Here is a 57,671-nt window from a genome sequence, read left to right on the forward strand (position 1 = left end):
TGCCACCCTCGATTCTGTCGATCACCGGCGTCATTCCGTTCACCCAGACCATTTTTCTCTGGCAGTCCGGCGTCATGTTGCTGGCACTGATCGTGATTTCGCTGATCATCGCCTACGCCACCGCGCCGGGGCCGAAAACAGCCCGCGACGCCGAAGCCTGCGGCATCGACCCGAGCTTCAACCTGCCACCGCTGCAACCGCGCACCCGCCCCGGCGAATGGCTGGAGCACAGCCCGTTGCTGACGATTTTGCTGGTGCTGCTGGCCGCAGGATGGCTGTTCCACGAGTTTTCGACTAAACCGGCGATCAGCGCGATCTCGGGCCTGAACACTTACAACTTCCTGTTCATCATGCTCGGCGCGCTGCTGCACTGGCGCCCGCGCAGCTTCCTCGATGCCGTATCCCGAGCGGTGCCGACCACCACCGGCGTGCTAATCCAGTTTCCGCTCTACGGCTCGATCGCTGCGCTGATGACCACGGTCAAAGGTACTGACGCGCAGACCCTGGCCCACCACATCTCGACCTTCTTCGTCAGCATTGCGTCCCACGACACTTATGCGCTGCTGATGGGCGTTTACTCGGCGATTCTCGGTTTCTTCATTCCATCCGGCGGCGGCAAATGGATCATCGAAGCGCCTTATGTCATGCAGGTGGCCACCGACCTGAATTACCACCTGGGTTGGGCCGTGCAAATCTACAACGCGGCTGAAGCCCTGCCGAACCTGATCAACCCGTTCTACATGCTGCCGCTGCTGGGCGTGCTTGGGTTGAAGGCGCGGGACTTGATTGGCTTCTCGTTCGTGCAATTGCTGGTGCACACGCCGCTGGTGCTGTTTTTGCTGTGGGCGCTGGGGACGACGCTGACGTATACGCCGCCGGTGATGCCGTAAACGAAGTTGATTGCACCTGTGCAAAGCAGGTGCAATCAGATTTGATCGGAGGGTAAAACCTTCAACAACTCAGGCAAGGCCGTCTGAACGGTATCCCACACCACTTCGAGATTGATATCGAAATAGCCGTGAGCAATGCGGTTGCGCATACCTCGCATGCTGCGCCATGGCACTTGTGAATTTTCGCTCGCAAAATCCGCATAGCCATCCATTACTTTGGTGGCTGCTTCACCAATAATGATGAGGCTCATGATCACAGCTTGCTGGGTACGTTTGTCTTCGGAAAACTCTTCTTTACTCAAGCCTTCGACAAAAATCAGCGCATCGCTTGCGGCTTGCCGCATATGGTCAAGGTAATCTGCGAGACGGTTAACAGTCATACGGGACGAGCCTGTTCGAGTACCTGCTGACGAAACTTCAACGGAAGATCTCCCGGCGTCAGCAGATCAACACTGACCCCCAGCAAATCTTCGAGCTCGACTTGAAGCCCTCCGAGATCGAAAAGCGTGGCCCCTGGGAGAGCGTCCACCAGTAAATCAAGGTCACTCCCTTCTTTATCTGTCCCGAGTAACGCGGAACCAAATACACGAGGGTTGGACGTACGAAATCGACCGACGACCTCGCGGACGGCTGCTCGTTTTAGATCCAGTGCAGTAGAAGGTTTCATGGGTGACCTTTGCCAAGTCCAATACTGCGCCAGTCTAGCAGTGCTCGAGAACGGTAGACACTGCACCTCTTGTAACCCTCTGTCACATCCCACGCTTCCGGACCAAACCACGTCCCGCCGCAAATAATAGCTCAGTGCCACTACTTTCCTTTACCACCCCGCTGCTCCGGTAATATCCTTGCGCGAATATTATCTGTATCAGCTTTTTGCAGGCCGGAAAGGGAGTTCATCGCCATGATCGTAGGGATTGACCTGGGAACCACCAACAGCCTCGTTGCCGTCTGGCGCGGGGAGTCCAGCGAGTTGGTGCCCAATGCACTCGGCCAGTTCCTCACTCCCAGCGTGGTGGGTCTCGATGATCAGGGCCGGGTTCTGGTCGGCCAGGCTGCCCGCGAGCGCTTGCACACTCACCCGCGCCAGACCGCTTCGCTGTTCAAGCGGCACATGGGCAGCGCTACGGAAGTGCGTCTGGGAGACCGGTCATTCCGTCCCGAGGAGCTTTCGGCGCTGGTGCTCAAGAGCCTGAAGGAAGACGTCGAGCGGGCCTTCGGCGAAACCGTGCATGAAGCGGTGATCAGCGTGCCGGCCTACTTCAGCGATGCCCAGCGCAAGGCCACGCGCATTGCCGGTGAGCTGGCGGGTCTGAAGGTTGAAAAACTGATCAACGAGCCAACCGCTGCGGCGCTGGCATATGGGCTGCATCAACGGGACAAGGAAACTTCGTTCCTGGTGTTCGACCTCGGCGGCGGCACCTTCGACGTGTCGATCCTGGAGCTCTTCGACGGGGTCATGGAAGTGCGCGCCAGCGCGGGCGACAACTTCCTGGGTGGTGAAGATTTCGACAGCGTGCTGCTTGAGCATTTCCTTGAGCACCATCGCAACACCGACAACTTTCCTGACCGCAACAGCATCATCCAGCCTTTGCGTCGCGAGGCCGAGCGCGTGCGCAAAGCCCTGGGCCAGGACAGCAGCGCCGAATTCAGCCTGCGGGTCGACGGCCAGCAATGGACGCAAACCATCACCCAAGCGCAATTGGCCACGCTCTACACGCCGCTGCTCGAACGCCTGCGCACACCGATCGAGCGGGCCCTGAGAGACGCGCGGATTCGGGTCAGTGATCTCGACGAAATCCTGCTGGTAGGCGGTACGACGCGCATGCCGCTGGTGCGCAAACTGGCGGCCGGCCTGTTTGGGCGTTTCCCTTCGATCAGTCTCGATCCGGACGAAGTCGTGGCCCACGGTGCGGCGATCCAGGCTGCCTTGAAAGCACGCTCCGCCGCGCTGGAAGAAGTGGTGCTGACCGACGTCTGTTCTTACACATTGGGCATCGAGACTTCGACCCAAATCGGCCAGCAGTACGAAAGCGGGCATTACTTGCCGATCATCGAGCGCAACAGCATCGTGCCGGTGAGCCGGGTCAAGACGGTGTACACATTGCAAGATAACCAAGAGCACGTGCTGCTGAAGATCTTTCAGGGCGAAAGCCGCCTGGTCAAAGACAACGTGGCATTGGGCCAACTGGACATCAAAGTGCCGAAACGCAAGGCCGGCGAAGTCGCCCTCGACGTGCGTTTCACCTACGACAACAACGGTTTGCTCGAAGCCCAGGTGGTCATTCCCCTGACGGGCGACAAGCATTCGCTGGTCATCGAAAACAACCCCGGCGTGCTCACACCCGAAGAGATTCAGGAACGCCTGGAGGGCCTGGCGCTGTTGAAGATTCATCCGCGCGATCAGCAGGTCAATACGGTGTTGACCGCACGTCTTGAGCGTCTCTATCAGGAAAGTCTGGGGCAGATGCGTGAACAGATTGCTCATTGGGCCAAACAGTTTCAGCACGTGCTTGATTCGCAGGATGAACGGCGGATCCGTGAAGCGCGCAGTGAACTGACCCAGCAACTGGGCACGCTGGACAACGGTCTCTGGCACTGAGGAGCAGCAACATGGATTGCTGGTCTGTGCTGGAACTGCCCGAAGACGCTGATGCGCGCACCCTCAAGCGAAGCTATGCAAGGCTGCTGAAAACCTTCCGGCCCGATGAAGATCCCGAAGGCTTTCAGCGCTTGCGTGAAGCCTATGAGCAGGCGCTGGGTGTTGCGCAATGGCGAGCCGAATACGCCGCCGAAGAACATGAAGTCGCAACGGTCGACGTTGTCGAGAAGCCCAATCACACCGACCTCCAGGCAGGGTCCGATGTGCTCGGAGTGCGCCCGTTGAGCCTTCAAAATCCGCCTCCACTTCGGCCCTTGAACCTTGAAAGTCCGCCCCCTCTCCGCTCGCTGAACCTTGCACCGTCCACCCCCCAGCCCCTTCACGAACCGGTTGCAGCGCCGGACGAACTCGCGGCGCGCACCTTGCTCGACGGACTCTCCGAGCAGAATCTGTCCGAGCGCTGGGCCCAAGCGCAACAACAGCACTGCGCCAAAGCGTTTGAGCAGCGATTACTGGCGTTGTGCTTCGATCATCCGGGCTTGCGCAATTCGATTGCCGCCTGGGCGGTCCAGCACCTCGATTGGCTCGCGCCCTGGCAAAACGTCGAAATGACCGATTGGCAGCGAGACGCTCTCGCCAGCGGCTTGCTGCAGGATTATCGGCAGGTGTTGCAGGAGTTGCTCGAAGCCAGCAAGGAGCGGGAATTCCTGACACAGCTCAAAAGTTACACCGTACAACCCTGGCTGCAGGTGTTCGATCGACGTCAGGAGTGGCAGCGGATCCTCCTGCAATTGTTCAACGACACCGAATGGAGCCTGCCACTGTTCGATCGCGTCGGTCAGGTGTTTGGTTGGGACGATAAAAAAGGCATTCATCCTGAACCGATGTCGCTCTGGCAGGCACTGATTGAGCGCTGCAATCAGGAAAGCTTCTACGCAAGCCTGCAGGCCAAGGCCCAAGACAACCGGACCTGGGCCGCTGACGTTCAAGCCGCGCACTTGCTGATGAATCCGATGCAGCCTGGCCAACAGAAGAAAATGATCGACGGCTTTGGCCAGAACGAATGGCAGGCCTGTCATGACCTTGCGCAAACCCTCAAGTGGCGTTACCCGCAATTGCGCTTACGGTTGCCCCACGCCGATGTTTTTCACTGGCGACGTTTCCTGCCGCGCCCCATCGCCGACGAAACCTGGGTGCGTGTCTGGGCGGGCATCGCACTGGCGCTGTTTTTGTTTTATTTCCCGACCGAATACAAATCCAAAGGCTTCAGCATCAGCATCCCAATGATATTTATCCCGTTGGCATTCGCCTGCGTGCCGGTCTGGTTCTTCCGTTTCGCCATGAGCTGGTGGGTGCCGATCATCTCGCATGTCGTTGTCCAGGACCTGTGGCTGACCGAAGGCCTGGTCCCCCGCCACTGGAACCCGGATACCCGTTGGCTGGTGATGCGACACGGTGTTCCGCAAGCCGTCCTCACGTTGCTGTTCGGGCTTCTGTTGGGTTGGCCGGGCATGGCGACTTATGTCGGTTTCATGCTGATCGGTCTCTTGCACAAACGCCGTATCGGTCAGCTCGACCCTGAACTGGCCGCTCGGCGTCCTTGGCTGACAGCGCTGCATTGGGCGCACTTCAGTCCGTTGCAGTTGGTGTTTTTGCTGGTGATGGTCGGCGTCATCTTCGTGTGTCGGATGTATTTACCGGAATATCACCTGACTCATTTGATGTTCAGGTGAGCGATTGCCGGCCGATCTGCTTAAGTAACTATCGCCCGCGATCAACGCGGCCCACGCTGAAAAGGATCTGAGCATGTTCAAACTGACAGGACTTACCCTCGCGGCCCTTACCCTGAGCGCCGCCGCCCACGCCAATGTCGATCTGAAACTGGGCAGCACCGAACGCGTCACGCGGCTGTTCGCCTACCCCAACAACTGCAACGTCGTCTGCTTCCGCAACTGGACGCTTGAGCAAACCGTCGAGCACTACCTGACGCAAAGCGTACAGCGCGATGGCTACAGCACCGCGAAAGTGCGGGTCAAAACCGATAACGGTCAGCTCTACGCCGACATCAGCGGCGTGCCGAAGGGTTACGAAAAACCGTTGTCCGCGCTGCTCAATGCCGGTGATCTGGCCTACACGGGCGCCAAAAAGCTCAACGTTGATGGCAAGTGGGCTTACAGCTGGTATCTGTTCCTGCCACTGGGCATGGCCCTGGAAAACCGCAAGAGCGTCGAGCTGCTGCATTTCCCGCCGGATTACTCCCTGACACAGGCCCAGGATTACCTGCGCTCCGCCACCACGGATCGCTGGGCCACGCTGCTGACCGACAACGGTATCCCCGCCGATCAGACGCCGGGTTACCAGACCATCATTGATATCGCGCCGATTGCGGCGCCGGCCAGTGCAGGCAAGGATCTGGAAGGTGTCTACGACTACTTCAAGGACTACCAGACCACCATGGTCAAGGAAGTCAGCCAGAACGCCCGCGGTGCCACGTTGCCGATGGTCGCGTTTGGCGCACCGGTGCGTAACTGGATCAAGCAGCAATACGGGCCGACCGTGAATGTGCTGGGTCTGGCCACGATCAGCCCGAGCGCCGGGGTGAAGGTGCCGGTGCTGGGCTCCAACCACCCGAGCTACATCTGGTACGCCGCCAACCCAGAGAGCTACACCGGCGACGATGCTCAGGCCAAGGCCGATGCCGCGGGCCTGAAAGTCATGGGCCAGGATTTGAGCGCCGCCTGCTGGCAGGCCGGTATGGGCAGCAAACCCGGAACCGACCCGACCGCTCAGCTGAAAGGCTGCACACAGACATGGCAAGTGACCCAGAAAGAAAAAACCTGCGAGCTGTTCTACACCTCGATCCGTAACCTGACGCCTGAACAAGCCGTGGCCAAATGCGCGACGACGCCGATCCAGTCCGAGCTCAAACAGCTGCAAGCCCCGGCACCTGTGACTGCGGCTCCGGCGCCTGCGCTGTAAACGCCCTTGCACGTTTGCGTGTGAGCGAAGGCTTACGCGCAAAAGCGCACTTTCCTTCTGTCAGTTCTGACAGTAGACCCGTCGTTTCATTTGCGAGATCTTGAGGTAACCCCCTGTGTTGCAGGGCTGACAGGACGTCAGTTGGGAAGTCGCAACGCGCTGCCGACAAGGATCGTTATGAAACCTCATTCCCTGCACGGGCCCCTGGCGCAAGCTCCCGATGGATTCTATCCATTCCCGGAGCTACCGCCAGGCCTTGGATTTCCTTCCCGGGTCGATTTCGAGATTATCTACAACGCGAGTGGATTGGCCGCGGCCATCGTAGCCCTGCGCGAATTTCCACAGATCAGCCGAATCTGCCGCGTGTCGGGGCATCTCTTGCCTTTTCGCCATCGACATACCCGGCAACTGGCGCCTGGTATCCACGTCTACGACCCACACTTCAGCGGGCTGCTGAGGCACTCCTGCGACCCCAATGTCTTTCTCGACATGAGCGAAATGTGGTTGTGGGCACTGACGGATATTAATAAAGGCGACAACTTGACGATGGATTACGCCACGACCGAAGACAAACTGCTGCGCCAGTTCGCCTGTCAGTGCGGGTCCCCGGAGTGTCGAGGCTGGATCTGCGGCTACGATGAACAGCCGAACGCCGACGGCCAGTTGTATTTCCACCACTGGCGTCGGCGCAGTCTCTGTTGAACCGTTTTACAGCGTTTCGACCGGACGCAGTCGGTACTGCGGCGGCAATTGCTCAAAACCGCTGATGGTCGTGTTCAGGCTTTTCCACCGGCCATCCTTGATGCCGTAGATGCAACCATGGATCGACAGGTTCTGCCCGCGATGCCAGGCGTTTTGCACAATGCTGGTATGGCCGACGTTGGCCACTTGCTGGATCACGTTGAGCTCGCAGAGACGGTCGACCCGTTCTTCTTCGGTCGGCAACCCGGCCAGTTCTTCACGCTTCTCGTAATAGAGATCACGGATCGAGCGCAGCCAGCCGTCGATCAGGCCCAGCTGGCGATCCTGCATCGAAGCGCGCACACCGCCGCAGCCGTAGTGGCCCGTGACGAGGATGTGTTTGACCTTGAGCACGTCGACCGCGTACTGAATCACCGACAGGCAGTTGAGGTCAGTGTGCAGCACCACGTTGGCCACGTTGCGGTGGACGAACAGGTCGCCGGGCAGCATGCCGACGATCTCGTTGGCAGGCACCCGGGCGTCGGAACAGCCAATCCACAAGTATTCCGGCGTCTGTTGGCGAGCCAGCTTGGAGAAGAAGTCCGGATCTTCCTGTTTGATCGCCTCGGCCCAGCGTTCGTTGTTATCAATCAGATCTTGTAATTCGTTCATGCTGTAAAGCCTCAAGAATGATGCGCTGGTTTGACAGACAACCGCCCGTCGGGGTCACGCGCTTGATGCAAGTAATGCCGGGTGGAATTCTCAGGAGTTCAGCGGGTCCACCCTAGTAAGGCCCACAGTATGAGGAATTGCCATGACTGATTCACGACGTCCGTACGATGCGGTGCAGCCCGAGCCCATCGACGACAACGAAGACCGCATGGGTTCGATGCATGAACTGGATTTCGACGAGGAAGAACCAAGCGCGAAAATAGGCGACGAACTGCCGGAAACCGAGCGCGAACGGCTGATGCCTCGGGAACGTGTGCGTGAAGCGGGCATGACGGGGGCCTCGACCGATGACCATGAGTCTACAGATGATGACATGAGCCCGGAAACGTTGATCCGTGAAGACGGTGCGCGGGATGCCCATGAGGCCGGTGAAGGCAATCAGGCGGATTGGGATTTGAGTATTGTCGATGAAGACGATATTGGCGGGGGCAATGGGCTGGATGAGGCGGAGATGGCGCGGCGGGATCCGATGGACGGTAATCGTTGATCGTAGATGTCAGTCAGGACGCCTTCGCGGGCAAGCCTCGCTCCTACGGGATTAGTGGGTACGACACCAGTCCAGTAGGAGCGAAGCTTGCCCGCGAAGCTTCAAAAAGGCTCAGTCGACCAAAGTACAGGCCATGACCACGGCATCTTCCCGCCCACCCACCGCGGGGTAGTAATCCCGCCGCCGCCCAATCTCGTTAAACCCATAACGCTCATACAACTTGAACGCGCCACGGTTGCTGTCGCGCACTTCCAGAAAACATTCCCGCGCCTTGGCGTCATACGCCCGGGACATCAAATGCTCCAGCAGCGTCAAACCCAGCCCACGGCCCTGATTCTCGGGCTTGACGGTGATGTTGAGCAGATGCGCTTCATCCAGAATGATCTGCACCACGCCGTGACCGACCTGTTGCTGCCCTTCGAACATCAGCCAGATCTGGTACTTGCCCAGCCCATCCAGAAAAATCCCGCGGGTCCAGGGATGGCTGTACGCCGCATATTCGATTTTCAGTACAGCGTCCAGGTCCGCCTCGGTCATCGGGCGGAACGATACAGCGTCACTCATTTGATTCTTTCCAGCGCGCCATCAGCCGACGCATGGCTTGCCAGACATCAGCCTTACGCTGTGGCTCTTCCATTAATAATTCCAGGCCCGGCAGGGCCCAGACCGAGCCCAGGCCTTCGACCTGGAGTTCACGGTTGAAGGATTCGGCGTTCGCCTCACCGGCAAAACGCACCGCTGGCAGGCCGATCAGCCACACGCAAACGCACGGAGCGTCTTCCAGCCGGGCCGAGAGAAAACCTTGCACGAAGTCCCGAGCGGCTTCCGGCCCCTGATCCATGGTGCCCCGGGCCAACAGCGGCCAGCGCACCGGCTCGCCGATGATCTGCGGGCTGTCTGGCAGACCGGCGGCGCGCAGCATGTCTTTGAGCAGCAGATAGGCTGGATCGCGGGTCTGGAACGTTTCGCCTGTGGGTAACTCGACCAACAGCAGGCACCGACCAGCGCGCAGCAATTGCAGGGAAAAACGCGGTGGCGGCACTGGCACAGACTTGGCGACGACCGGCGCGGCGTCTTCTTCGACCTTGGCGTTCGTGCGGGTGCTGGCCAGCGATGGCCGCGGCACCTCGATCTTGACGCGCTCCGTCGGTGCCATCACCGGCGCAGCGGCGGGTGCTGGCGCGGAGGCAGGCACCACCGGCGCGACGACCAACGGCTCCGGCATCTCCATCAGCTCGGGACGCGATGGCGCGGCAAAGGGCAATTCAGTGCGCGGCAGCCAGTTGACCACCTGCATGGCAGTCAAATAGGCGCGGCGACGGGACTCGATTAGCAAAGGTCGGCCACTTGTGGATGACTAAAGTGCGCTGATTCTACCGCCCTTCGCTCAAGATCGCCCGCGCTTGATCGATACTCTTTCCCTTAGAAACAGCTACAGCCCGTCCCGAGAGTGAATCGCATCGGTCCCGATGCAGTACAATCGCGGCTTTTAATCGCCAACCAGCCGGCCATTCCGATGATCGAACCCAAGCGCGTCTTGCGCGCCCTCGCTGAACACTGGGCACTTCTGGAGCCACTGTGCGAGCACTTCGACCAAGGCACATTGAGCCTCAACGAACTGCGTTCACAGTTGGCCGCCCAGCAACTCGACAGTACGCCGCAGGACATCACCAGCCTGCTGGACGTGTGGATCCGCCTCGACATTCTGGTTCCCGTGGCAAAAAGCCCGAACCGTTTCGAGCTCAACGCGCAGATCCACGACTTCCTCGCATACCTGCGCCGTGAGCACCGTCTGGGCCTTTGCCTGGAAATCGAAGCGTATCTTCGCCACCTCGAACGTCTGGCCGGTTATATCCAGGACGCTTTCGACATTCGCGATGGCCACGATCTGGCGCGCCAATTGCGTTTGCTCGACATGCGCGTACGCGATGTATTGAAGAAACTCGCCAACGACGAACAGGCCCTGGTGGCCGTCGCCGAACGCGCCAAGACCAGCGACCGGCAGATCCCGCTGCGTCAGCGTTACGCCGAAGTACTGGCGACCTGGGACGAATACGTCGAGCCGATGATTCAGTTGGTGAACGCCGACGGCGCCTTCGAGCAAGGCGTGCGCAAGGTCGAGAACGTCCTGCTGCGCATGCTCACCGAGCAACAGCGCCTCGGTCACCTGGTCGACGACGACATGCTGCTGCGTACTCACGCACGCATCCTCGAAATGCAGACCAGCGCCCAACTGACCCTGCGCCACGCCCGCGAATTGCTGCTGCCGCTGCGTGAAGAAGCCCGTCGACACAACGCCGTGACCCGTGGCGCTGCGCTGGCCTTGTCAGCCATTCGTCGCAAAGGCATCGATGCGGTGCCGCAAGCGGCGATGCCGATGTTCACCCGCCCGCAAAGCACCTTCCTCGGCAGCGCCAGTCAGGTCGAAGCCTACGTTTATGCGCTGGCCCGATTCGAGCCGAAACCGGCGCGCTTCCCCAAGGCTCACAAAACGCAGAAAGGCGAAGCGCCGCGCGCGCCACGCACGGTTCGGGAAATGCTCGAACGCTGCGAAGACGCCCTGCCGATGCCGGACCTGATGACCTGGCTGCTGGAGCAGGAGCCGGACGGCGCCACCGACGAATTGCTTTACTGGTTCTCGCGCCTGTCGCGGGAAAAACGCTTCACACGCGAGCGTCTGGAACGCCGCGACTACCACACTCACGAGCACCAGGTCAGCCTGCGCTCCTTCGCCCTGCTCTCGGCCCGCGACACCGCCGCCGAGGATTCTGCGAGCACCCCACATGCATCTTGATCTATCCGAACTGTCCCAACTGGCGCCGATCTTTCGCGAGCTGTTCAAGGGCTACCACGTCAGCCGCCGCGACCCGGAGCTGTACGCGCAACTGTCGAACTTCCAGGACCAGTACCGCACGCTGTTCAGGGCGCTGGGCTATGAGTTGGTCTGCGACACCCGTGGTTTCTATTACTTCGTGCCGGACCTTGCGGCGGCAGCGGTGAACAAGACTGCGCAACGTCTGGCGCTGTTCACCTTCATCCTCGTCGAGCACTTGGCGGATCAGGGCCGTGACCCGGTCGCCGTGCTCGACGGTGGCAGCCTCGGCCGCGATGAATTGCCGTCCTTGCTGGAAAAATACCGCGACCTGTTCATCCAGGCTGAAGTGCAGACCGTGGAAGAACTCGAAGAAAAAATCATGCGCCGCATGACCCAGCTCGGTTTTGCCGGCGAAGAAAACGGCATCTACCGCTTCCTGCCGCCGATGCATCGTTTCCTCGACGTTTGCCTGTCGGTTCAACAAGACCGCGATCTGGCGGCCAGCCTGCACAGCGTCTTACCGCTGCCGGTTCCGGTGCTGATCGATGACGACAGCGACGAAAAACTGCTGCAAACCGATGATCCGCTCGATCTGAGTGACTTCGAAGAAGAAAGCGAAGAAGACGCCATGGCCCGCGCCATTGCAGAAGAACAGGAGACCGACGCATGAGCAAGGAACGCTACGGCATTCGCCGCTTTGCCCTTTTGAACACCGCCGGTTACAGCCTCGGCCTGTTCCCGCTGGAAGAACCGTTGTCGGTCTACGGCGCGAACAACCTCGGTAAATCCGCCTCGATCAACGCGTTGCAGTTTCCGATTCTGGCGCGCATGTCGGACATGAGTTTCGGCAAGTACAGCCTGGAACAATCCCGTCGTTTCTACTTCGCCTCGGACACCAGTTACATCCTGGTCGAAGTCTCGCTGCCCCACGGCCCGCACGTAATCGGCGTGGTCGGGCGCGGCCCGGGCGGTGGTTTCGGTCACCAGTTCTTTGCCTACGCCGGCAAACTGGACCTCGCGCACTATCAAAAGAACGACACCTGCCTGCGCCAGAAAGAGCTGTTCACCAACCTTGAGCGTGAGGGCCTGAAAGCTTATGAACTCAAGCCGGATGAGCTGCGTCGCTTGCTGGTCGGCGGTCATACATCAATCCCGCTGGACCTGACGCTGATCCCGCTGCGCTCCACGAGCGAGCAGAGCCTGAAGACGTTCCGCGCACTGTTCATCAACCTGCTGCACATGCGCGAAATCACCGCGGCCAAGCTCAAGCAGCTGTTCCTCGATGCGTTTGAACACAGTCTGCGTTCCGGCAGTGTCGATTACATTGCCGCGTGCGAAGAAGCGTTCCGCGATGTACGACGCATGGAGCAGGACTACAACTCGCTGGTCACCGCCGGCCCATTGGTTGAAGCCCTCGCCGCTGGCGTGACCCAGCGCAATATTCTGCGCGGCAAGTTGCACCGTATCTCTCCGCTGCTCGATTCATTGCTTGGCACTTGGTCGGATTACGCCAGTGCGCGCAAGGAAGAGCTGACGATTCAGGCCGAGCACTACCGCAACGAACAGGACGCGCTGCAAAACGATCAGCGTGGCGGCACTCAGGAGTTGATGCGCCTGGAGCGGGAAATAACCGGCATCCAGCGTTGGCTCGGAGAACTCTCGGCGTTGAAGAATCGCTTCGCGTTGGTCGATGACGTCAAAGTGCTGGAGCAGCAGTTGCTCGCGGCCAAGGACGCGCACGATGAACTGGCCGGTGCGCTGGCCCAGTCGCGGCAGTTCTCTGCCGAAGACCTCGAAGAACGTCTGCGGGACCTGGAAAAACGCCTGAAATCGGTGAAACAGCAACTCGATCACGCCGACAACAACAGCTACGCCCGTCTGCGCGAAGAGTTCTCGCAGCAGGACGTTGAGCGTTTGATGCGTCTGTTCAACAGCGCGCTGTTCAGCCTGCCGCTGGGTGAGCATGGCATTACGCTGGATGAGGACGGTCAGTGGGTCAAATCCCTGGAGCTGATCCTCGACGGCTTCAAAGGCGAGCGTTTCGAAGTACCAGGCCTGGCCATCGACATCTCGCACATTGAACCGCCAGCCCTGCAAGCCCTGGCCGACCGCGCGGCATTGCGCGATCAGAAAGACCGCCTGGAGAAAGAACTCAAGCAACTGAAAACCCAGGCTGCCGTGGTCGCCGACCGCGCAGCGAGCAAGACCCAGACCGAAGCGCTGTACCAGCAAGTGCTGGATGCGCAAAAAGCCCTGGAAGATTTCCGCCGTGCACAAACCCTGAGCGCCGAAGAAGGCGACAAGCTGGAGCAACTGGCGCAGATGGAAGCGGCGCAGGACGAATTGAAGCGTTCCAGCGATGCCTTCACCGAGCGCGTCCAGCAACTGTCCGCCAAGCTGCAACTGGTCGGCCGGCAGATCGGCGACATGGAAGCCAAGCAACGCACCCTAGACGACGCCCTGCGCCGCCGTCAGCTGTTGCCCGCAGACCTGCCGTTCGGTACGCCGTTCATGGACCCGATCGATGATTCCATGGACAACCTGCTGCCGCTGCTCAACGACTATCAGGACAGCTGGCAGGGTTTGCAGCGCAGCGATGGCCAGATCGAGGCGCTTTATGCGCAGGTTCGCCTCAAGGGCGTGGCCAAGTTCGACAGCGAAGACGATATGGAGCGTCGCCTGCAACTGCTGATCAACGCTTACGCGCACCGCACCGACGAAGCGCTGACCCTCGGCAAGGCGCGCCGTGCGGCGGTGACCGACATCGCACGGACCCTGCGCAACATCCGCAGCGACTACGACAGCCTTGAGCATCAACTGGCGCTGTTCAACCGCGAGATCAACAAACGTCAGGTCTCCAACCTGCAGAGCTTCCGCATCGTGCTCGCGCCGAACAAGGAGGCCCTCAAGCACATCGACCAGATCATCCACAGCGCCGGTCAGTACGAGGAAGGCGAAACCCTTTCGGTCTTCGACCTGAGCCAAAGCGCCGATCAGGACAACAAGAACGAAGAAGCCAAGGAATACCTGGCGCGTCTGGTGGCGGCTAACCACAATCAGCTCGGCCTCAAGGACTTGTTCGAACTGGCGTTCGAGATCACCAAGGTCAATGGTCAACCGGTTATCCACACTGACATCGATGGCGCGGCCTCCAACGGCACCACGATGACCATCAAGGCGCTGACCAACATGTACTTGTTGCTGCACTTGATGGACCGCGACCAGGCCGGTCGCGTGCGCCTGCCGTACTACCTCGACGAGGCGGCGGACATCGACGAGAAGAACCAGGCTGCGCTGCTGGAAACGAGTCTGCAACTTGGCTTCGTGCCGATCCTGGCGAGTGTGAAACCGCAGGTTTGCGCCAGTGTGGCGATCGACCTGGAAGGTGGCAGTGGGCCAAACGGGATCTACATCGATGAGGCGGACTGGAAGTACATCCGTCGTCATGATGAGGTGAAGGCTGTGGTCAGCGTTGAAGCAGATGAGCCGGAGCTGGACGCGGTTTGATTTGCGTTAATCGAAGGCATTAAAAAGGCCGCGATCCAATGGATCGCGGCCTTTTTTTGGGCATGTCTTTTTAGTGATTCAGTGTACTTGAGGGCCTCTTCGCGAGCAGGCTCGCTCCCACAGGGGGTTGGTGTCGATCACAAATTCCGTGGTCACAGCAAATCCCTTGTGGGAGCGAGCCTGCTCGCGATGGCGGCAGCAGGGACACCAATAGTCTATTTGCCGAGTGAAATCTTCGGCGCCCAGGTCAGCCATTCATCTTCAAACTTGTCGAACAGCGGGAACGTCTGCTCAGGCCGCGCCGGATTGCCCATGCGATCACCCTCCGGCGTGGCGAAGGCGATACCGCCCTGAATCAGCGTTTCCAACGATTCGGTACGGACCGTCGCGCCTTTGAACAAGCCGTAGTCGAACCCGAAACCGCTGGTGTTCCAGAAACGCGTGCCGCTGCGCACCAATGGCGCGTATTTCGGCTCGATCAGAATGTGCACCAACACACGGTCAGCGGTCTGACCCAATTCATAGCCCGTCACCTTGCCCACGGTGACCTCGCGGTACGTTACCGGCACACCGGTTTTCAGTGAACCACGGCGAGCGGCGCTCAACACCAGACTCAAACCGGCTTCTTGCTTGGCCGATTCCGGTGGAGTGGCCAGGGCGACGAAGTTCTTCTGCGGCCCCAGATTCTTCGCTGCTGGCTGCACTTCGATGTATTGGCCAGTTACCAGCGTTTCCAGGTTGGAGGTCTTGATCAGGCCCAACTCAGGCTTGACCACCCAGAACTGACTGCCGACCCGGGCAATGCGCTCCGGCACTTCGGTGATTCGTGCGGTGAGCATCACCGATTGCAGGTCATCACTGAGGTCGACATCTTCGATCTTGCCGACATCCAGGCCTTTGAATCTCACGGGAGTGCCACTGCGCAAGCCATCGGCGCGATCGACCTTGATCGTAACCACGGCGCCTTTCTGGTTGGCTTCCTCATGGCTGGCGAACAGGCGGAAACGCGGAATGCGTTTTTGCAACGGCGCCTTGGCTTCGGGGGTTTCGAAAGCGATGCCGCCGGCCATCAGGCTTTGCAACGATTCACTTTTGACCTGGATTCCGCCGGTCAGTCCGCCTGTGAGCGTGATGCCGCTGGCATTCCAGAAGCGTGTCGAGGCATTGACCAGGCCTTCGTATTCCTTCTCGATGTGGACACCGATCACCAGTTGCTTCTTCTTTTTGGAGAACTGATAGCTCTGCACCGAACCAACCTTGACCTGCTTATAGAGAATCGGACTGCCGACTTCCAGCGAACCCAGGTTTTCGGTGAACAACACCAGATGCAGACCGGGCGAACGCAGGTCCAACGGCGGCGCCTTGGGTCTGGCCACAAATTCACGTTGCGGCGCGGCCCCTTTGTCGCCCGGTCGCACAGCGATGTAGTTACCTTTGACCAAGGCCTCCAGCCCGGTGATGCCCGCAAGGGAAATCGACGGTTTGACCACCCAGAACTGAGTGCCTTCGACCAGGTAATCCTCGGCCAGTGGATCAAGTGTCAATTCGGCAGTGGCAGCATTCAGGTCCGGATCGACCTTCAGCGCTTTCAGGTTGCCGACCTGGATGCCTTTGTACATGACCGGAGTACGGCCGGCCTGCAGGCCTTCGAAATCGCTGAGTTTGACCTTGACCCGAATGCCGGCAGCGGCGGCATCGAAGTCCTCGTAGAGGCGAAACGGCAGGCTTGGATCGGTGGGCGGGCTGTCCTTGCGGTTCTCCGGCGTGGCGAAGGCGATACCGCCGGCGACGATGCTGGCGAGCGATTCGCTGCGCACTTTTACACCAGACAGGTTGGCGTCGATGCTGATGCCGCTGGCGTTCCAGAAACGGGTGTGTTTGCGCACCAGATTGGCGTAGGTGGGCTCAATGAACACTTTGAGCTCGACTGTGCTTTGATCTTCCGACAGCAAGTAGCTTTTGACCTGGCCGACCTTGATCTGCTTGTAGAACACGGGGCTGCCGCGATTCAGTGAACCGAGACGATCAGCCTTGATGGTGAGGTGCAGGCCGGGCTGAGAGTCTGACAGCGGGGGCTCTTCAGCCAAGGCCTTGAACTTGCGGGTAGGCTCGCCCTCGCCGGGGCTGATGGCCACGTAGTTGCCGGACACCAGCGTTTCCAGCCCGGTGATACCAGCCAGGGTCACGCTCGGTTTGACCAGCCAGAAACGGGTGCTGGTCTTGAGGTATTGCTCCACGTCCTTGTTCATCTCGACGGTGGCGATCACACCTTTGGAACTGCCTTCGTCATCGAGCTTAAGGGTTTTCACCTTGCCGACTGGCATGCCCTTATAGACGACTTCAGTCTTATTGGCCTGAATGCCTTCACCGCTTTCGAAACGCACCTGTATCTCGATGCCAGTTTCGCTATAGGCACGCCAGCCGAGCCAGCCGCCAATGATCAGGGCGATCAGGGGCAGCACCCAGATGGCAGACCAGTTCGAAGCCGGTCGGGTTTTAGCTGTAGGCAAATCAGTCATGGTCGTCGTCCGACTCCGTGTTATCCCAAATCAGTCGGGGATCGAAAGTAACTGCGGCAAGCATCGTCAAAATCACCACACTGGCGAAAGCGATGGCACCAAGATTGGCTTCGACGCTGGCAAGCCGTCCGAAATTCACGACCGCCACCAGGATGGCGATCACGAAGATGTCCAGCATCGACCAGCGGCCGATGAACTCGATAAAGCGGTACATCCAGATTCGTTGGCGTGCCGAGAGGGGCTGGCGACGTTGTACTGAAAACAGCAGCAGCGCGATGCCCACCAGCTTGAACGTCGGCACCAGAATACTGGCGATAAAAACCACGGCGGCGATGGGAATCATGCCGTGCTGAACCAGCTGGATAACGCCCGACATGATGGTGCTGGGATCGCCCTGCCCTAATGAGCTGACAGTCATGATCGGCAGCACGTTGGCCGGAATGTAGAGAATCGCTGCGGTGACCAGCAGTGCCCAGGTCCGCATGACACTGTTCGGGCGACGGGCGTGCACCAGCGCACCGCAACGGGTGCAGGTTTGCTCGTCGGTGTCGGCTTCCTGCTTGTTCAATTCATGGCATTCGGTGCAAATCAGAATGCCTGCATCAATCGCCCGCATGGGCATCCTCTCCTGACAAAGCCTGCCAGATCTGATGAGGCGACATCACGACCTCCAGCCAGACCTGGACCAACAACAAACTGATAAAGCAGGCCAAACCGAGACCTACTGTAATGGCTGCCATATCTGCCAGTTTTACGATCGCCACCAGTACGCCCATGAGGTAAACCTCGAGCATCCCCCAGTCCCTTAGATGGTGATAAATACGGTAGAGCAGCAAACCGTAGCTGCGTCCGATATCAAACCGGATGCTCAACAGCACGGCCAATTGGCAGAGCAACTTGAGCAACGGGATTCCCATGCTGCACAGGAACACAATCACCGAGACGCCTTGCATGCCGGTATCGAACAGACCGACAACGCCGGTCCAGACGGTGTCTTGCGACGATTGCCCGAGTAGATTGAGCTGCATGATGGGTAAAAAGTTCGCCGGGATGTACAACAACAGCGCGGCGATGACCAACGCGAGACTGCGCTGCACTACGTTGTGCCGATGGGCGTAGAGTTCGTAACCGCAGCGCGGGCACAGGGCTTTCTCGCCATGGGCAAGCTCAGGCTTGCGCATCAGCAAGTCACACTCATGGCACGCCACCAAGTCGTCCAGCGGTAATTCTGACAGCCCGGGGGCGTCAACCGGATCTGGCATAAGGGCTCTGGCTCCGAAAAAGTTGGACCTATTCTAGTGTCATGAGTCGAAAATAACTGTGCAAATTTGTGTTGTAGCTTGAAGAGAACTTTCCTGCGGACAAAACAAAACCCCTACCTGCATACGCAGATAGGGGTTTCGGAATTTAATCTTGACGATGACCTACTCTCACATGGGGAAACCCCACACTACCATCGGCGATGCATCGTTTCACTGCTGAGTTCGGGATGGGATCAGGTGGTTCCAATGCTCTATGGTCGTCAAGAAATTCGGTAGCCAGGTCGCTTGCCTTACGGCGCACGCTCCAGCGAATGGGTATGTGATAGATCTCGGTGTTTGTGAACAATCGAACTTTCGGTTCATTTCGTCTTCACACACCGCAATCTGGTGCCTTTTCAGGTCAGCAAATTGCTTGGGTGTTATATGGTCAAGCCTCACGGGCAATTAGTATTGGTTAGCTCAACGCCTCACAGCGCTTACACACCCAACCTATCAACGTCGTAGTCTTCGACGGCCCTTCAGGGGACTCAAGGTCCCAGTGAGATCTCATCTTGAGGCTAGTTTCCCGCTTAGATGCTTTCAGCGGTTATCTATTCCGAACATAGCTACCCGGCAATGCCACTGGCGTGACAACCGGAACACCAGAGGTTCGTCCACTCCGGTCCTCTCGTACTAGGAGCAGCCCCTCTCAAATCTCAAACGTCCACGGCAGATAGGGACCGAACTGTCTCACGACGTTCTAAACCCAGCTCGCGTACCACTTTAAATGGCGAACAGCCATACCCTTGGGACCGGCTTCAGCCCCAGGATGTGATGAGCCGACATCGAGGTGCCAAACACCGCCGTCGATATGAACTCTTGGGCGGTATCAGCCTGTTATCCCCGGAGTACCTTTTATCCGTTGAGCGATGGCCCTTCCATACAGAACCACCGGATCACTAAGACCTACTTTCGTACCTGCTCGACGTGTCTGTCTCGCAGTCAAGCGCGCTTTTGCCTTTATACTCTACGACCGATTTCCGACCGGTCTGAGCGCACCTTCGTACTCCTCCGTTACTCTTTAGGAGGAGACCGCCCCAGTCAAACTACCCACCATACACTGTCCTCGATCCGGATAACGGACCTGAGTTAGAACCTCAAAGTTGCCAGGGTGGTATTTCAAGGTTGGCTCCACGCGAACTGGCGTCCACGCTTCAAAGCCTCCCACCTATCCTACACAAGCAAATTCAAAGTCCAGTGCAAAGCTATAGTAAAGGTTCACGGGGTCTTTCCGTCTAGCCGCGGATACACTGCATCTTCACAGCGATTTCAATTTCACTGAGTCTCGGGTGGAGACAGCGCCGCCATCGTTACGCCATTCGTGCAGGTCGGAACTTACCCGACAAGGAATTTCGCTACCTTAGGACCGTTATAGTTACGGCCGCCGTTTACCGGGGCTTCGATCAAGAGCTTCGCGTTAGCTAACCCCATCAATTAACCTTCCGGCACCGGGCAGGCGTCACACCCTATACGTCCACTTTCGTGTTTGCAGAGTGCTGTGTTTTTAATAAACAGTCGCAGCGGCCTGGTATCTTCGACCGGCATGGGCTTACGCAGTAAATGCTTCACCCTCACCGGCGCACCTTCTCCCGAAGTTACGGTGCCATTTTGCCTAGTTCCTTCACCCGAGTTCTCTCAAGCGCCTTGGTATTCTCTACCCAACCACCTGTGTCGGTTTGGGGTACGGTTCCTGGTTACCTGAAGCTTAGAAGCTTTTCTTGGAAGCATGGCATCAACCACTTCGTGTTCTAAAAGAACACTCGTCATCAGCTCTCGGCCTTAGAATCCCGGATTTACCTAAGATTCCAGCCTACCACCTTAAACTTGGACAACCAACGCCAAGCTGGCCTAGCCTTCTCCGTCCCTCCATCGCAATAACCAGAAGTACAGGAATATTAACCTGTTTTCCATCGACTACGCTTTTCAGCCTCGCCTTAGGGACCGACTAACCCTGCGTCGATTAACGTTGCGCAGGAAACCTTGGTCTTTCGGCGTGGGTGTTTTTCACACCCATTGTCGTTACTCATGTCAGCATTCGCACTTCTGATACCTCCAGCAAGCTTCTCAACTCACCTTCACAGGCTTACAGAACGCTCCTCTACCGCATCACCTAAGTGATACCCGTAGCTTCGGTGTATGGTTTGAGCCCCGTTACATCTTCCGCGCAGGCCGACTCGACTAGTGAGCTATTACGCTTTCTTTAAAGGGTGGCTGCTTCTAAGCCAACCTCCTAGCTGTCTAAGCCTTCCCACATCGTTTCCCACTTAACCATAACTTTGGGACCTTAGCTGACGGTCTGGGTTGTTTCCCTTTTCACGACGGACGTTAGCACCCGCCGTGTGTCTCCCATGCTCGGCACTTGTAGGTATTCGGAGTTTGCATCGGTTTGGTAAGTCGGGATGACCCCCTAGCCGAAACAGTGCTCTACCCCCTACAGTGATACATGAGGCGCTACCTAAATAGCTTTCGAGGAGAACCAGCTATCTCCGAGCTTGATTAGCCTTTCACTCCGATCCACAGGTCATCCGCTAACTTTTCAACGGTAGTCGGTTCGGTCCTCCAGTTAGTGTTACCCAACCTTCAACCTGCCCATGGATAGATCGCCCGGTTTCGGGTCTATTCCCAGCGACTAGACGCCCTATTAAGACTCGCTTTCGCTACGCCTCCCCTATTCGGTTAAGCTCGCCACTGAAAATAAGTCGCTGACCCATTATACAAAAGGTACGCAGTCACCCAACAAAGTGGGCTCCCACTGCTTGTACGCATACGGTTTCAGGATCTATTTCACTCCCCTCTCCGGGGTTCTTTTCGCCTTTCCCTCACGGTACTAGTTCACTATCGGTCAGTCAGTAGTATTTAGCCTTGGAGGATGGTCCCCCCATATTCAGACAAAGTTTCTCGTGCTCCGTCCTACTCGATTTCATGACTAAGAGATTTTCGCGTACAGGGCTATCACCCACTATGGCCGCACTTTCCAGAGCGTTCCGCTAATCTCAAAGCCACTTAAGGGCTAGTCCCCGTTCGCTCGCCACTACTAAGGGAATCTCGGTTGATTTCTTTTCCTCAGGGTACTTAGATGTTTCAGTTCCCCTGGTTCGCCTCTTAAGCCTATGTATTCAGCTTAAGATAACCATCTTATGATGGCTGGGTTCCCCCATTCAGACATCTCCGGATCAAAGTCTGTTTGCCGACTCCCCGAAGCTTTTCGCAGGCTACCACGTCTTTCATCGCCTCTGACTGCCAAGGCATCCACCGTATGCGCTTCTTCACTTGACCATATAACCCCAAGCAATCTGGTTATACTGTGAAGACGACATTCGCCGAAAATTCGATAATACTCAATTAAGAGCAACTCACAAATTTTACCTTAGCCTGATCCGTTACCAGTGAAAGTAACGTCCAGTCTATCTTTCTATCACATACCCAAATTTTTAAAGAACGATCTAGCCAAAGACTAGAAATCAACATTCACCATCATCACGATGGAATGCTCATTTCTAAGCTTTCAACAAACAGAAGCAGTAGTGGTGGAGCCAAACGGGATCGAACCGTTGACCTCCTGCGTGCAAGGCAGGCGCTCTCCCAGCTGAGCTATGGCCCCGTATTTCTACAGGTTCCCACACAAAATTGGTGGGTCTGGGCAGATTCGAACTGCCGACCTCACCCTTATCAGGGGTGCGCTCTAACCAACTGAGCTACAGACCCAATTTCGGGCTGCTTCTTATCGTCTTCTTCAATGAATCAAGCAATTCGTGTGGGAACTTATGGAGCAGCTGATGTCGTCGATTAAGGAGGTGATCCAGCCGCAGGTTCCCCTACGGCTACCTTGTTACGACTTCACCCCAGTCATGAATCACACCGTGGTAACCGTCCCCCCGAAGGTTAGACTAGCTACTTCTGGTGCAACCCACTCCCATGGTGTGACGGGCGGTGTGTACAAGGCCCGGGAACGTATTCACCGCGACATTCTGATTCGCGATTACTAGCGATTCCGACTTCACGCAGTCGAGTTGCAGACTGCGATCCGGACTACGATCGGTTTTCTGGGATTAGCTCCACCTCGCGGCTTGGCAACCCTCTGTACCGACCATTGTAGCACGTGTGTAGCCCAGGCCGTAAGGGCCATGATGACTTGACGTCATCCCCACCTTCCTCCGGTTTGTCACCGGCAGTCTCCTTAGAGTGCCCACCATTACGTGCTGGTAACTAAGGACAAGGGTTGCGCTCGTTACGGGACTTAACCCAACATCTCACGACACGAGCTGACGACAGCCATGCAGCACCTGTCTCAATGTTCCCGAAGGCACCAATCCATCTCTGGAAAGTTCATTGGATGTCAAGGCCTGGTAAGGTTCTTCGCGTTGCTTCGAATTAAACCACATGCTCCACCGCTTGTGCGGGCCCCCGTCAATTCATTTGAGTTTTAACCTTGCGGCCGTACTCCCCAGGCGGTCAACTTAATGCGTTAGCTGCGCCACTAAGAGCTCAAGGCTCCCAACGGCTAGTTGACATCGTTTACGGCGTGGACTACCAGGGTATCTAATCCTGTTTGCTCCCCACGCTTTCGCACCTCAGTGTCAGTATCAGTCCAGGTGGTCGCCTTCGCCACTGGTGTTCCTTCCTATATCTACGCATTTCACCGCTACACAGGAAATTCCACCACCCTCTACCATACTCTAGCTTGTCAGTTTTGAATGCAGTTCCCAGGTTGAGCCCGGGGATTTCACATCCAACTTAACAAACCACCTACGCGCGCTTTACGCCCAGTAATTCCGATTAACGCTTGCACCCTCTGTATTACCGCGGCTGCTGGCACAGAGTTAGCCGGTGCTTATTCTGTCGGTAACGTCAAAACAGATACGTATTAGGTAACTGCCCTTCCTCCCAACTTAAAGTGCTTTACAATCCGAAGACCTTCTTCACACACGCGGCATGGCTGGATCAGGCTTTCGCCCATTGTCCAATATTCCCCACTGCTGCCTCCCGTAGGAGTCTGGACCGTGTCTCAGTTCCAGTGTGACTGATCATCCTCTCAGACCAGTTACGGATCGTCGCCTTGGTGAGCCATTACCTCACCAACTAGCTAATCCGACCTAGGCTCATCTGATAGCGCAAGGCCCGAAGGTCCCCTGCTTTCTCCCGTAGGACGTATGCGGTATTAGCGTCCGTTTCCGAGCGTTATCCCCCACTACCAGGCAGATTCCTAGGCATTACTCACCCGTCCGCCGCTCGCCACCAGGTACAAGTACCCGTGCTGCCGCTCGACTTGCATGTGTTAGGCCTGCCGCCAGCGTTCAATCTGAGCCATGATCAAACTCTTCAGTTCAAACATCTTTGGGTTTTTAAGAAACCCTAAACTTGGCTCAGCAATCGTTGGTTACATCTTTGATTTCTCGCGGAGTAACTTGTGATGCTGATAATCTTGTTGACTATCAGTCTGACTCCACAAGCACCCACACGAATTGCTTGATTCAGTTGTTAAAGAGCGGTTGGTTAAGATCTTTCGTCTCAACCGAGGCGCGCATTCTACAGCAGCCTCTGTTGCTGTCAAGCGGTTATTTTCAGAAGTTTTCAAAGTTTCCTTTGCAACTTCAACCACTTGCGCTTCCGATCTCTCGTTAGCGGGAGGCGAATTCTACAGCGTTACTCGCTGCTGTCAACACCTCTTTTTCTCCGCTTTCGACCGAGAAGATCGAACCGTCAATCAAGCCAAACAACCCCGCCTGATCAACTCCTTCTGGGCTTCGATGACCTGAAGCAACTCGCTGTCGAAAACTGCGTAACTCTTTGTTTACCAAGGAGTTTTCCGTTTCGACTGCGCCGGAAGTGGGGCGAATTATAGACTTCCAGAATCTGCCGTCAACACCTATTTATGCTTTTCTTGCAGAAGGCGCTTTTTTGGCTATTAAACGCGGGATTCGACGGGCCACAGGCGGGATGCGCAACACTAATAGCAGCGCACCTATAGAAGCATAGATCGCCCATTCCTTGAGATCGGCACGAACGATCCACAACATATGCAGCAATCCAAGCCCGAGAATGACATACACCAGCCGATGCAGCTTCTTCCAACGAACACCCAGCCGGCGCTGACTGTAACGATTAGAAGTCATCGCCAATGCCAATAAACAGAGAAACCCCAACGTCCCGACAATGATGTACGGCCGTTTGCGCAACTCGACACCCAGCTGCGACCAATCAAATCCAAGAATAAACGCCGTGTAGCCGCTCAGATGCAGAACCACATAAGCGAAACACCACAACCCCAGCTGCCGGCGCACAGCGATCCACCCCGCCCAACCGGTGAGTTTCTGCAGAGGCGTCATGCTTAACGTTATTAGCAGCAGGATCAGCGTCCCCAGCCCCAGGCGGTCAACCAGGACCTTGCCCGGATCGGGACCCAACACATCCTGCCAGGCCTGATACAACCAAAGCAGCGGCCAGACCGCCGCCGCTATAAAGACGCCAATTCGCCAAAACGGATAACGCATCAGTAGTTCTTCCGCAGATCGAGCCCTGTATAGAGAGAAGCGACTTCATCCGAGTAGCCGTTGAACATCTGTGTGTCCCGAACATTGGGCTTGAACAGGCCGCTCGGCAAACGACGCTCACGAGCCTGAGTCCAGCGCGGGTGATCGACTGTAGGGTTCACGTTGGCGTAAAAGCCGTATTCATCCGCGGCAATGCTCTGCCAGGTGGTTTTCGGCTGTTCGCTGACCAGACTGATCCGCACGATGGATTTGACGCTCTTGAAGCCATACTTCCAAGGCACCACCAAACGCAGAGGCGCCCCGTTCTGATTCGGCAGTTCACGCCCATACATGCCCACCGCAAGAATGGCCAACGGATTCATCGCCTCATCCAGGCGCAAACCCTCTACATAGGGCCACTCGATCAAGGCAAAACCTGAGCGCTGCCCAGGCATGCTCTTGGGATCTTGCAGCGTTTCAAAGCGGATGAACTTGGCCTTCGATGTCGGCTCGACTTGCTTCAGCAACGCCGAAAGAGGAAAACCAATCCAGGGAATAACCATCGACCAGGCCTCGACACAGCGAAGACGATAAATACGCTCCTCCAGTTGATAGGGCTTCATGAAGTCTTCCAGCGCATACCGCCCCGGCTTACCTACCTCCCCATCCACCACCACGGTCCAAGGCTCAGTCTTCAGCGAACCGGCATTGGCGGCAGGGTCGCCTTTATCAGTGCCGAATTCGTAGAAGTTGTTGTAGTGGGTCGCATCCTTGAATGGCGTGATCGCCTCATCCTTGACGTTGACTGCCCCCCATTTAGTAGCAGGAAGCTTTTCGGCAAACCAGGAAGGCGCCTTGCCTGGCTCGACATCTGCGTAACGAGCGGCTTCGTCAGCACTGGCCCAGCGCGGCAGACTGCTCACGGCCAGACCGGCAACGGCTGCGCCCAGTAGATTGCGTCGAGAAAGATAGAAGGATTCAGGCGTGACGTCCGACTCGTGACAGTCAGACGCTTTGGGGACTTTGATCAGCATGGCAACTCCGCAGCATTGGAGGACAGATGCACCAATAGACTGCGGAGTATGAGGGAAATTACATCACTCGGCGTTTTTGTGCCGACGAAGATGCAACAGGTATTGCACCGGACCAGACGCCGCATAAGCGAGGAAAACCAGCAGCAGTATGCGCGGCGGATCACTGAAGACCACGGCAAACACCAGGACTACCGCGAGGATCGCGACAAAGGGCACTCGCCCCTTCAAGTCCAGCTCCTTGAAGCTGTTGTACTTGATGTTGCTGACCATCAGCATGCCGGCGGCGGCCACCATCAGCGCAACCAGGAACGACATCTTGGAACCCTGAATGCCGTAGTCACTGAACGCCCAGACAATCCCCGCGACAACACCCGCCGCAGCCGGACTGGCCAGACCGATGAAGTAGCGTTTATCCGCGGTGCCGACTTGCGTATTGAAGCGTGCCAGGCGCAACGCTGCACCCGCGACATAGATGAAGGCAACCATCCAGCCGACCTTGCCCATGTCGCCCAACGCCCAGCCAAACGCCAGCAACGCCGGCGCGACACCAAAGGCGACCATGTCCGACAGCGAATCGTACTCGGCGCCGAAGGCACTCTGGGTATTGGTCATGCGGGCAACGCGACCATCAAGGCCGTCGAGCACCATGGCGACGAAAATCGCAATCGCGGCAAACGCAAAATACTTGCTCGCGCCAATCGAATCACCGGCACTCAACGCACTCTGGGCGCTCATCGAGCTGATGATGGAATAAAACCCTGCGAACAGGTTCGCGGTGGTGAACAGATTCGGCAGAAGATAGATACCACGATGCCGGACTTTACGACCTTCAGCGTCATGCCCTTCCTCGATGTGTTCATCGATGGGCAGCAGGCTTTCGGCGTCAGAAGCCTTGTTTGGCTCTTCGGGACGTTCGCTCATGGACATTACCTTGCAACGGGGTGGAAAGTTTCGACAGGTGTCTGGGACGACGGTTCGGCCGCAAACGATGCAGCTTTATACCAGAACCTTTCAGCCCAAACGAAAAAACGCGGCCTAAGCCGCGTTTTTCGTACAAGTGCGCGACTTAGTTTTTAGCTTTGTCGACGATCTTGTTGGCACCGATCCACGGCATCATGGAGCGCAGTTGCTCGCCGATGATTTCGATACCGTGAGCGGCGTTGTTACGACGCTTGGCGGTCATCGAAGGATAGCCGGTCGCGCCTTCGCTGATGAACATCTTGGCGTATTCGCCGTCCTGAATACGTTTCAGGGCGTTGCGCATAGCCTGACGGGACTCGGCGTTGATCACTTCCGGACCCGTCACGTACTCGCCGTATTCAGCGTTGTTGGAGATCGAGTAGTTCATGTTGGCGATACCGCCTTCGTACATGAGGTCAACGATCAGCTTCAGTTCGTGCAGGCATTCGAAGTAGGCCATTTCCGGCGCGTAGCCAGCTTCAACCAGGGTTTCGAAACCGGCTTTGACCAGCTCAACGGTACCGCCGCACAGAACGGCTTGTTCGCCGAACAGGTCGGTTTCGGTCTCGTCCTTGAAGGTGGTTTCGATGATGCCGGTACGACCGCCACCGACGCCTGCGGCGTAGGACAGTGCAACGTTTTTGGCGTTGCCCGAAGCATCCTGATAGATAGCGATCAGGTCAGGGATACCGCCGCCTTTGACGAACTCGGAACGCACGGTGTGGCCCGGTGCTTTCGGCGCGATCATGATCACGTCGAGGTCAGCACGCGGAACAACCTGGTTGTAGTGGATCGCGAAGCCGTGGGAGAAGGCCAGGGTGGCGCCTTTCTTGATGTTCGGCTCGATTTCGTTTTTGTACAGGGCAGACTGGAACTCGTCCGGGGTCAGGATCATGACCAGGTCGGCAGCTGCAACAGCGGAAGCAACGTCGGTCACTTTCAGGCCGTGAGCTTCGGCTTTGGCAACAGTGGCCGAACCTTTGCGCAGACCGACAGTCACGTCAACGCCGGAGTCTTTCAGGTTGCACGCCTGAGCGTGGCCCTGGGAACCGTAACCGATGATGGCAACTTTCTTGCCCTGGATGATCGACAGGTCGCAGTCTTTTTCGTAATAAACTTTCATGAAATTCCCCTATATATCCAGGCCGTTCAGGCCGTTCGCTAATTTGGTTTAGATGCTGAGTACTTTGTCGCCGCGAGCGATACCGGTTACGCCGCTACGGACGGTTTCCAGGATTGAGGCGGTGCCAATGGACTGAATGAAGCTGTCGAGCTTGTCGCTGGTACCGGTCAATTGAACGGTATAAACGCTGGCGCTGACATCGACGATCTGTCCACGGTAAATATCGGTGGTGCGCTTGATCTCGGCGCGCTGGGCGCCGGTAGCCTTGACCTTGACCAGCATCAGTTCGCGCTCGATGTGAGCACTTTCCGACAGGTCGACCAGTTTGACCACTTCGATCAGTTTGTTCAGGTTCTTGGTGATCTGCTCGATGATTTCATCGTGGCCGACAGTGGTCAGCGTCAGACGCGACAAGGTCGGGTCTTCGGTAGGGGCCACGGTCAGGCTTTCGATGTTGTAGTTGCGCTGCGAGAACAGGCCGACTACACGAGACAGAGCGCCGGGTTCGTTTTCCAGAAGCAGGGAAATAATATGTCGCATGATTAAGTACGCTCCGTCTTGCTCAGCCACATATCGCGCATGGAGCCGTCTTTGATCTGCATCGGGTAGACGTGTTCAGCTGCGTCGACCTTGATGTCGATGAACACCAGACGATCCTTCATCGCGAAGGCTTGCTCCATCATCGGCTTCAAATCCTTCAAGTCCGTGATGCGCATGCCGACGTGACCGTAGGCTTCAGCCAACTTGACGAAGTCCGGCAACGATTCCATGTAGGAGTGCGAGTGACGCGCGCCGTAGCTCATGTCCTGCCACTGGCGGACCATGCCGAGCACGCCGTTGTTGAGCAGGATGATCTTCACCGGCAGGTCATGTTGCAGGCAAGTGGACAGCTCCTGGATGTTCATCTGGATGCTGCCTTCACCGGTCACGCAAGCCACATCGGCTTCCGGGAAGCTCAGTTTGACGCCCATTGCTGCCGGGAAACCGAAGCCCATCGTGCCCAGGCCGCCGGAGTTGATCCATCGATTAGGCTTGTTGAAGCGGTAGTATTGCGCCGCGAACATCTGGTGCTGACCCACGTCGGACGCAATGTAGGCATCGCCCTTGGTCACTTCGTGCAGGGTTTCGATAACGGTTTGCGGCTTGATGATGCTGCCGTCCCCTTTGTTGTAAGGGAACATGTCGCGATCACCGCGCCACTCTTCAACCTGCTTCCACCAGGCAGCCACCGAGTCCTTGTTCGGGGTCTCGCCGATTTCCTTGAAGGTAGCGACCATCTCGGTCAGTACGCTTTCCACCGGGCCTACGATAGGAACGTCGGCCTTGATGGTTTTGGAGATCGAAGCCGGGTCGATGTCGATGTGGATAATCTTGGCGCTTGGGCAGAACTTCGATGCACCGTTGATAACACGGTCATCGAAACGCGCGCCCACGGCCATGATCACGTCCGCATGGTGCATCGCCAGGTTGGCGGTGTAGCTGCCGTGCATACCGAGCATGCCAAGGAACTGACGGTCGCTGCCCGGATAGGCGCCGAGGCCCATCAAGGTATTGGTGACCGGCACGTTCAGCAGTTGCGCCAGTTCGGTCAATGGCGCGGAGCCGTTGCCCAGAATGACGCCGCCGCCGGCATAGATGATCGGCCGCTTGGCCGCCAACAGCATTTCCACCGCTTTGCGGATCTGGCCCGAATGGCCACGAACCGCTGGGCTGTAGGAGCGCAGCTTGGCTTTTTTCGGGAAGATATATTCGAACTTCTCGGCCGGGTTGGTCATGTCTTTCGGAATGTCGACAACGACAGGACCAGGACGACCCGATTGCGCGAGGTAGAAAGCCTTTTTCATGATCTCCGGGATTTCCGAAGCATGCTTGATCATGAAACTGTGTTTCACGATCGGCCGGGAGATACCGATCATATCGGTTTCCTGGAAGGCATCGGTCCCGACCATGGTGCTAGGCACCTGGGCGGTCAGGATCACCATCGGAATCGAGTCCATGTACGCGGTAGCAATGCCGGTAATGACGTTGGTCGCACCGGGACCGGAGGTCACCAGTACAACGCCTGCCTTGCCGGTGGCGCGCGCATAGCCGTCAGCCATGTGAGTGGCAGCCTGCTCATGACGAACGAGAATATGTTGAACGGCTGGTTCTTTGAACAGCGCGTCGTAGATATGCAATGCGGCACCACCTGGGTACCCATAGATATATTTAACGCCTTCGTCACGCAAAAAGCGGACGAGCATCTCACCGCCAGATAAAAGCTCCACGTTGCTCACCTCTAAAACGCCAGAATACCGCCCACATAAACGGGGACGGGTCTTAATAGGTTTACTTCTCAGCAGAGCATGAGCGACGGTGGTCGCCGACTACGTCAGCACTGACTGAGCAAGTATTGGGATCGTCCCAAGTGTTGCGGGCCTTTCCCACCCAGCGCGAGGTAACGCGTTGCGGGTGTAACAGGTCGGCGCGGATGTGCGCCTCATGATCTGCTGAGTGGGTCTGCTTCTGGCAGTCCCTCTACAGCGGACTTTGGATTCTTCTGTTTCGTCCTCTGCAAGTCAAGCCGTCTATGTGCTTTATTGAAGTAAGCACATGAGAAAGCAAGAAAAAACCGCTAAACCGCAACTGTGTTAGCTTCAATTGCGCAACTCTGGCAAGGAAATGGCATGCGAACGTTCTTAATGATCACTTTGCTGATCAGCCCTTTGTGTATGGCCGCTCAGATCTATAAATGGGTCGACGCCCAAGGCGTTACCCACTTCGGCGCGCAACCGCCTCAAGGCCAGGAGGCCACCACCGTGGTGACGCCCTCCCCGCCTGCCGGCAAACCCGCCGCACCAACGCGCAGCACGGCGATTGGCGATCAACAGGCCATCGACAACACAGTGAAAAAGCAGGTTGCCGAGCAGCAAGCCCAGCTAAAGGTATTCTGCGGGCAGGCGCGAACGAACCTGGCCCAGCTGCAGAACAATCCGCGATTGCGTGAGGACGTGGACGGTGAGAGGCGCCGCCTGACCGATGAACAACGTCAGGAGCGCACTACCGAAGCACAGAAACAGATTGCGGATAACTGCCAGTAGGCACTGGCAGTATCCGATTCAGCGAGAGGCGGTGATCAGCAGATCGAACTCTTTGAGCAAGACCTGCAGCTGCCGGTCCCTGCCTTGGACATTGCGGGCGGCGAAGACCATTTCGGCCATCTCCTGAATTCCTGACGCGTTGGGCAGCGGTAGATCCTGTTCGAGGATGACCTTCATCTTCGGCAGGAAGATCCATTGCAGCCACTGCTCGAAATCGAGCGTATCGACCGAAAACGGTTCAACGCTGGATAACGCCTCAGCGGATGGCGAAACTTCATCCCACCAACCCTGAACCCGTAGCTCACGCTCGATCAACAGCAGTTGCTCGGCAATCTTGGGGAAGCGTGCGTCCATCACGACACAACCTTGGCCTTCTGACGGGCCAGTGCCGCACCTGCGGAATCACCCTGTTTCTCACGCGCCTGGGCGATCAGTTCCCACAGGCTGGCCTGAAGCGCCGGACGACCATTGGCGAACGTCAGGCCACGACGGGCGAACTGTTCAGCCTGTGGCGCATCGCCTTGGGCCATGCGCACCTGAGCCAGGCGATAAAGCACTTGCGGCTCACGCGGTGCAACTCGCTGGGCGCGCTCGAGGCTGGAGGACGCACCGTTGAGATCGCCGCTGGCCTGTTGCTGCTGAGCAGTAGTCAACAGCGCCAGCACCGGACCGTCCAGTTGCTCATCGGCAGACAATCCACCGGAGCTCGCCGAAGGAATCCCGCTCGGCGTCGACGGCATGCTGTAGCTGCCCTGATTGACCGGTGCCGACTGTACCGGCGAGGTGTCGATCGGCCCTGGGGTAATCGGGCCAGGCGTAATCGGACCGGTGCTGATCGGGGCCGACGCCACTGCGCCGCCACCTGGCACCATCACGACGACACCCGTGTCACCTTGCGGAATCGCTTGAGTCTGGGCTTGCACAGGACGTTTAGTCGTCGTCTTGCGGAAACCGCCATTTGCCGACACTCGCTCACTGTTGGAGACAGCACTGCCAGAGTCCACAACCGGAATCGAACCGCGTTGTACGGAGGAACAACCGCTGAGCAAAGCCACGGCGGTAACCGCTGGAATCAACCACTTGTTCACTTGAAACCCTCTTTGCTTAATTCATCCAGCCCTTGACCCAATCCATCACCGTTTCGCCGGATGCGGGACTGTCGCCACCACAAGCCGCGCCGGGAGGCGGTTCGCTGCCGCGAATATACGGCATCTGCACGGCACCTGGGCAGCTGCCGTCGGAACCTTGCCCGGTCCGCGAATCGACCCAGGCCTGAACAACATTGTCCGGTTGCGGCATGTCCAGCGGCAATGGATCGGCCTTGCGCATGAAACTGGTCCAGACCTGCAATGCACCGGTGGCACCGGTGAACGGGGTCTTGCCGTTGTCATCGCGTCCCAGCCACACCACCGCCAGCAAGTCCTGGCTGAAACCGGCGAACCAGCTGTCTCGCGAGTCGTTACTGGTACCGGTTTTACCCGCCAGGGTCAGGGTTTTCGGCAGCACGTTGTAAACCGAACTGCCGGTACCTTCACGCATGACTCGCTGCATGGCGCTCTGGATCAGGTAGATGGAGGCCGGATCGAAACGCTGCTCGATCTGGAACGGATAACGCTTGAGCGGCTCGCCTTCGGCGGTCAATACGCTACGAATCCCGCGCATCGGCGTATTGAAGCCACCGTTGGCCAGCGTCTGGTACATGGTCGCCACTTCGATCGGCGTCAGACCACCAGCCCCCAGCAACATCGAAGGGAACGCCGGGAACTCGCGACTGACACCCAGGCGCGCCAATGTCTTCAGGACATTCGGCACGCCAACCGCCAACCCGAGGCGCGCCGTTGACAGGTTGTAGGAATGGGCCAGGCCTTGGTACAGAAAAACCGTACCGTGGGAACGGCGATCGTAATTCTGGGGTTTCCAGACCTGACCGTCCGCGCCTTTGACCGAGAAGGATTCGTCCGACAGCCAACTGGTCAGCGTGTACTGGCTCGGCTTCTCAAGGGCTGTCAGATAGACCGCAGGCTTGATCAACGAACCGATTGGTCGCACTGCATCCAGCGCCCGGTTGAAGCCGGCGAAACTTGCCTGACGGCTGCCGATCATGGCCTGGACTTCACCGGTTTCCGGGTTGGTCACGACCATCGCCGCCTCAACCTCATCGGAACCCTTGCGTCCGGACAAGCGTTTAAAGGTGTCGTTGACCGACGCTTCGGCCTTCATCTGCAGGATCGGGTCGAAACTGGTGAAGATCCGCAGGCCTTCTTCGGTCAAGTCTTCGTCGCGATAGTCTTCGCGCAGCTGACGTTTAACCAGGTCGAGGAAGCCCGGGAATGAACTGTCCGCCAGCTTGCCGCGCGTCGTCACGCCCAGTGGCATATTCTTCGCCGCTGCGACCTGCTCGGCGGTGGCGACGCCTTGTTGCTCAAGCACATCGAGCACCAGATTGCGCCGCTCCAGCGCCCGTTCCGGGTTGCGACGCGGATTGTAATAGGACGGCCCCTTGACCATCCCCACCAGCATGGCGACTTGATGCAGTTTCAGCTCGGACAATGGCTGCCCGAAGAAGAACTGGCTGGCCAGGCCGAAACCGTGCACCGCGCGCTGCCCATCCTGACCGACGAACACTTCATTGAGATACGCCTCAAGAATTTCCCGTTTGTCGTAATGCAGCTCAAGCAGCATCGCCATCATGGCTTCGGTGAGTTTGCGGGTCAGGCTGCGTTCGCTGGTCAGGTAGAAATTCTTCACCAACTGCTGGGTCAGCGTACTGCCGCCCTGGGTCATCTTGCCGCCGGAGGTGTTGACCCACACGGCGCGGGCAATCGACTTGGGCGACACGCCCCAGTGACTATAGAAATCCCGGTCTTCCACGGCGACCAGGGTTTCCAGCAGGTACGGCGGGACCTGATCGATTTTGATCAGAATGCGGTCTTCAAGATTTTTCGGGTAAATGCCACCGATCAGCAGAGGCTCCAGACGCACGACTGAAAGCTTCGAACCGTTGGTCGCCGAAAGGTCAGCCACGTAATCGCCGGAGAAACGCACACGCACCGGCTGAGCTTTTTCCAGGCCTTCATAGAACTGGAAGCCACGGGTATTCAAGTCGACGGTGTTGCCGTTGACCGCCGCTGCGCCGGGGCCGTTGCTCACGGCTTCGCGGCGATAGCCCAAGGCGTCGAGCTCGGTGAGGAAGTCTTCCTTGCTCAGCTTCTGGCCGGTGAACAGCTCCAGCGGGCGCGCATACACCTTGGCCGGGATGGTCCAGCGCTTGCCGGAGAACTTCTCCTGGACCACGGCGTCGAGGTAAACCGCGAATCCGGCGAGCACCACGAGGCCGACCAGACTGAGTTTAAGGGCCCAGCCCAGCCAGGGGCTCAAGCCCCGGGAAGGTGGTTTTTTGGGGGTACGGGGGGATCGAGTACGAGTCATGGCGGCGGATTATACGCACTTTATTCATACTCAACAGGAGCCCTCCGAGGTTTGCGTCAGACGGACTTGCAGCCATAATGGCGGCCGTGAATTTTCCCCAGACTCTGAAGGATCGCCTGTGAGCCAGTCCCTGATCGCCGCCCTGCAAAACCCGGCCCTCTACCCGCATCCTGTCGACGGGTTCCAGGTCATCGAGACCCATATCTCCTGGGTCATCCTCACCGGTCCCTTTGCTTATAAAGTGAAGAAGCCCGTGAATTTCGGCTTCCTCGACTTCACCAGCCTCGACGCTCGCGAGCATTTCTGCGGCGAAGAGCTGCGCCTCAACCAGCGCCTGACCCACGATTTGTACCTGGAAGTGTTGCCTATTACCGGCAGCGAAGCTGCGCCACAACTGGGCGGCGAAGGTCCGGTTGTCGATTTCGCACTGAAAATGCGTCAATTCCCACAAAGCCAGTTGCTCAGCACCCTGCAAGCCAATGGTGAGTTGACCACCGCGCACATCGACGAGATGGCCGCACAGATTGCCCAATTCCACCTCACTGCACCGAAAGTGCCTGGCGAACACGAAGCCGGCACCCCGGACAGCGTGATGGCACCGGTACGCCAGAACTTCGAACAGATCCGCCCGTTCCTCAGCGACAAGGCCGATCTGCTGCAACTTGATGCGTTGCAAGCCTGGGCCGAAAGCAGCTTCGAACGCCTGAAGCCGCTATTCGCCCAGCGCAAGGCTGAAGGCTTCATCCGCGAATGCCACGGCGACATCCACCTGGGCAACGCCACCGTGATCGATGGCAAGGTCGTGATCTTCGACTGCATCGAGTTCAACGAACCGTTCCGCTTCACCGACGTTTATGCCGACACCGGTTTCCTGGCCATGGACCTGGAAGATCGCGGCCTGAAAAGCCTGGCGCGTCGTTTCATCAGCCAGTACCTGGAACTGACCGGCGACTATCAGGGCCTTGAGCTACTGAACTTCTACAAAGCGTACCGCGCACTGGTTCGCGCCAAGGTCAGCCTGTTCAGCATGCCGGCCGAAGCCGACCCGGTGCAACGCGCCACCACCCTGCGTCAGTACCGCAACTACGCCAACCTGGCAGAAAGCTACAGCACCATTCCTTCGCGGTTCATGGCGATTACCCACGGCGTTTCCGCTGTCGGCAAAAGCCACGTCGCCATGCGTCTGGTGGAAGCGCTGGGCGCCATTCGCCTGCGTTCGGATGTTGAACGCAAGCGTTTGTTCGGCGAGCAAACCGTACCGAATGACCCGCAGGCCGGCATTTATAGTGCCGATGCGAGCGCCGCCACCTACAACCGACTGCATGAGATTGCCGCGGTGATCCTGCACGCCGGTTTCCCGGTGGTCATCGATGCGACATACCTCAAGCGCGCTCAGCGCGACGGCGCGGCGAAAATCGCCGAAGCCACCGGGGCACCGTTCCTGATCCTCGATTGCAATGCACCACAGGCAGTCATCGAGAGCTGGCTGGCCTTGCGTCAGGCAGACAAGAAGGATCCGTCCGACGCCAACCTCGCTGTTATCGCCGCCCAGCAGGCGAGCCGTGAGCCCCTGACGCCAGCAGAAATTCTGTGCAGCAAACGCGTCCAGACCAATGAAAGCGGGACGCTCGACACCGTTGTTGCACAGATTCGCCAGCGCATGCCGGGCCTGTAAAAACTATTTCAGCCGTGAAGCCATCGCCGGCTTCACGGCTGCCAAATAGTGGCACTATACTGGCGTCATAAAACCATCAGGTGATGCGACATGAGCCAGCCGAAACTTCTCGACACCCCGCTTTATGCCTTGCTGCACAAAGACGACATCGCAGGCTTCAATGCCGAGCGCGCCAGTCATGCCTCTGTCGACATGGTCGGCGGCGATTTTCGTGGTCTGGACCTGCGTGAGCTGAACGCCGATGGCGTCGATTTCACCGATGCCTATTTCCGCTCCGCTGATTTGCGTGGTATCGACTTCCGCAACTCCTGCCTGGAAGGCGCGAGCCTGGCTCACGCACAGATCTCCGGCGCCTACTTTCCACCAGAGCTGAGTGCTGACGAGATCCTGATGTCGATGAATTTCGGTACTCGCTTGCGTTATCGCACCCGCTAAAAACGACGTTCTACCTGACAAGTCCAGCGCCCCCGCTTCGCGCTGGGCGCTGGGTTTTTTGTCGGGAAAGTTGATTCCTCCGCGCTTCCTCCGACTGCTCCCGCAGACCTTCACGTAGCTATCTGAGTCTTCCTCTTAGAAGCTTTTGCGTCGAAACCGACCAAACAATCACGCTTTTCCTACTGATGGCTACACTCCTGAGAGGCTCGCCCACGCACCGTTCGGCCGTCGCAAGGAGGCTTGATGAATGATGAACTGCAACACCTGAAGAATCTTGGCAAGACGTCGGCACAGTGGCTGCATGCCGTGGGCATCCACAGCGCGTCGGACTTGCGCCGCCTGGGAGCGGTGGATGCTTATCGGGCCGTGCGTACGCGCGGGTTCCGGGCGTCCAAGGTGTTGTTGTATGCGATCGAAGGCGCGCTGATGGACGTGCACTGGAACGACATTCCAGCTGATCGCAAAGAAGCCTTGAACAAACAACTGGAAGCCATCTCGTCCCGTCACAAGAACTGAACAGGCAGATTCGCCTCAGGATTACCGACTCAGGCGCAATGATTACGGGCTTTCGCGCAAGGAAAAAGGGGATTGCAAAGAAATCAAAAAAACAGCGGTTGACTTGGTAATGAGAATCGCTATGATTATCACAACTGGTCGCGAGACTGGTCGATATTTGAAAAGCCCTTGGTTCGGACTCTCAGATATCTCCTCATCAGGCTAATCACGGTTATTTGACCCGGCTCTTGCCGGGTCTTTTTTTGCCTGTGGAAAAGTCGTCTGTTTACTTGCCGAACTGCTTACGCATTTGGGCGCAGTAATCCTGAGCCGGCGTGGCAGGCGTGTACCAGACGTAATCAGCCATGGCCGACGTGACCTCACCCCCCTCCTCCGCCAGCATCAACACCTTCAGTGCTTCAGGCTCGCCAAGATCAAGGACGTGGATCGGCACGCCAACATCCTTGCGCGCGTGGTAAGCGCCGGCAAACAGCAGCGAAGGCGTCGGTGCCGACAACAAGCGCTCGGCCATCCGACGATCACGTTGTTGCTGGACCGCCAGCATCGCGGGCATCTGCGAGGTGGGCAGCAAGCCGCAATGGGAGTCGTTGATCTGCGCCAGCAACTCATCCTTGACCGACGGAGCATTGGAAAGCCGACCGTTTAATGTCGGGGGCTTGGCATAAACGGTACGGACTTCAAGAGTGTCCAGATTGGCCGCCAACAGCGGGTAGGGTTGAGTCAGCACAAAGCGCACGATCGGCCCGTACAGATTCCAGTCCCACCCCGACTGCCAGTTCAACGCGCCGGGAAGATCTGCGGGTAGCGTCGAGGCACGGCGAATGTCATCGACGCGCGATTGTTGATCCGGCGTGAGCATTTCCAGCAGCAAACTGCCTTGGGGTCGACGTTCGCCCAGCGCCTGTAGCAACCACAATTGCAATCTATGGTGATCAGAATTGTCGTGCTGCTCACCGACGATCAGCCGCGACGGCACGGCCAACCGTTCGACCAATTCCGCGGGCGTCAGGATCTGGCCACTGCGCAGGTCCTGAATATCACCGACGACCGGAGGCGGTGCCGAAACGTGCTGGCAGGCACTCAACAACACAACCGCCAGTAGCAAAATTCCTCGCATGCTCACCTCGATGTCATTCTCAGCGGGCGATGATCAGCGGATGACCACGCTCCGGATGCCGCTGCACCAGCACTTCCAGCCCGAATACCGCTTTGAGTGGTTCCGGGCGCAAGACGTGCTCAGGGGTGTCCAGCGCCACCGGCCGCCCACCTTCGAGCAGTAGAAGGCGATCACAATAGCGCGCCGCGAGATTCAGATCATGCAGGATCACCAGCACCGCAGCGCCATGATCGGCGAATTCGCGCACTGCTTGCAGGGTGGTGTGCTGGTGCAGCGGGTCGAGCATCGAAGTCGGTTCATCGAGCAACAGCGTCTGCCCCACCTCCCCCGGCCAGAGCTGCGCCAGTACCCGCGCCAGGTGTACCCGCTGCCGCTCGCCGCCGGACAGCGCCAGATAGCTGCGGCCACTCAGGTGTCCCGCATCGGCAGCGTGCAAGGCGGCGGCGACGATCTCGTCATCCCGGACCCGCCCGCTTTGATAAGGCAAACGCCCCATGCCGACCACTTCTTCCACACGGAAGGCGAAGTCCAGGGTCGACACCTGCGGCAAGACCGCCAGTCGCTGGGCTCGCTGCGCGCCGGTCCAATGGCTCAATTCGCGCTCATCGAGCCAGACGCTGCCGTGGTCAGCCTTCAACTCGCCGCACAAGGCGCCGAGCAAGGTGCTTTTGCCCGCGCCGTTGGGGCCCAACACGCCGAGCACTTCGCCCGGCCTGAGCTCAAGCGTGATGTCCGTCAGTACGATTTTTGCGCCTCGACGGATTTGCAGGCTCTGGGTTCGCAACATCAGGCACGCCCTCTGAGCAGTAAATACAGAAAGAACGGCGCACCGATGAAGGCCGTGACAATTCCGATCGGCAACTCTGCTGGCGCCAAGGCCAGCCGTGCGACCAGGTCGGCAAACAGCAGGAGACTGGCACCGGCCAGCACTGAGGCCGGCAACAACACCCGATGATCAGGACCGGCCAGCAGGCGCACCAGATGCGGCACCACCAGACCGACAAACCCGATCATCCCCGCCGCCGCCACGGCCGCGCCAACTCCCAGCGCGGTGCAAAACACCAATTCGCGCTTGAGCCCTTCGACGTCAATGCCCAGATGACCGGCCTCCGACTCGCCCAGCAGCAACGCATTCAAGGCCTTGGCACGACGCGGCAACCAGAGCGCAACACCGGCGCTCACCAGCAGCAACGGCCAGAGCCGCGAATAACTCGCGCCGTTAAGGCTGCCCAGGTTCCAGAACGTGAGTGTGCGCAAGGTCGCGTCGTCGGCCAGATAGGTGAACAAACCGACCGCCGACCCCGCCAGCGCCGTTAACGCAATACCGGCCAGGAGCATGGTTGCGACGTTCGTCTGCCCGTTGCGCCGCCCCAGCCGATACACCAACGCCGTCACACCCAACCCGCCGAGAAATGCGCACACTGACAACAGATAAGGCCCGAACGATTCAGGCAGACCACCAAACACCGAACCACCGACAATCGCGATAGCGGCTCCCAGCGCAGCACCGCTGGACACCCCGACCAACCCCGGGTCAGCCAGCGGGTTACGAAACAATCCCTGCATCGCCACGCCGGACAACGCCAGTACGCCGCCCACCGCCAGGCCCAACAAGGTTCGAGGCAGGCGTATTTGCCCGAGGATCAGCTCGGCCTGCTCCAGCCCATCAGGGGCAATGGGCAGGCCGATCATGCGCAACGCCGCACGTAGGGTATCGAATAAAGGCAAGCTGACCGGCCCCAGCGCCAAGGACAGCCAGATCGCCACTAAACACAGCAGGCTCAGGCCAATGAACAACGCACGGGGTTTAACCAGAACGGTCATTGGGCCGTATTGCCTGGGAAGAAACCATCAGACAGCGTTTTCAACGCATCGGGCAAACGAGGCCCCAATCCACCTACCAACAAGGTCGGATCGAGCTCCATGACGCGCCCGTCCCTGGCCGCACGGGTCGAGGACAGAATCGGGTTTTCCTTGAACAACGCCGCGCGCGCGGCATCGCCGGTCATCGCTCGGTCAGCAAACACCAGCACGTCGGGGTCAAGACTGACCAGCGACTCAATGGAAAAGGGTTTGTAGCCAGTGTGCGTGGCCAGATTGTGCCCGCCGGCCTTTTGGATGAGCCAATCGGCGGCAGTCTCTTTGCCGGCGATAAGCGGCTTGCCGCCCGCATGGCCCAGCAGCAACAGCACGCCCGGCGATTTTTCCTTCAACTGCGCACGAGTGACCCGGACCTTCTGCTGTTCGAGTTGCTGCTGGTAGGTCTGGAGCAATTGCGCAGCCCGGTCTTCAGCACCGAGCAACTTGCCCAGATGCGCAAGATTGCCCTGCAGCGTCGGCAGATCAGGCTGGGCCGAGAACAGTTCGACCTGCACGCCCGCGCTACGAATTTGCGACAGCACCGGCGGCGGCCCCATTTCTTCGGTGCCGACCAGGATCTGCGGGCGTAAGCTCAAGATGCCCTCCGCCGACAGTTGCCGCTGATAACCGATGCTCGGCAGCGCCTTCAACGAGGCCGGATGCTGACTGGTAGTATCGACGCCGACCAGTTTTGACTCACCGCCCAGCGCGCTCACCCACTCCGACAAGGCGCCACCGGCACTGACCCAACGCTGTGGCAACTCGGCCGCTGCGGCGTGGTGGCTGACGAGGAGTCCGACACACAGCGCAACAACGCGGGTACTCAGGCGCATAAACAGCTTCCTTCTAAGTTTTCCCAGGCATCGAGATGACAGGCCAAGTATCCTCGGCATCCGGCACCTGCACCCGACGGGGCGAAGCGGCCATTTGATAATTGTTTGCATTTGAACGTCAAGCTCGGACATATCCGGTCACGAGCCGCCGACACTGAGGATAGACATGAAGTTGATTTGTACAGGTGCCGAACTGGCTGACAACAGCAGTCGCGGATTCGACATCGACAGTCAGAAACTTTTTGCTGTGCGCCGGGGCGGCCAAGTGTACGTCTACATCAATCGCTGCCCGCACCGGGGTGTCGGGCTGGAATGGAAACCCGATCAGTTTCTCGACCCCAGCAACAGCCTGATCCAGTGTGCAACCCACGGCGCACTGTTCCTGATCGAAGACGGCGAATGCGTCGCCGGCCCGTGCGCCGGACAATCCCTCACCCCCGTCGCCTGCCGCGAAGACGAACAAGGTATCTGGATCAACCTTTAACTGTTCAGCAGCACCTCCAGGCGTCGATCGACCACCATCTCTTCATGGGTCAATCGCACGCCATAGGCCATTACCTCGACGCCGCATGCCACCGCCTCTCGCAATGCCACTGCGTAGGCCGAATCGATCTCTTCTGCCGGACGCACCGCTTCAATGCCGGTCAGGTTGACGCAATACAACTGCACCGCGCGAATCCCGTCCCGAGCCAAGTGAGCCAGTTCCCGCAAATGCTTGGCGCCCCGTTGCGTCACTGCGTCGGGAAATGCCGCCACCGATGAACCGTCGAAGCCCAGGGTCACGCTTTTGACCTCTACATACGCCGGCCCGCCCGGGTAATCGAGACGGAAATCGATGCGGCTGCTTTCCTGCCCGTAGGCCACTTCGCGTTTCAATTCGGTAAAGCCGTTCAGCTCGGTAATCACGCCCGCCCGCAACGCCTCTTCGATCAACCCGTTGGCGCGCCCGGTGTTCACGCAAAACAACCGGCCCTGCGGGGTTTCACCGACTTCCCAAGTGCCGGGCAATTTGCGCTTCGGGTCGTCGGAGCGGCTGAACCAGACCTGCCCACCTTCCACCTGGCAATTGAGCATCGAGCCGGTGTTCGGGCAGTGAATTGTCAGCAATTCGCCGCCAACGGTTTCGATATCGGCGAGAAAACGCTTGTAACGACGGATCAGGCGACCTTCTTCGAGGGGAGGATGAAAACGCATCAGCCTTGCCAGCTCCGCAATCCACGTGCGATCCGCTCGACCGCTTCTTCCAGGCGCGGCAGGCTTTGGGTGTAGGCAAAACGCACATGGTGCCCAGCCTGATAACGTCCAAAGTCCAGGCCCGGGGTAATTGCAACATGCTCGGTTTCGAGGAAATGTCGGCAGAATGCGAAGGCATCGCCGCCGAACTTGCTGATATCGGCGTACAAGTAAAACGCGCCTTCCGGCTCGACGGCGATCCCGAAGCCCAGTTCTCTTAGGGCCGGCAACAGGAAATCCCGTCGACGACCGAATTCGGCCCGACGCTCTTCCAGAATGCTGATCGTGGCCGGCTCGAAGCAGGCCAGTGCGGCGTGCTGGGCCATGCTCGGGGCGCTGATGTAGAGGTTTTGCGCAAGTTTTTCCAGCTCGCCGACTGCCGCTTCAGGGGCGACCAGCCATCCCAGCCGCCATCCGGTCATGCCGAAATACTTGGAAAAACTATTAAGGACGAAGGCGCTGTCATCGACTTCCAGCACACTGGCGGCATCGGTGCCATACGTCAGGCCATGGTAGATCTCGTCCACCACCAGATGACCGTGTCGCTCCTTGATCGCAACCGACAAGCCCGCCAGTTCGTCACGGGTCAGGATAGTCCCGGTCGGGTTGGCGGGTGAGGCCACCAAGGCGCCGACGCTGTCTTGATCCCAATGGCGCGCCACCAGGTCCGGCGTCAGCTGATAGCGAACGTCCGGGCCGACCGGCACCAGTTGCGCGGCGCCTTCGACCAACCGCAGGAAATGCCGGTTGCAGGGATAACCCGGGTCCGCCAGCAGCCAATGTTTGCCCGGATCGACGAGCAAGGCGCTGGCCAATAACAAGGCGCCGGAACCGCCAGGCGTGATGAGGATTCGCTGCGGGTCGATGTTTAACCCGTAACGCTGCTGATAAAAGCCCGAAATGGCCTCACGCAACTCGGGGATACCGCGCGCAGCGGTGTAACGGGTCTTCCCCGCCGTCAGTGCTGCCTGGCCGGCCTGGATGATCGGCTCGGCGGTGGTGAAGTCCGGCTCGCCGATTTCCAGGTGGATCACATCGTGACCCTCGGCTTGCAGTTCATTGGCCCGCGCCAGCAGCGCCATGACATGGAAAGGTTCGATCGCGCGACTGCGGGCACTGTAGGACTGAGCCATTAGCCTTCCTTACAACGGAGAAAAAAATCGATTCTACCCAAGCGTTGGAACGAGCGAGAACCTAAAGCGGTCAGACGCGTTATAACTTGGCCGTAAACGACTCAAGCGTGTACCTCAGGTTTGACTAAAATCAATAATTGATCAGGTCTCCATCGCCGCCAGACAAGGCTTTGCGATCATTTGCAAGCCCTTTGGGCCACTACCTCGACATCCGGGAGTAGCGCGGCCCGATTTGATCTGGTAAGTTCGCCCGCTTGCAGCCGCAGGGCCGGCAGGTGTCGGTGATGGAGCAATCCTGCGCAATGGATTACAAGAGTAGAGGCGGTCCATTTCATGCCCACCCAAGCAAAGCAGCAAAACCAGTCGATCAGCGGCTTCGAACCCTACAAAGAAGTTAAGGGCGAGGAGTACATGGGCAAGCCCATGCGCGCTCACTTCACCAAGATCCTGAATAAGTGGAAACAGGACTTGATGCAGGAAGTCGACCGCACGGTTGATCACATGAAAGACGAAGCGGCCAACTTCCCTGACCCGGCCGACCGTGCCAGCCAGGAAGAAGAGTTCAGCCTTGAACTGCGTGCCCGCGACCGCGAGCGCAAGTTGATCAAGAAGATCGACAAGACGCTGCAGCTGATCGAAGACGAAGAATATGGCTGGTGCGAGTCCTGCGGCGTCGAGATCGGCGTCAAGCGACTGGAAGCCCGCCCTACCGCCGACATGTGCGTTGACTGCAAGACCCTGGCGGAAATCAAGGAAAAGCAAGTCGGCAAGTAATGTCGCCTTGAACGAAGAACGGAGCGTGCGAACGCTCCGTTTTTGTTTCTGATATTTATTGCGTCTTCGCCATTGCCTTCGCGAGCAAGCTTCGCGCCTACAAAGGCTGGCACGATCTTCTGTAGGAGCGAAGCTTGCTCGCGACGGCGGCTTCAAGCCATGCTCGAAACGATTGGACAGCCTGACACCGCCTTATGACCGCCATTGCCTCCCCCACCTACATCGGCCGCTTCGCCCCCACGCCCAGCGGCCACCTGCATTTCGGTTCGCTGGTCGCAGCGCTGGCTTCGTACCTCGACGCGCGTGCGGTGGGCGGGCGCTGGTTGATGCGCATGGAAGACCTCGATCCGCCACGGGAAGAACCCGGCGCCCAGGCAGCCATCTTGAAAGCCCTGGAAAGCTACGGTTTCGAGTGGGACGGGGAAGTGGTCCGCCAGAGCGATCGGCATGACGCCTACGCCTTAGTCCTCAATCGCCTGTTCAATCAAGGCCTCGCTTACGCCTGCACCTGCTCGCGCAAGCAATTGGAGCCGTATCACGGCATTTACCCGGGCCTGTGCCGCAACGCCGGCCATGGCACCGAAGATGCCGCGATTCGCTTGCGCGTCCCCGAACTGGAATACCACTTCATCGACAGGGTGCAAGGCGAATATCGCCAGCACCTGGGCCGGGACGTCGGCGATTTCGTGATCCGGCGCCGCGACGGGCTCTACGCCTATCAACTGGCGGTAGTGCTGGACGACGCCTGGCAAGGCATCACCGATATCGTCCGTGGCGCTGACCTGCTCGACTCCACGCCGCGCCAGCTTTACCTGCAAGAACTGCTCGGCCTGCCTCAACCGCGTTATCTGCACATCCCGCTGATTACCCAGCCCGATGGCAATAAACTCGGCAAGTCCTACCGCTCACCGCCATTGACCGAAGATCAGGCAACCCCTCTGTTGCTGCGTGCGTTGCGCGCATTGGGGCAAAACCCCGTGCTGAACTGGCTTACGCCACCCCCCGCGAAGTGCTGGATTGGGGCATCGCCCACTGGGATGCGTTATTAATCCCGCGCACACTGACCCTGCCCGAAGCGCAACTACAGTGATCACACTTGCAGTGGCGCGCCCATCCGTTACCATCGCCGCACGTTTTCGGGCACGCGCATAAAAAAGAGAGGCCGGGATGTACATCTATCGCTTGGTCCTGCTCCTGGTAGTGGGGATTTACCTGTTCTCCCCGGCCATCATGGATTGGTGGATCGACGCCACTGGCGCCTGGTATCGCCCTTATCTGCTCTGGCTGATTCTGATCGTCGTGACCTTCATCCTGCAGAGCCAAAAAGATGCCGATGAGCTTTAGCCTGACCCAGATGATCCTGATCAGCGCCGCGTACCTGGCGGTGCTGTTCGGCGTCGCCTGGATCAGCGAACGGGGCATGATCCCCCGGGCGATCATTCGCCATCCGCTGACCTACACCCTGTCGCTGGGGGTGTACGCCAGTGCCTGGGCGTTTTACGGCACGGTGGGCCTGGCCTATCAGTACGGCTACGGTTTTCTGTCCAGTTACCTCGGGGTCTCCGGGGCGTTTTTGCTGGCGCCGGTGTTGCTGTACCCGATCCTGAAAATCACCCGCACCTATCAACTGTCGTCGCTGGCCGACCTGTTCGCATTCCGTTTCCGCAGTACGTGGGCCGGGGCGCTGACCACGATTTTCATGTTGATCGGCGTGCTGCCATTGCTGGCGTTGCAGATCCAGGCGGTGGCCGACTCCATCGGCATCCTGACCCGCGAGCCGGTGCAGCATCGCGTGGCCCTGAGCTTTTGCGCGCTGATTACCCTGTTCACGATCTTCTTCGGCTCGCGCCACATCGCCACCCGTGAGAAACATGAAGGCCTGGTGTTCGCGATTGCCTTCGAGTCGGTGATCAAGCTGATCGCCATTGGCGGTGTCGGCCTCTATGCCCTTTATGGCGTGTTCGACGGCCCGCAACAGCTGGAACTGTGGCTACTGCAAAACCAGACCGCCCTCGCTGCCTTGCACACGCCCTTGCAGGAAGGCCCGTGGCGAACGCTGCTGCTGGTGTTCTTCGCCTCGGCGATTGTGATGCCGCACATGTATCACATGACCTTTACCGAGAATCTCAACCCGCGCTCGCTGGTCAGCGCCAGCTGGGGTCTGCCGCTGTTCCTGCTGCTGATGAGCCTGGCGGTGCCGCTGATTCTCTGGGCCGGACTGAAACTCGGCGCCACTACCAACCCGGAATATTTCACCCTGGGCATCGGCATCGCCGCCAACAGCAAAGCCTTGGCGTTGTTGGCGTATGTCGGCGGGTTGTCGGCCGCGAGCGGACTGATCATCGTCACCACCCTGGCGCTGTCCGGGATGGCGCTGAACCATCTGGTGCTGCCGCTCTACCAACCGCCGGCCGAAGGCAACATCTATCGCTGGTTGAAGTGGACCCGCCGGGCGCTGATCGTTGCGATCATCATGGCCGGTTACGGTTTCTACCTGTTGCTGGGCGCCGAACAGGACCTGGCCAACCTCGGCATCGTCGCGTTTGTGGCCACGCTGCAATTTCTTCCAGGGGTCCTGTCGGTCCTGTATTGGCCGACCGCCAACCGCCGCGGCTTCATCGCCGGTTTGCTGGCGGGGATCCTGGTGTGGCTGGTGACCATGTTGTTGCCGCTGGTCGGCAATCTGCAGGGCTTCTACATTCCGCTGTTGAACATGATCTACGTGCTGGACGACACCAGTTGGCACATGGCCGCGATCGCGTCCCTGGCCGCCAACGTGCTGATGTTCACCCTGATCTCGCTGTTCACCAACGCCAGCCCCGAAGAGGCCAGCGCCGCCGAAGCCTGCGCCGTGGACAACGTGCGTCGCCCGCAGCGCCGCGAACTGCACGCCGCCTCGCCTCAGGAATTCGCCACGCAACTGGCTAAGCCTCTGGGCGCCAAGGCCGCACAGAAAGAAGTCGAGCAGGCCCTGCGTGATCTCTATCTGCCGTTCGACGAGCGCCGGCCTTATGCCTTGCGCCGTTTGCGCGACCGGATCGAAGCCAACCTCTCCGGCCTGATGGGCCCGAGCGTGGCGCAGGACATGGTCGAGACCTTCCTGCCGTACAAGGCTGGCGGCGAAAACTACGTCACCGAAGACATCCACTTTATCGAAAGCCGTCTCGAGGACTACCACTCGCGCCTCACCGGCCTTGCCGCCGAACTCGATGCCCTGCGCCGCTATCACCGCCAGACTTTGCAGGAATTGCCGATGGGCGTTTGCTCGCTGGCCAAGGATCAGGAAATCCTCATGTGGAACAAAGCCATGGAGGAGCTGACCGGGATTGCCGCGCAGCGTGTGGTCGGTTCGCGCCTGAGCACCATCGCCGATCCGTGGAAAGAACTGCTGCAAGGCTTCATCAATCTGCCGGACGAGCATTTGCACAAACAGCACCTGGCCCTTGATGGCCAGACCCGCTGGCTGAACCTGCACAAAGCGGCCATTGATGAACCGCTCGCACCGGGTAACAGTGGCCTGGTGTTGCTGGTGGAAGATCTGACCGAAACCCAGATGCTCGAAGACAAACTGGTGCACTCCGAGCGCCTGGCCAGCATCGGGCGACTCGCGGCGGGTGTGGCCCATGAAATCGGCAACCCGATCACCGGCATCGCGTGCCTGGCGCAGAACCTGCGCGAAGAACGCGAAGACGATGGCGAACTGAAGGAAATCAGCGGTCAGATCCTCGAGCAGACCAAACGCGTTTCGCGCATCGTTCAGTCGCTGATGAGCTTCGCCCACGCCGGCAGTCACCAGCACAGCGACGAGCCCGTCTGTCTGGCTGAAGTGGCTCAGGATGCCATCGGTTTGCTGGCCCTGAACCGACGCAATTTCGAAGTGCAGTTCTATAACCTGTGCGACCCCGATCACTGGGTCGAAGGCGATCCGCAACGCCTCGCCCAGGTATTGATCAACCTGCTCTCAAACGCCCGTGACGCCTCGCCTCCCGGCAGCGCGGTGCGGGTCAAGAGCGAAGCCGGCGAACACACGGTCGATCTGATCGTGGAAGACGAAGGCAGCGGTATTCCGAAGAACATCATGGACCGATTGTTCGAACCTTTCTTCACCACCAAGGATCCTGGCGAAGGCACCGGTCTGGGCCTTGCACTGGTCTATTCCATCGTTGAAGAGCATTATGGACAAATCACCATCGACAGCCCGGCTGATGTACAAAGCCAACGCGGCACCCGTATTAGGGTGACCTTGCCGCGTCATGTCGAAGCGACGTCCGCTGTGAACTGAGACCGTCGAGAGTATCGAATCAATGCCGCACATTTTGATCGTCGAAGACGAAACAATTATCCGCTCCGCCTTGCGCCGCCTGCTGGAACGTAACCAGTACCAGGTCAGCGAAGCCGGTTCAGTGCAGGAAGCACAAGAACGCTTCACCATTCCCACGTTCGACCTGATCGTCAGCGACTTGCGTCTGCCGGGCGCTCCGGGCACCGAGTTGATCAAACTCGGCCAAGGCACTCCGGTGCTGATCATGACCAGCTACGCCAGCCTGCGTTCGGCCGTCGACTCGATGAAGATGGGCGCGGTGGATTACATCGCCAAGCCTTTCGATCACGACGAAATGCTCCAGGCTGTCGCCCGTATCCTGCGTGACCGCCAATCGCTGCCGGCCGGCGGTGAACCTGCCACCGGCAAAGCGGCCAATGGCGCGGCGAAACCGGGTGTTGATAACAGCAACGGCGAAATCGGCATCATCGGTTCGTGCCCGCCGATGCAGGACCTGTACAGCAAGATCCGCAAAGTCGCGCCGACCGATTCCAATGTCCTGATCCAGGGCGAATCCGGTACCGGTAAAGAACTGGTGGCCCGCGCCCTGCACAATCTGTCCAAACGCGCCAAGGCACCGATGATTTCGGTGAACTGTGCAGCCATCCCGGAAAGCCTGATCGAGTCCGAACTGTTCGGCCACGAAAAAGGCGCGTTCACCGGCGCCAGCGCCGGGCGTGCCGGTCTGGTGGAAGCGGCGGACGGCGGCACCTTGTTCCTCGACGAAATCGGCGAACTGCCACTGGAAGCCCAGGCCCGCTTGCTGCGCGTGTTGCAGGAAGGCGAAATTCGCCGGGTCGGTTCGGTCCAGTCACAGAAAGTCGATGTGCGCCTGATCGCCGCGACTCACCGGGACCTCAAGAGCCTGGCGAAGATCGGTCAGTTCCGTGAAGACTTGTATTACCGCCTCCATGTGATCGCCCTGAAATTGCCGGCACTGCGCGAGCGCGGTGCCGACGTCAACGAGATCGCCAATGCCTTCCTGGCGCGACAGAGCGCGCGGGTCAACCGCACCGACCTGAAATTCGCGGCGGATGCCGAACAGGCGATCCGTCATTACTCCTGGCCGGGTAACGTTCGTGAACTGGAAAACGCGGTAGAGCGCGCCGTCATCCTGTGCGAGAGCCCGGAGATTTCCGCCGAGCTGCTGGGGATCGACATCGAACTGAGCGACCTGGAAGACGATGACTTCATTGGTCTGCCGCCGCAACAGGGCAACGGCGCCAGCAACAACAATCATGAGCCGACCGAAGACCTGTCGCTGGAAGACTACTTCCAGCACTTCGTGCTTGAGCATCAGGACCACATGACGGAAACCGAGCTGGCCCGCAAACTCGGGGTGAGTCGCAAGTGCCTGTGGGAACGTCGTCAGCGCCTGGGTATCCCACGGCGCAAGACCGGGGTTGCCAGCGAGAGCTGAACCGCGCCTGTCTGATGTGCGGGTAACACATGACTTTGTGAAAAAACTGTTACCTCAGTCGTTTCACGTAACAGAAGCCGGGGCTTACGGTAACGAAGTCCCGGCTTTTTTTCGGCCTCGAAAACCCTGCCAGCCCGCCTAACCCCTTGTTTTGCTGGACCTCACAAAAGTTGGCACGCACCCTGCTATATGTTTAGTACAAGAACAATAACAAGCAATGCACAAGACAATAAAAATAAGACGAATCGACTCACGCACAATAAAAACAAGACGGCGAGAGGCGCAGCTAACTGATTCTTTTGGAGAGGCGTTGTATTTGGGGCTTGCCCCACGACCAGGCCGAGAATAATAAAAAACTGTCCCAAGACAGTGCCTGAACTGGTTGGATCGAAAGATCACTGCAGCACAGCGACCAAAGCAATCCGTTTGCTCTTGGCTCCCGATTGGGAGGGCCATGAAGGAAACACTTCATGGCGAGGGCACTTAATAAAAACAAAAAGCCCGACTCAAAAATAAAAATAGAGCATGCAACTACTTTCTTGGGGAGCTTCGGCTCCCCTTGTAGTTTCTACGATTCGAAAAACCTACCCAAATCGGCTTTGTTTTCCGCTTGAAGCCTGCGGCTTACAGCTCATATCTGCTGTGTCCTACACCATCCCCTGACTAAATGCTAGAATCCCCGCCCATCATGCGGTCATTCTTCGTTATGGCCGAACATTCCTTCAAACAGTGCATCCCATGCTGAAGAAGTTGTTCCAGTCATTCCGTTCTCCCAAGCGTCATACGCAACACATTCGCAGTACGCCTGAAGTCCTCAACAGCGGCCAACATTCGCTGCAAAAGGCCCAATTCAGCCGTTACGCGGTGAACATCGTCGAACGCCTGCAGAACGCCGGTTACCAGGCCTACCTGGTCGGCGGCTGTGTGCGTGACATGCTCCTTGGCATCACGCCAAAAGATTTCGACGTCGCCACCAGTGCCACGCCTGAGCAGGTGCGGGCCGAATTCCGCAACGCGCGGATCATCGGTCGCCGCTTCAAGCTGGTGCATATCCACTTTGGCCGCGAAATAATCGAAGTCGCGACCTTCCGCGCCAATCACCCGCAAAACGACGAGGAAGAAGACAGCAACCAGTCTTCTCGTAACGAGAGCGGGCGCATCCTGCGCGACAACGTCTACGGCACGCTGGAAGAAGACGCGCAACGCCGCGACTTCACCATCAATGCCTTGTATTACGATCCGGTCAGCGAGCGCATTCTCGATTACGCCAATGGCGTTCACGACATCCGCAATCACCTGATCCGCCTGATCGGCGACCCGAAGCAACGCTACCAGGAAGACCCGGTACGGATGCTGCGGGCCGTGCGTTTCGCCGCCAAGCTGAATTTCGGCATCGAAAAACACAGCGCCCTGCCGATCCGCGACCTGGCGCCGATGCTGCGCGAGATCCCGTCAGCCCGTCTGTTCGAAGAAGTGCTCAAGCTGTTCCTCTCCGGCCATGCCGCGGACACCTTCGAGATGCTGGTCGACCTGCAGTTGTTCGATCCGCTGTTCCCGGCCAGTGCCGAGGCGCTGGAATACAACCCGACGTACACCCACACCTTGATCAGCGAAGCGTTGATCAACACCGACCTGCGGATCAAACAGAACAAACCGGTGACCCCGGCGTTCCTGTTTGCAGCCCTGCTGTGGCCTGCCCTGCCGGCCCGCGTCCTGCGCCTGCAAGAACGTGGCATGCCACCGATTCCGGCGATGCAGGAAGCCGCTCACGAGCTGATTGCCGAGCAGTGCCAGCGGATCGCGATTCCGAAACGCTTCACTATGCCGATCCGCGAGATCTGGGACATGCAGGAGCGGCTTCCGCGCCGCAGCGGCAAGCGTGCCGACCTGTTGCTGGACAACCCGCGGTTCCGTGCCGGTTACGACTTCCTGCTGCTGCGAGAAAGCGCTGGCGAGCAGACCGATGGCCTGGGCGAATGGTGGACCGACTATCAGGACGCCAATGACAGTGAGCGTCGGGACATGATCCGCGACCTCAGCGGCAAGGATGAAGGCACCGGCGCACCCCGCAAACGGCGTCGCAGCGGTGGCGCCAAGCGCAAACGCGCGGCCGGCGCACCGAGTGCTACGGGCGAGTAATCCATGGAACGCATCTACATCGGCATGGGCAGCAATCTGGCTGACCCCGCCGAACAATTGCGCAGCGCCGTCGAGGCGCTGGCGCAGTTGCCGCAAACCCAACTGGTCGGGGTGTCCGGGTTTTATCAAAGCGACTCGCTTCTGCCCGGCCAGCCGCGTTACACCAACGCGGTCGCCGCCCTCGACAGCACGCTCCCGCCACTGGACCTGCTTGATGCGCTGCAAGCCATCGAGAACGGACAAGGCCGCGAGCGTCTTGAGCGTTGGGGTCCACGAACGCTGGACCTCGACATCGTGCTGTTTGGCGACCGGCTGATCGACGAACCGCGCCTCAAGGTGCCGCACTACCATATGCAGGAGCGGGCCTTCGTTCTGTATCCGCTGGCCGAACTGGCGCCTGCGGAGCTGCGTCTCCCGGATGGCCGCAGCCTGAAAGAACTACTCGCCGGCTGCCCGTTCGTCGGCCTGGAACGCCTCCCTCCGAATTAATGCAAATCCCCTGTGGGAGTGAGCCTGCTCGCGATAGCGACTTAACATTCACCGAAGATGTTGACTGTCAGGACGCAATCGCGAGCAGGCTCACTCCCACATTGGTTTTTGTGTTGAACATAGAATCCGCTGCTGAATCGCATCAGTTACCCCGGTAACACCCCCCGCGTAACAATGCGGTAACACATGCAATTGACTTCCCGAGTTCTCCTCACGACTATAGGCGTCCCGCTGCCGCCAACACGGCGTTGAAGGGCGCAATCCAGGCCTTAAAAGCACGACATCAGAGCGTGCGCCTGTATTTAACGAAGAATCACGCGCGTTACTCGCAGTAGTTTCCAAGCGCCTGAATGAGGAACTTTTCATGCCAGCCATCACCCTGACCACTCTGCAAGGTTTGAAGCAAAAAGGTGAAAAAATCACCATGCTGACCTGCTATGACGCGACCTTCGCCCACGCCTGCAATCAGGCTGGCGTCGAAGTGCTGCTGGTGGGCGACTCCCTCGGCATGGTTTTGCAAGGTCACGACAGCACCCTGCCGGTGACCACCGCGGAAATGGCTTACCACGTGGCAGCCGTCAAACGCGGCAACGCCGATGCGCTGATCCTCGCCGACCTGCCGTTCATGGCCTACGCCACCACCGAACAAGCCATGAGCAACAGCGCCCTGTTGATGCAGGCCGGTGCGCACATGGTCAAGGTTGAAGGCGCATTGTGGCTCGCCGACTCGATCCGCCTGCTGGCCGAACGAGGCATCCCTGTGTGCGCGCACATGGGCCTGACACCGCAATCGGTGAACATGCTGGGCGGTTACAAAGTCCAGGGCCGCAGCGAGAACCAGGCGCGACAGATGCGCGCCGACGCCATCGCGTTGGAACAGGCCGGTGCCGCCATGCTGTTGCTTGAATGCGTACCGAGCGAGTTGGCCCAGGAAATTACCCAGGCAGTGGGCATTCCGGTGATCGGCATCGGTGCCGGCAGTGACACCGATGGCCAGGTCCTGGTCCTGCACGACATGCTCGGCCTGTCCATTACCGGTCGCGTACCTAAATTCGTAAAGAACTTCATGAACGGCCAGACCAGCATTCACGCAGCTCTGAGCGCCTACGTCAGTGAAGTCAAAGCCGCCTCTTTCCCTGGGATCGAACACGGATTCTCTGCATGAACACCGTAAAAACAGTACGCGAACTCCGGGCCGCCGTGGCCCGTGCCCGCAGCGAAGGCAAGCGCATCGGCTTCGTGCCGACCATGGGCAACCTGCACAGCGGTCATGTCGCGCTGATTACCAAAGCGACCCAACGGGCGGATTTCGTAGTCGCCAGCATTTTCGTCAACCCGCTGCAATTCGGCGCCGGCGAAGACCTCGACAAATACCCGCGGACCCTGGCGGCTGACCAGGAGAAACTGCTCCAGGCCGGTTGCCACTTGCTGTTCGCGCCCACCGTCGAAGAAATGTACCCCGACGGCATGGCCGGCCAGACCCGCGTCAGCGTCCCACAACTCTCCGAAGGCCTGTGCGGCGCCAGCCGTCCCGGGCATTTCGAAGGTGTCGCGACGGTCGTCAGCAAGCTGTTCAACATGGTCCAGCCGGACCTGGCGGTCTTCGGCCAGAAAGATTTCCAGCAACTGGCGGTGATCAAATCCCTGGTCCATGACCTGAACATGCCAGTGCAGATCATTGGCGAACCGACCGTTCGGGCGGCCGATGGCCTGGCGCTGTCGTCGCGCAATGGTTTCCTCAGCGAAGAGCAGCGCGCCGTTGCGCCGGTGGTGTATCGCGGCCTGTGCCAGATTGCCGAGGCGATCAAACAGGGCGAGCGGGATTTCCCGGCGCTGATCGACGCACAGATCAAGCAGCTTGAAGCAGCCGGGTTGCGCCCCGATTACCTGGAGATTCGTCACGCACAAACCTTGCGCCCAGCGACTCCGGAAGATCGGGACCTGGTGATATTGGTTGCGGCGTTCCTGGGCACCACACGGTTGATCGACAACCTGCACCTGAACCTCGACGCCCCCGCCTAAGCACCGCCCCCCTGTAGGAGCGAAGCTTGCTCGCGAAGAGGCTGTCACACTCGACATTTGTGTCGACTGATACGACGCGTTCGCGAGCAAGCTTCGCTCCGACAGAAAACTGCGTGGTTTCGCTCCCTTATTGCTGCCTTTTATGCCTTCGGGCAAACTGCCCGCCGTTCGATTCCGACCTGGGAAAACACTCATGCACGCCATCATGCTCAAAGCCAAGCTGCATCGCGCCGAAGTCACTCACGCCGTACTCGATTACGAAGGTTCCTGCGCCATCGACGGCGAATGGCTGGACTTGTCCGGCATCCGTGAGTACGAACAGATCCAGATTTATAACGTCGACAACGGCGAACGCTTCACCACCTACGCGATTCGTGGCGAAGAAGGCTCGCGGATGATCTCGGTCAACGGTGCTGCCGCGCACAAGGCCAAGGTCGGTGACCGTGTGATCATCTGCGCCTACGCCCATTACAGCGAAGCCGAGCTGCTCAACTTCAAACCGCGCATGCTTTACATGGCGCCTGGCAATGAACTGAGCCACACCAGCAATGCCATTCCGGTTCAGGTCGCCTGATCGAACCGACGCCCCTCCCGTTTGTCGAACCGTTCCCTGCTTTGTGTATAAAAAAGTACCGGGAACGTGTTAGACAAAGTCAAGACAGATCGCAGCGCGAGGTTTACTGTATTCGCCCTGTGTCATTGAAATCGTGTCGACGCAGTTGACCGGACGCTGCCTACGGCGCGCCGGGATTTTCAGTGTTCAAAAAAGCCGTTCAAGTAAAAAGGAAACCCGCAGCGATGGCGTACTACCGCACTCCTCACGACGTGACCGCTCTGCCCGCCTGGCAAGCGTTGAATGACCACCGCCAAGCCATGCAGGATTTCAGCATGCGCGAGGCCTTCAATGCCGATCCGCAGCGTTTTACTCAATTCACCCTCAGCAGCTGCGGCCTGTTTCTCGATTACTCGAAGAACCTGATCAACGCCGAGACCCGCAATCTGCTGGTGGGCCTGGCCAATGAAGTCGACCTCAAGGGCGCGATCAAATCGCTGTTCGACGGCGAAATCGTCAACTCGTCGGAAGGTCGTCCAGCCCTGCACACCGCACTGCGTCGCCCGGTTGGCGACAAGCTGTCGGTGAATGGCGTCAACGTGATGCCAGAAGTGCACAAAGTGCTGAACCAGATCACCGACCTCGTCGGCCGCATCCATGACGGTCTGTGGCGTGGCTACACCGAGAAGCCGATCACTGACGTGGTGAACATCGGCATCGGTGGCTCGTTCCTCGGCCCTGAGCTGGTGTCTGAAGCGCTGCTGTCCTACGCCCAGAAAGGCGTGCGTTGCCATTACCTGGCGAACATCGATGGCAGTGAGTTCCACGAACTGACCATGAAGCTGCGCGCTGAAACCACGCTGTTCATCGTGTCGTCGAAATCCTTCAACACCCTCGAAACCCTGAAAAATGCCCAGGCCGCTCGCGCCTGGTACCTGGCTCAGGGCGGTTCGGAAGCCGAGCTGTATCGTCACTTCATCGCCGTATCCAGCAACAACGCGGCGGCCGTGGCGTTCGGTATCCGCGAAGAAAACATCTTCCCGATGTGGGACTGGGTCGGCGGCCGTTACTCGCTGTGGTCGGCCATCGGCTTGCCAATCGCGCTGGCCATCGGCATGTCGAACTTCAAGGAGCTGCTGTCCGGTGCCTACACCATGGACCAGCATTTCCAGAGCGCGCCATTCGAACAGAACATGCCGGTGCTGCTGGCGTTGCTCGGCGTGTGGTACGGCAACTTCTGGGGTGCGCAAAGCCACGCGATCCTGCCTTACGACCACTACCTGCGCAACATCACCAAGCACTTGCAACAGCTGGACATGGAATCCAACGGCAAGAGCGTGCGCCAGGACGGTACGCCAGTGTCCACCGATACCGGCCCGGTGATCTGGGGTGGCGTGGGTTGCAACGGTCAGCACGCGTATCACCAGTTGCTGCACCAAGGCACCCAACTGATTCCGGCCGACTTCATCGTGCCGATTGTCAGCTTCAACCCGGTCTCCGACCACCACCAGTGGCTGTACGCCAACTGCCTGTCGCAAAGCCAGGCTCTGATGCTCGGCAAGACCCTTGTCGAAGCCGAAGCCGAACTGCGTGACAAAGGCATGAGCGAAGAAGACGTGCATAAAATCGCGCCGCACAAGGTGATCCCGGGCAACCGTCCGAGCAACACCCTCGTGGTCGAGCGCATCAGCCCCCGTCGTCTCGGTGCGCTGGTGGCGATGTACGAACACAAAGTCTTCGTGCAAAGCGTGGTCTGGGGCATCAATGCCTTCGACCAGTGGGGCGTGGAGCTGGGCAAGGAGCTGGGCAAAGGCGTTTACAACCGCCTGGTCGGCAGCGAAGAAACCCCGGCTGACGATGCTTCCACCCAAGGCCTGATCAACTACTTCCGCGGTCGTCACCGCGGTTGATCTGACGCCTGCCCACAGGGTTTGTGCCAAACACAAATGCTGTGGGCAACACCAATCCCTGTAGGAGTTAGCCTGCTTGCGATAGCGGTTTTTCATTCAACATCGATGTTGACTGACCCACCGCTATCGCGAGCAGGCTCACTCCTACAGTTGTTTTGTGTCTGGCTTGAACCCTTTCGCTACTCGGCGCATCTTTATTACTTGTCGCAAAACAAGAATAAGGAACCGTCATGTTCGATATCAGCACGTTCCCCAAAGCCGATGCCGTCCGCCGGGCTGCACACTTGAGTCAAGACGACTACCACCGCCTCTACCGTCAATCCATCGAGCACCCCAGTGAGTTCTGGGCCGAGCAGGCCACCCGCTTTCTCGACTGGAGCACGCTGTGGGACACCGTCCAGCGCTATAACCTGAAGACCGGCGAGGCCAGCTGGTTTGCCGGTGGCAAGTTGAACGTCAGTTACAACTGCATCGACCGTCACCTGGAAAAACGCGGCGATCAGATCGCCATCCTCTGGGAAGGCGACGACCCCGCCGAATCCGCGCAGATCACCTACAAGAAACTCCATCACAACGTCTGTCGCCTGGCCAACGTGCTCAAAAGCCGTGGCGTGAAAAAGGGTGACCGCGTGTGC

48 protein-coding genes, 2 tRNA genes, 3 rRNA genes and 1 pseudogene (2 of these 54 only partly in view) are annotated in these 57,671 nt (G+C 58.6%); 26 read left to right on the plus strand and 28 right to left on the minus strand.

Translation table 11 applies throughout. The features are described 5' to 3' along the window. Positions 1-890, plus strand: the 3' portion of a protein-coding gene (locus tag RHP74_RS26295) for a short-chain fatty acid transporter (protein ID WP_010458328.1). It extends 529 nt beyond the left edge of the window; only the last 890 of its 1,419 coding nucleotides appear in the window; its start codon lies beyond the left edge, outside the window; the stop codon is at positions 888-890. 35 nt (positions 891-925) lie between these two features. Here the strand turns inward: RHP74_RS26295 and RHP74_RS26300 are convergent, their stop codons facing one another. Together RHP74_RS26300 and RHP74_RS26305 are read right to left on the minus strand one after the other, a co-directional pair. Continuing rightward, entirely contained in the window at positions 926-1,270 is a 345-nt protein-coding gene (locus RHP74_RS26300) for a DUF86 domain-containing protein (RefSeq protein WP_010458329.1), read from the minus strand. After that, positions 1,267-1,557, minus strand: coding sequence for a nucleotidyltransferase family protein (locus RHP74_RS26305; RefSeq protein WP_010458330.1), 291 nt, complete (start codon positions 1,555-1,557; stop codon positions 1,267-1,269). The genes RHP74_RS26300 and RHP74_RS26305 overlap by 4 nt, the downstream gene beginning before the upstream one ends. Before the next feature lie 234 nt (positions 1,558-1,791). Between RHP74_RS26305 and RHP74_RS26310 the strand changes: the two genes are divergently transcribed. From RHP74_RS26310 to RHP74_RS26325, 4 genes are all read left to right on the plus strand, one after another. Next, complete coding sequence (locus tag RHP74_RS26310) at positions 1,792-3,489, plus strand: molecular chaperone HscC (RefSeq protein ID WP_304818006.1); 1,698 nt, start codon at positions 1,792-1,794, stop codon at positions 3,487-3,489. Between the two features lie 11 nt (positions 3,490-3,500). Beyond that, positions 3,501-5,222 (plus strand): J domain-containing protein, encoded by a 1,722-nt coding sequence (locus tag RHP74_RS26315; protein WP_311096666.1) that lies wholly within the window; start codon positions 3,501-3,503, stop codon positions 5,220-5,222. Positions 5,223-5,295: 73 nt separating this feature from the next. Beyond that, positions 5,296-6,468: a hypothetical protein gene (locus RHP74_RS26320; protein WP_010458339.1), complete on the plus strand. Its 1,173-nt coding sequence runs from the start codon at positions 5,296-5,298 to the stop codon at positions 6,466-6,468. Between the two features lie 177 nt (positions 6,469-6,645). Continuing rightward, a complete protein-coding gene (locus tag RHP74_RS26325; RefSeq protein ID WP_221107378.1) occupies positions 6,646-7,170 on the plus strand; it encodes an SET domain-containing protein-lysine N-methyltransferase in 525 nt (174 codons plus the stop codon). A gap of 6 nt (positions 7,171-7,176) precedes the next feature. Here RHP74_RS26325 and can read toward each other — a convergent pair whose 3' ends face one another. Beyond that, positions 7,177-7,821: a carbonate dehydratase gene (can, locus tag RHP74_RS26330; RefSeq protein ID WP_010458342.1), complete on the minus strand. Its 645-nt coding sequence runs from the start codon at positions 7,819-7,821 to the stop codon at positions 7,177-7,179. 142 nt (positions 7,822-7,963) lie between these two features. Here can and RHP74_RS26335 point away from each other — a divergent pair, with 142 nt between their 5' ends. Further along, entirely contained in the window at positions 7,964-8,368 is a 405-nt protein-coding gene (locus RHP74_RS26335) for a hypothetical protein (protein ID WP_010458344.1), read from the plus strand. A gap of 111 nt (positions 8,369-8,479) precedes the next feature. Here RHP74_RS26335 and rimI read toward each other — a convergent pair whose 3' ends face one another. Beyond that, positions 8,480-8,932 (minus strand): ribosomal protein S18-alanine N-acetyltransferase, encoded by a 453-nt coding sequence (rimI, locus tag RHP74_RS26340; protein WP_008145534.1) that lies wholly within the window; start codon positions 8,930-8,932, stop codon positions 8,480-8,482. Further along, positions 8,925-9,665, minus strand: a complete 741-nt coding sequence (locus RHP74_RS26345) for an energy transducer TonB (protein WP_304873572.1) — start codon at positions 9,663-9,665, stop codon at positions 8,925-8,927. Before RHP74_RS26345 ends, rimI begins: the two co-directional genes overlap by 8 nt. Before the next feature lie 219 nt (positions 9,666-9,884). Between RHP74_RS26345 and mksB the strand changes: the two genes are divergently transcribed. From mksB to mksF, 3 genes are read left to right on the plus strand one after another with little or no spacing between them, the layout of a single operon-like run. Then, positions 9,885-11,162 carry an Mks condensin complex protein MksB gene (gene mksB, locus RHP74_RS26350; RefSeq protein WP_010458351.1) on the plus strand — a complete coding sequence of 426 codons (1,278 nt, stop codon included), beginning with the start codon at positions 9,885-9,887 and terminating at the stop codon, positions 11,160-11,162. After that, positions 11,152-11,853, plus strand: a complete 702-nt coding sequence (gene mksE, locus RHP74_RS26355; RefSeq protein WP_077749032.1) for an Mks condensin complex protein MksE — start codon at positions 11,152-11,154, stop codon at positions 11,851-11,853. The genes mksB and mksE overlap by 11 nt, the downstream gene beginning before the upstream one ends. Then, positions 11,850-14,690 (plus strand): Mks condensin complex protein MksF, encoded by a 2,841-nt coding sequence (gene mksF, locus RHP74_RS26360; RefSeq protein ID WP_010458353.1) that lies wholly within the window; start codon positions 11,850-11,852, stop codon positions 14,688-14,690. Before mksE ends, mksF begins: the two co-directional genes overlap by 4 nt. A 215-nt stretch (positions 14,691-14,905) precedes the next feature. Here the strand turns inward: mksF and RHP74_RS26365 are convergent, their stop codons facing one another. The 14 genes from RHP74_RS26365 to RHP74_RS26430 form a co-directional block, all read right to left on the minus strand. After that, positions 14,906-17,209: an intermembrane transport protein PqiB gene (locus tag RHP74_RS26365; RefSeq protein ID WP_010458354.1), complete on the minus strand. Its 2,304-nt coding sequence runs from the start codon at positions 17,207-17,209 to the stop codon at positions 14,906-14,908. Then, positions 17,202-17,825, minus strand: coding sequence for a paraquat-inducible protein A (locus RHP74_RS26370; RefSeq protein WP_010458355.1), 624 nt, complete (start codon positions 17,823-17,825; stop codon positions 17,202-17,204). Before RHP74_RS26370 ends, RHP74_RS26365 begins: the two co-directional genes overlap by 8 nt. Continuing rightward, positions 17,812-18,471, minus strand: coding sequence for a paraquat-inducible protein A (locus RHP74_RS26375; RefSeq protein ID WP_077749035.1), 660 nt, complete (start codon positions 18,469-18,471; stop codon positions 17,812-17,814). The genes RHP74_RS26370 and RHP74_RS26375 overlap by 14 nt, the downstream gene beginning before the upstream one ends. 149 nt (positions 18,472-18,620) lie before the next feature. Beyond that, positions 18,621-18,736: ribosomal RNA gene (gene rrf, locus RHP74_RS26380) — 5S ribosomal RNA — on the minus strand. 158 nt (positions 18,737-18,894) lie between these two features. Further along, positions 18,895-21,786, minus strand: a 23S ribosomal RNA gene (locus RHP74_RS26385). A gap of 249 nt (positions 21,787-22,035) precedes the next feature. Continuing rightward, positions 22,036-22,111: transfer RNA gene (locus tag RHP74_RS26390), tRNA-Ala, on the minus strand. A gap of 27 nt (positions 22,112-22,138) precedes the next feature. Continuing rightward, positions 22,139-22,215: transfer RNA gene (locus RHP74_RS26395), tRNA-Ile, on the minus strand. 82 nt (positions 22,216-22,297) lie between these two features. Then, a 16S ribosomal RNA gene (locus tag RHP74_RS26400) occupies positions 22,298-23,836 on the minus strand. The 16S, 23S and 5S rRNA genes sit together here with 2 tRNA genes alongside, the layout of an rRNA operon. A 544-nt stretch (positions 23,837-24,380) precedes the next feature. Then, positions 24,381-25,001 carry a protein-methionine-sulfoxide reductase heme-binding subunit MsrQ gene (gene msrQ / locus RHP74_RS26405; protein WP_010467642.1) on the minus strand — a complete coding sequence of 207 codons (621 nt, stop codon included), beginning with the start codon at positions 24,999-25,001 and terminating at the stop codon, positions 24,381-24,383. Beyond that, entirely contained in the window at positions 25,001-26,014 is a 1,014-nt protein-coding gene (gene msrP / locus RHP74_RS26410) for a protein-methionine-sulfoxide reductase catalytic subunit MsrP (RefSeq protein WP_010467640.1), read from the minus strand. The genes msrQ and msrP overlap by 1 nt, the downstream gene beginning before the upstream one ends. A gap of 63 nt (positions 26,015-26,077) precedes the next feature. Then, positions 26,078-26,935: a CDP-diacylglycerol--serine O-phosphatidyltransferase gene (pssA, locus tag RHP74_RS26415; protein WP_010467638.1), complete on the minus strand. Its 858-nt coding sequence runs from the start codon at positions 26,933-26,935 to the stop codon at positions 26,078-26,080. Positions 26,936-27,080: 145 nt separating this feature from the next. Continuing rightward, positions 27,081-28,097, minus strand: coding sequence for a ketol-acid reductoisomerase (ilvC, locus tag RHP74_RS26420; RefSeq protein ID WP_007948647.1), 1,017 nt, complete (start codon positions 28,095-28,097; stop codon positions 27,081-27,083). 48 nt (positions 28,098-28,145) lie between these two features. Next, complete coding sequence (gene ilvN / locus RHP74_RS26425) at positions 28,146-28,637, minus strand: acetolactate synthase small subunit (protein WP_003205610.1); 492 nt, start codon at positions 28,635-28,637, stop codon at positions 28,146-28,148. Between the two features lie 2 nt (positions 28,638-28,639). Beyond that, on the minus strand, positions 28,640-30,364 hold the full coding sequence (locus RHP74_RS26430; protein ID WP_010467631.1) for an acetolactate synthase 3 large subunit: 1,725 nt from the start codon (positions 30,362-30,364) through the stop codon (positions 28,640-28,642). 399 nt (positions 30,365-30,763) lie between these two features. Here RHP74_RS26430 and RHP74_RS26435 point away from each other — a divergent pair, with 399 nt between their 5' ends. Beyond that, positions 30,764-31,177 (plus strand): DUF4124 domain-containing protein, encoded by a 414-nt coding sequence (locus RHP74_RS26435; RefSeq protein ID WP_311096675.1) that lies wholly within the window; start codon positions 30,764-30,766, stop codon positions 31,175-31,177. Between the two features lie 18 nt (positions 31,178-31,195). On the opposite strand, the gene RHP74_RS26440 is transcribed toward RHP74_RS26435, so the two are convergent. The 3 genes from RHP74_RS26440 to mrcB are packed head-to-tail and all read right to left on the minus strand — an operon-like array spanning position 31,196 to position 34,606. Next, positions 31,196-31,531 (minus strand): YqcC family protein, encoded by a 336-nt coding sequence (locus RHP74_RS26440; RefSeq protein WP_311096676.1) that lies wholly within the window; start codon positions 31,529-31,531, stop codon positions 31,196-31,198. Further along, positions 31,531-32,265, minus strand: a complete 735-nt coding sequence (locus tag RHP74_RS26445; protein WP_311096677.1) for a tetratricopeptide repeat protein — start codon at positions 32,263-32,265, stop codon at positions 31,531-31,533. The genes RHP74_RS26440 and RHP74_RS26445 overlap by 1 nt, the downstream gene beginning before the upstream one ends. 16 nt (positions 32,266-32,281) lie before the next feature. Beyond that, complete coding sequence (gene mrcB / locus RHP74_RS26450; protein ID WP_077750439.1) at positions 32,282-34,606, minus strand: penicillin-binding protein 1B; 2,325 nt, start codon at positions 34,604-34,606, stop codon at positions 32,282-32,284. Positions 34,607-34,724: 118 nt separating this feature from the next. Here mrcB and RHP74_RS26455 point away from each other — a divergent pair, with 118 nt between their 5' ends. The 3 genes from RHP74_RS26455 to RHP74_RS26465 all read left to right on the plus strand — a co-directional run bounded on the left by RHP74_RS26455 (position 34,725) and on the right by RHP74_RS26465 (position 37,232). Beyond that, positions 34,725-36,281: a bifunctional aminoglycoside phosphotransferase/ATP-binding protein gene (locus RHP74_RS26455; RefSeq protein ID WP_304817384.1), complete on the plus strand. Its 1,557-nt coding sequence runs from the start codon at positions 34,725-34,727 to the stop codon at positions 36,279-36,281. Positions 36,282-36,371: 90 nt separating this feature from the next. Further along, entirely contained in the window at positions 36,372-36,716 is a 345-nt protein-coding gene (locus RHP74_RS26460) for a pentapeptide repeat-containing protein (RefSeq protein WP_010467624.1), read from the plus strand. Positions 36,717-36,959: 243 nt separating this feature from the next. Then, on the plus strand, positions 36,960-37,232 hold the full coding sequence (locus RHP74_RS26465; protein WP_010467623.1) for a TfoX/Sxy family protein: 273 nt from the start codon (positions 36,960-36,962) through the stop codon (positions 37,230-37,232). Between the two features lie 265 nt (positions 37,233-37,497). Here the strand turns inward: RHP74_RS26465 and RHP74_RS26470 are convergent, their stop codons facing one another. From RHP74_RS26470 to RHP74_RS26485, 4 genes are read right to left on the minus strand one after another with little or no spacing between them, the layout of a single operon-like run. After that, positions 37,498-38,349 (minus strand): ChaN family lipoprotein, encoded by an 852-nt coding sequence (locus RHP74_RS26470; RefSeq protein WP_311096681.1) that lies wholly within the window; start codon positions 38,347-38,349, stop codon positions 37,498-37,500. A gap of 19 nt (positions 38,350-38,368) precedes the next feature. Then, positions 38,369-39,136 carry a heme ABC transporter ATP-binding protein gene (locus tag RHP74_RS26475; protein ID WP_010467621.1) on the minus strand — a complete coding sequence of 256 codons (768 nt, stop codon included), beginning with the start codon at positions 39,134-39,136 and terminating at the stop codon, positions 38,369-38,371. Next, positions 39,136-40,173, minus strand: coding sequence for an iron ABC transporter permease (locus RHP74_RS26480; protein ID WP_145308742.1), 1,038 nt, complete (start codon positions 40,171-40,173; stop codon positions 39,136-39,138). The genes RHP74_RS26475 and RHP74_RS26480 overlap by 1 nt, the downstream gene beginning before the upstream one ends. Beyond that, positions 40,170-41,042, minus strand: a complete 873-nt coding sequence (locus RHP74_RS26485; RefSeq protein WP_311096682.1) for an ABC transporter substrate-binding protein — start codon at positions 41,040-41,042, stop codon at positions 40,170-40,172. Before RHP74_RS26485 ends, RHP74_RS26480 begins: the two co-directional genes overlap by 4 nt. Before the next feature lie 166 nt (positions 41,043-41,208). Here RHP74_RS26485 and RHP74_RS26490 point away from each other — a divergent pair, with 166 nt between their 5' ends. Beyond that, positions 41,209-41,526: a Rieske (2Fe-2S) protein gene (locus RHP74_RS26490; protein ID WP_102595139.1), complete on the plus strand. Its 318-nt coding sequence runs from the start codon at positions 41,209-41,211 to the stop codon at positions 41,524-41,526. Here RHP74_RS26490 and sfsA read toward each other — a convergent pair. Both sfsA and RHP74_RS26500 read right to left on the minus strand, forming a co-directional pair. Further along, positions 41,523-42,236 (minus strand): DNA/RNA nuclease SfsA, encoded by a 714-nt coding sequence (gene sfsA / locus RHP74_RS26495; RefSeq protein ID WP_010467613.1) that lies wholly within the window; start codon positions 42,234-42,236, stop codon positions 41,523-41,525. The genes RHP74_RS26490 and sfsA overlap by 4 nt on opposite strands. Continuing rightward, positions 42,236-43,408, minus strand: a complete 1,173-nt coding sequence (locus RHP74_RS26500) for a pyridoxal phosphate-dependent aminotransferase (RefSeq protein WP_010467611.1) — start codon at positions 43,406-43,408, stop codon at positions 42,236-42,238. The genes sfsA and RHP74_RS26500 overlap by 1 nt, the downstream gene beginning before the upstream one ends. A gap of 333 nt (positions 43,409-43,741) precedes the next feature. Between RHP74_RS26500 and dksA the strand changes: the two genes are divergently transcribed. The 12 genes and pseudogenes from dksA to acs all read left to right on the plus strand — a co-directional run. After that, positions 43,742-44,182, plus strand: a complete 441-nt coding sequence (gene dksA, locus RHP74_RS26505; RefSeq protein ID WP_007902025.1) for an RNA polymerase-binding protein DksA — start codon at positions 43,742-43,744, stop codon at positions 44,180-44,182. A 194-nt stretch (positions 44,183-44,376) separates the two neighbouring features. After that, positions 44,377-45,272, plus strand: a pseudogene (gene gluQRS / locus RHP74_RS26510) (tRNA glutamyl-Q(34) synthetase GluQRS). 77 nt (positions 45,273-45,349) lie between these two features. Continuing rightward, positions 45,350-45,526, plus strand: coding sequence for a hypothetical protein (locus RHP74_RS26515; protein ID WP_003176118.1), 177 nt, complete (start codon positions 45,350-45,352; stop codon positions 45,524-45,526). Then, positions 45,510-48,464, plus strand: coding sequence for a sensor histidine kinase (locus RHP74_RS26520; protein ID WP_031319123.1), 2,955 nt, complete (start codon positions 45,510-45,512; stop codon positions 48,462-48,464). Before RHP74_RS26515 ends, RHP74_RS26520 begins: the two co-directional genes overlap by 17 nt. A gap of 22 nt (positions 48,465-48,486) precedes the next feature. After that, positions 48,487-49,923 carry a sigma-54 dependent transcriptional regulator gene (locus RHP74_RS26525; protein ID WP_010467604.1) on the plus strand — a complete coding sequence of 479 codons (1,437 nt, stop codon included), beginning with the start codon at positions 48,487-48,489 and terminating at the stop codon, positions 49,921-49,923. A gap of 738 nt (positions 49,924-50,661) precedes the next feature. Continuing rightward, a complete protein-coding gene (locus RHP74_RS26530) occupies positions 50,662-52,062 on the plus strand; it encodes a polynucleotide adenylyltransferase PcnB (protein ID WP_010467601.1) in 1,401 nt (466 codons plus the stop codon). Positions 52,063-52,065: 3 nt separating this feature from the next. Continuing rightward, positions 52,066-52,551 carry a 2-amino-4-hydroxy-6-hydroxymethyldihydropteridine diphosphokinase gene (gene folK, locus RHP74_RS26535; RefSeq protein ID WP_282411790.1) on the plus strand — a complete coding sequence of 162 codons (486 nt, stop codon included), beginning with the start codon at positions 52,066-52,068 and terminating at the stop codon, positions 52,549-52,551. A 364-nt stretch (positions 52,552-52,915) separates the two neighbouring features. Beyond that, a complete protein-coding gene (gene panB / locus RHP74_RS26540; RefSeq protein ID WP_010467597.1) occupies positions 52,916-53,716 on the plus strand; it encodes a 3-methyl-2-oxobutanoate hydroxymethyltransferase in 801 nt (266 codons plus the stop codon). Further along, positions 53,713-54,573, plus strand: coding sequence for a pantoate--beta-alanine ligase (gene panC, locus RHP74_RS26545; RefSeq protein WP_010467596.1), 861 nt, complete (start codon positions 53,713-53,715; stop codon positions 54,571-54,573). The genes panB and panC overlap by 4 nt, the downstream gene beginning before the upstream one ends. 193 nt (positions 54,574-54,766) lie before the next feature. Next, positions 54,767-55,147 (plus strand): aspartate 1-decarboxylase, encoded by a 381-nt coding sequence (gene panD, locus RHP74_RS26550; protein ID WP_003228271.1) that lies wholly within the window; start codon positions 54,767-54,769, stop codon positions 55,145-55,147. A 224-nt stretch (positions 55,148-55,371) separates the two neighbouring features. Continuing rightward, a complete protein-coding gene (gene pgi, locus RHP74_RS26555; protein WP_200667024.1) occupies positions 55,372-57,036 on the plus strand; it encodes a glucose-6-phosphate isomerase in 1,665 nt (554 codons plus the stop codon). A gap of 230 nt (positions 57,037-57,266) precedes the next feature. Beyond that, on the plus strand, positions 57,267-57,671 hold the 5' portion of the coding sequence (gene acs, locus RHP74_RS26560) for an acetate--CoA ligase (protein ID WP_311096683.1). 1,533 nt of this gene lie beyond the right edge of the window; the window shows 405 of its 1,938 coding nt (coding positions 1-405); its start codon is at positions 57,267-57,269; the stop codon falls past the right edge of the window.

This window comes from Pseudomonas sp. SG20052 (genome assembly GCF_031766055.1).
Lineage (GTDB): Bacteria > Pseudomonadota > Gammaproteobacteria > Pseudomonadales > Pseudomonadaceae > Aquipseudomonas > Aquipseudomonas mandelii.

Coding starts and splice junctions, on each gene's coding strand:
- RHP74_RS26475 (WP_010467621.1), bottom strand. CDS start 39,136: ATGTTGCGAACCCAGAGCCTGCAAATCCGTCGAGGCGCAAAAATCGTA.
- pssA (WP_010467638.1), bottom strand. CDS start 26,935: ATGAGCGAACGTCCCGAAGAGCCAAACAAGGCTTCTGACGCCGAAAGC.
- RHP74_RS26500 (WP_010467611.1), bottom strand. CDS start 43,408: ATGGCTCAGTCCTACAGTGCCCGCAGTCGCGCGATCGAACCTTTCCAT.
- pgi (WP_200667024.1), top strand. CDS start 55,372: ATGGCGTACTACCGCACTCCTCACGACGTGACCGCTCTGCCCGCCTGG.
- RHP74_RS26490 (WP_102595139.1), top strand. CDS start 41,209: ATGAAGTTGATTTGTACAGGTGCCGAACTGGCTGACAACAGCAGTCGC.
- panD (WP_003228271.1), top strand. CDS start 54,767: ATGCACGCCATCATGCTCAAAGCCAAGCTGCATCGCGCCGAAGTCACT.
- RHP74_RS26460 (WP_010467624.1), top strand. CDS start 36,372: ATGAGCCAGCCGAAACTTCTCGACACCCCGCTTTATGCCTTGCTGCAC.
- ilvC (WP_007948647.1), bottom strand. CDS start 28,097: ATGAAAGTTTATTACGAAAAAGACTGCGACCTGTCGATCATCCAGGGC.
- RHP74_RS26335 (WP_010458344.1), top strand. CDS start 7,964: ATGACTGATTCACGACGTCCGTACGATGCGGTGCAGCCCGAGCCCATC.
- RHP74_RS26440 (WP_311096676.1), bottom strand. CDS start 31,531: ATGGACGCACGCTTCCCCAAGATTGCCGAGCAACTGCTGTTGATCGAG.
- RHP74_RS26525 (WP_010467604.1), top strand. CDS start 48,487: ATGCCGCACATTTTGATCGTCGAAGACGAAACAATTATCCGCTCCGCC.
- RHP74_RS26305 (WP_010458330.1), bottom strand. CDS start 1,557: ATGAAACCTTCTACTGCACTGGATCTAAAACGAGCAGCCGTCCGCGAG.
- RHP74_RS26485 (WP_311096682.1), bottom strand. CDS start 41,042: ATGCGCCTGAGTACCCGCGTTGTTGCGCTGTGTGTCGGACTCCTCGTC.
- msrQ (WP_010467642.1), bottom strand. CDS start 25,001: ATGCGTTATCCGTTTTGGCGAATTGGCGTCTTTATAGCGGCGGCGGTC.
- mksB (WP_010458351.1), top strand. CDS start 9,885: ATGATCGAACCCAAGCGCGTCTTGCGCGCCCTCGCTGAACACTGGGCA.
- RHP74_RS26365 (WP_010458354.1), bottom strand. CDS start 17,209: ATGACTGATTTGCCTACAGCTAAAACCCGACCGGCTTCGAACTGGTCT.
- RHP74_RS26435 (WP_311096675.1), top strand. CDS start 30,764: ATGCGAACGTTCTTAATGATCACTTTGCTGATCAGCCCTTTGTGTATG.
- ilvN (WP_003205610.1), bottom strand. CDS start 28,637: ATGCGACATATTATTTCCCTGCTTCTGGAAAACGAACCCGGCGCTCTG.
- RHP74_RS26515 (WP_003176118.1), top strand. CDS start 45,350: ATGTACATCTATCGCTTGGTCCTGCTCCTGGTAGTGGGGATTTACCTG.
- rimI (WP_008145534.1), bottom strand. CDS start 8,932: ATGAGTGACGCTGTATCGTTCCGCCCGATGACCGAGGCGGACCTGGAC.
- RHP74_RS26310 (WP_304818006.1), top strand. CDS start 1,792: ATGATCGTAGGGATTGACCTGGGAACCACCAACAGCCTCGTTGCCGTC.
- sfsA (WP_010467613.1), bottom strand. CDS start 42,236: ATGCGTTTTCATCCTCCCCTCGAAGAAGGTCGCCTGATCCGTCGTTAC.
- can (WP_010458342.1), bottom strand. CDS start 7,821: ATGAACGAATTACAAGATCTGATTGATAACAACGAACGCTGGGCCGAG.
- mksF (WP_010458353.1), top strand. CDS start 11,850: ATGAGCAAGGAACGCTACGGCATTCGCCGCTTTGCCCTTTTGAACACC.
- RHP74_RS26520 (WP_031319123.1), top strand. CDS start 45,510: ATGCCGATGAGCTTTAGCCTGACCCAGATGATCCTGATCAGCGCCGCG.
- dksA (WP_007902025.1), top strand. CDS start 43,742: ATGCCCACCCAAGCAAAGCAGCAAAACCAGTCGATCAGCGGCTTCGAA.
- RHP74_RS26480 (WP_145308742.1), bottom strand. CDS start 40,173: ATGACCGTTCTGGTTAAACCCCGTGCGTTGTTCATTGGCCTGAGCCTG.
- RHP74_RS26315 (WP_311096666.1), top strand. CDS start 3,501: ATGGATTGCTGGTCTGTGCTGGAACTGCCCGAAGACGCTGATGCGCGC.
- RHP74_RS26530 (WP_010467601.1), top strand. CDS start 50,662: ATGCTGAAGAAGTTGTTCCAGTCATTCCGTTCTCCCAAGCGTCATACG.
- RHP74_RS26300 (WP_010458329.1), bottom strand. CDS start 1,270: ATGACTGTTAACCGTCTCGCAGATTACCTTGACCATATGCGGCAAGCC.
- RHP74_RS26375 (WP_077749035.1), bottom strand. CDS start 18,471: ATGCCAGATCCGGTTGACGCCCCCGGGCTGTCAGAATTACCGCTGGAC.
- RHP74_RS26320 (WP_010458339.1), top strand. CDS start 5,296: ATGTTCAAACTGACAGGACTTACCCTCGCGGCCCTTACCCTGAGCGCC.
- RHP74_RS26465 (WP_010467623.1), top strand. CDS start 36,960: ATGAATGATGAACTGCAACACCTGAAGAATCTTGGCAAGACGTCGGCA.
- mrcB (WP_077750439.1), bottom strand. CDS start 34,606: ATGACTCGTACTCGATCCCCCCGTACCCCCAAAAAACCACCTTCCCGG.
- RHP74_RS26370 (WP_010458355.1), bottom strand. CDS start 17,825: ATGCGGGCGATTGATGCAGGCATTCTGATTTGCACCGAATGCCATGAA.
- RHP74_RS26325 (WP_221107378.1), top strand. CDS start 6,646: ATGAAACCTCATTCCCTGCACGGGCCCCTGGCGCAAGCTCCCGATGGA.
- panB (WP_010467597.1), top strand. CDS start 52,916: ATGCCAGCCATCACCCTGACCACTCTGCAAGGTTTGAAGCAAAAAGGT.
- RHP74_RS26345 (WP_304873572.1), bottom strand. CDS start 9,665: ATGCAGGTGGTCAACTGGCTGCCGCGCACTGAATTGCCCTTTGCCGCG.
- msrP (WP_010467640.1), bottom strand. CDS start 26,014: ATGCTGATCAAAGTCCCCAAAGCGTCTGACTGTCACGAGTCGGACGTC.
- RHP74_RS26470 (WP_311096681.1), bottom strand. CDS start 38,349: ATGCGAGGAATTTTGCTACTGGCGGTTGTGTTGTTGAGTGCCTGCCAG.
- mksE (WP_077749032.1), top strand. CDS start 11,152: ATGCATCTTGATCTATCCGAACTGTCCCAACTGGCGCCGATCTTTCGC.
- panC (WP_010467596.1), top strand. CDS start 53,713: ATGAACACCGTAAAAACAGTACGCGAACTCCGGGCCGCCGTGGCCCGT.
- folK (WP_282411790.1), top strand. CDS start 52,066: ATGGAACGCATCTACATCGGCATGGGCAGCAATCTGGCTGACCCCGCC.